Source organism: Rathayibacter sp. VKM Ac-2927, assembly GCF_022815525.1.
GTDB lineage: Bacteria > Actinomycetota > Actinomycetes > Actinomycetales > Microbacteriaceae > Rathayibacter > Rathayibacter festucae.
The window spans coordinates 1-54,995 of the sequence record NZ_JALGRT010000006.1; the positions used below are offsets into that span (position 1 = coordinate 1).

Here is a 54,995-nt window from a genome sequence, read left to right on the forward strand (position 1 = left end):
CGCTGTTGAGTTCTCAAGAATCGGACACATCCCGCCTCCACACCTGAAGAGGTGCTTCACAACGGAAGTGATCGAAGATGTTGCCTTAGTCGGAAGACTTCGCTAAGCTGGAGATGTTGTTCTCTCAGCCGCCGTGGCACTTTGACTAACTTAGCACATCCGCAGGCCGTGTCAAATCCGGCTTCTTCGCGATGCCGTTGCGCTCGTAGGCGCTCCGACGTTGCTCGGTTCCGGACCTGAGTCCGTCGCCGGGCGGCGAAGTTGCTGGATCCGAGGGATCCTGCGAAGGCTTTACATCCGCGCGGCAGACGTGACCCGAAGGACTGGCTTGCCGAGTGGATGGTGCCGAATGAGGCCGGGACGTTGAACCGCGCTCCCTGAGGAGCCCTGTTCTTCCGTTTCCCTGCGGCCTGTGTGGCGACTTGGAATAAGTTACGGCCCGATCCCGGCACTGTCAAACCGGGCCCCCGAAACCGCTCATCCCGGGCGTGTCGCGCTGGGGGTCCTCCCCAGGGCGCGGATGTCCGGACTCTCCACCGACCGCGTGGTCGGCCCTCCGCCGCCCCGGCACTGCTGGCCACAATGGGCCCATGCCTCTCCCCGACCAGCCCCGACCCGTGCTCGCCTCCCTCGAGGAGGCTGTCGCCGTGATCCGCACGGCGGCGTCGGACCGGCGTCTCCTGCTGGTGGGAGTCACCGGATCACCGGGCGCCGGCAAGTCCACGATCGCCGAGCGGCTGCGTGCTCGCCTTCCCGGCGCGCTCGCCCTCCCGCTCGACGGGTACCACCTGCCCCAGCAGCGGCTGCGCGAACTCGGCCGACGTGAGCGGATGGGAGCGCCGGACACCTTCGATGCCGTTGGATTCCTCGGGGCCTTGCAGAGTCTGCGGACCGCGCAGCCGGGCGACACCGTGCGGGTCGCCTCCTTCGATCGCGCGATCGAGGAGCCGGTGCCGGACTCGCTCGCCCTCCCCGTGGGTGAGCGGACCGTCGTCCTGGTCGAGGGCAACTACCTGCTGCTCGAGGACGACGGCTGGGGTGAGGTCGCCGGCCTCCTCGATCTGACGCTGCACCTGCGGGTCGAGCCGACCCTGCGCCGGCGGCGACTGGTCGCGCGGCACCTCCGCTTCGGCAAGACCCTCGAGGAGGCGATCGCCTGGACCGACGGGCCCGACGAGCGGAACGCGGAGCGGATCGAGGCGGCGGGAGCGCGGGCCGACGCGATCCTCGAGGAGGCCGCTCCCCGTGCCGTGCGGATCCTGCACCTCTCGGACACGCACCTGCTCGCCGACCCCGCCGCCCGCTACAACCGCGTCGTCGATCCGCGCGCCGCACTCGACGCGGTGCTCGCCGCCCACTCCGCCGTCGCCGACCTCGACGCCGTCGTGGTGTCCGGCGACCTGAGCGATGACGGCGATGCCGAGTCCTACCGGGTTCTGCGCGCGAGGCTCGAGGAGTGGTGCGCCGAGCGGGATGCCGCGCTCGTGCTCGCCCTCGGCAATCACGACGACCGCGAGGGCTTCGGCTCCGACGGGGCCTGGAACACCGAGGTCGTCGTGCGCGGGGTGCGGATCCTCGTGCTCGACTCCTCCGTTCCGGGCGGAGCGTCCTGGGGACTCCTCGCCGAGCCGACGCTGGCGTGGCTGCGGAATCGAGTGGCCGAGGACTCGGAGACGCCGACCGTCGTGGTGCTGCACCACCCGCCGATCGAGGCGGTGACCCCGCTGCACCGGGGGATGGGACTCGCGAATCCGCACGACTTCTGGGAGGCGGTCGAGGGATCGACGCTCCTGGCGGTGCTCGCCGGGCACTGGCACCACGCCTTCGTCGACACGACCCACCCGGCTCCAGTGGTGGTCGCTCCCGGTGCCGCGAATCGGACCGACGTCCTCGCCGGGCCGCAGCACGAGCGGTCGATCGCCGCATCGGGCGCCGCGATCGTGGAGATCCTGCCGAACGGGGTGCGCGTGACGAGCACCGAGATCGATGCTCCGCACCGGGGGAGCGAGCTCTTCGACGTCACCGGGGAGGTGCTCGCCGACTGGCAGCGACGCCTCGGTTTCCCGGGATGACGCCGTCGCACCGAGGGGTGACGCCCGTCGGACGGGGAAGCGGACGGCGCGGGGCCGCATGCGACAGCCCGCGCCGCCCGCTGCTCGGGGGCGCTCGGTCCGGGGGACCGGGCGGAGGTGCGCGGCACCGGGATCAGCCGGTACCGCGCACCAGGGGGTCAGGCGTGGATGCCGACCTCTTCCGGCGAGACGTCCGCGCCGGGGGCGGAGGGCTCGAGGGCCTCGGCGACGCGCTGCGACAGCGAGCTGTCCACGTTCGCCCAGTACTGGAGCACGCGCTGGCGCAGCTCCGGGCGGGTCACCTTGGAGACGTGGCCGGCGATGTTCGCGACCAGTCGCGCCTTGGCGTCGTCGTCGAGGACGTCGCGGTAGAGCGTGCCGGCCTGGCCGAAGTCGTCGTCCTCGGGGTGCAGGGTCGCCGCGGCCCGCGTGAGCGCGCCGTCTGTCTCCCAGCCGGGGCCCTCCGCCGCGCGGGCGGGGTCGGCGTGCGCGCCGCCCATCGTGTTCGGCGCGTAGACGGGCACCTCGGAGCGCTGGAAGTCGAAGCGCATCGCGCCGTCCTTCGAGTACGAGTGCACCGGCGACTTCGCGGCGTTGACCGGCAGCTGCGCGTGGTTGGTGCCCACGCGGTAGCGGTGCGCATCGGCGTAGCTGAAGATGCGCGCGAGGAGCATCTTGTCGGGGCTGGCCTCGATCCCGGGCACGAAGTTCGAGGGGGCGAAGGTCGCCTGCTCGATCTGCGCGAAGTAGTTCTCCGGGTTGCGGTCGAGGGTCATCGTGCCGACCTCGATCAGGGGGTAGTCCGCGTGCGGCCAGACCTTGGTGAGGTCGAACGGGTTGAACCGGTAGGACTCGGCGTCGGCGTACGGCATGACCTGGACGGAGAGGGTCCACGAGGGGTGGTCGCCGCGGTCGATCGCAGCGGACAGGTCGCGGATGTGGAAGTCCGCGTCCTCGCCGGCGATCTGGTCGGCCTGCTCCTGGCTGAGGATCTCGATGCCCTGGTTCGTCTTGAAGTGGTACTTCACCCAGAAGCGCTCGCCGGCGGCGTTGACCCACTGGTAGGTGTGCGAGCCGAAGCCGTCCATGTGCCGCCACGAGCTCGGCAGACCGCGGTCACCCATCAGCCAGGTGACCTGGTGCGCCGACTCGGGCGAGAGGGTCCAGAAGTCCCACTGCATGTCGTGGTCGCGGAGGTGGGTGCCGGGAAGGCGCTTCTGCGAGCGGATGAAGTCGGGGAACTTGATGCCGTCGCGGAGGAAGAACACCGGGGTGTTGTTGCCGACGAGGTCGTAGTTGCCCTCGCTCGTGTAGAACTTCAGCGCGAAGCCGCGCGGGTCGCGCCAGGTGTCGGGCGAGCCCTGCTCGCCGGCGACGGTGGAGAAGCGGGCGAGCATCTCGGTCTCGACCCCGGGCTGGAACAGCGCGGCGCGGGTGTACGCGCTGACGTCGCCGGTGGTGACGAAGCGGCCGAAGGCGCCGCCGCCCTTGGCGTGGACGACGCGCTCCGGGATGCGCTCGCGGTTGAACTGCGCGAGCTTCTCGAGGAGGTAGTGGTCGTGGAGCGCGATGGGGCCGTCGGCTCCGACGCTGAGCGAGTGCTCGTCGCTGGCGACGGGGGCTCCGGCATCGGTCGTCGTGAATCGTTCCTCGGTCATGAGTCCTCCTGTCGGCGGAGCGCTGTCTCGCCCTCCGCGGCGGTGATGGCGGGCGCCGGCCGGGTCTCGGCCTGCGCCAGGCAGTCGGGGCAGGTGCCCCAGAACGTGATGTCGGCCGTGTCGATGGCGAAGCCGCTCGACGACGACGGATGCAGGCAGGGCGCCTGGCCGACGACGCAGTCCACGTCGGCGACGGCGCCGCAGCTGCGGCAGACGACGTGGTGGTGGTTGTCGCCGACCCGGAGCTCGAAGCGGCGGGCGTGGCCCTCCGGCTCGATGCGGCGGGTGAGGCCGGCCTCGGTGAAGGCGGCGAGGACGCCGTACACGGCCTGGGCCGAGGCGTCGGGCAGGTCGACGCACACCCGCGCGAGGATCTGATCGACGTCGGAGTGCGGGTGGCCCTCGAGCGCCTGCAGGACGGCCCGTCGGGTCGCGGTGGCCTTGAGCCCGGAGGCTCTCAGCCGGTCGTCCGTCATCGTCATGAGGACAAGGCTACCGAGTTGTGTTGAATAGTTCAAAACAACGGCGCGTCGCGGTGGGTGTGCCGGCGCCGCGTGCGCGTGCTGGCGGGGCGGGTCTCGATACGCCGCTCCGCGGCTACTCGACCAGCATGCGCGGTGCGCTCGCGTCCCTCGCCTTCATGCTGATCGAGTAGCCCGCGCAGAGGGCGTATCGAGATCCACCTGCGTCAGCACGCGCGTCTGCAGACCGCCCTGCTGGGCGCGGTGGGTCTCGATACGCCGCTCCGCGGCTACTCGACCAGCATGCTTCTCGCTGATGGACGAGCCCGCGAAGCGGACCGCTCCTAGGCGACCGGGCCCTCGACGAGGGTGACGGTCGCGGACTGCGAGGTGCCGGCGGCGGTGGTCCAGGTGAGGGTGACCGACTCGCCGGGCTCGCGCTGGGCGAGGTCCGCGGAGAGGGCGTCGCCCGAGGTGACGGCCGAGCCGTCGACCGCGGTGACGACGTCGCCCGCGACGAGACCGGCGGCGGCAGCGGGGGTGCCCTCGATCACGCCGGCGATGACGGCGCCCGACGAGGTGCTCGCGCCCGAGACGGCTCCGGAGGCGGTGCCCGCCGTCGTGCCGGACGGCAGCGAGACGCCGAGGAAGGCCGGGTAGCCGATCGCGACGGTCGACGTGTCGGCGCCCGCCTCGATCGTCGCGACGATGTCGAGGGCCTTCGAGATCGGGATGGCGAAGCCGGTGATGTCCGCGGTTCCACTGGAGGCGGCGGTGTCGATGCCGACGACCTTCCCGGCCGCGTCGACCAGCGGGCCGCCCGAGTCGCCCGCGACGATGTCCGCGTCGACCTGGATCAGGCCGGTGAGCTTCTCGCCGGTGATGCCGGTCTCGGCCTCGGTGGTGATGCTCTGGCCGAGGGCTTCGACGGTGCCGGCCGCGGCGACCAGGTTGCCGGTGCCCTTCGCGTTTCCGACGGCGGTGACGGCGTCGCCGACCGCGACTCCGTCGGTGTCGAGGGTCGCCGGGGTGAGGCCCGAGGCGTTCTCGAGCTGGAGCACGGCGACGTCGTTGGTCTTGTCGGTGCCGACGACGCGGGCGGTGTAGGCCTGCCCGGTGCTCTCGACCGTGACGGTGATGCTGGTGGAGCCCTCGACGACGTGGTTGTTGGTGAGGATCATGCCGTCGGAGGTGAGGATGACGCCGGTGCCGGCGGAGGTCGCGCCCTCGTAGGTGAGGTCGGAGGTGATCGTGACGACGCCGGCGGTCTGCGCGGTGCTCGCGGGGACGGCGTCGGTCGCCGTGGACGTCGAGGTGGAGCCGGAGGTCCCCGAGCCGGTGCCGCCCGAGCCGTACCCGTACACCGACCCGCTGCCGGAGCCGTAACCCGAGGAGGATCCGCCCGAGGAGGACCCGCCCGAGTAGGGCAGCACGACGATGCCGCCGCCGAAGGAGCCGCGGGAGCCGCCGGGGTAGACGATGGTGCTGGCGGCGCTCGACGAGGCGGCCGAGGCGGACTCGGAGCGGCCGGCGAGCGAGACGCCGCCCGCGGTGACGCCGATCAGCAGGGCGAGCCCGGCACCGCCGGCGATCAGGGCGCGACGGCGACGGCGGCGGTCGTCGGTCCGGAGCGCCTGGCGCTCCTCGGCGCCGGTGGGGTCCGTCGCGGTGGCAGCGGGCTCGCGCTCGGCGCCATGGGATTCGGGTGACTCGTTCATGATGCGTCCTCGTGGCCGGGGCCGCCCCTGACGGCGACCGGAGTCCATTCGACGACCCGCCGCATCGCGCGGGCTGGACGCTGCCTATGGCGATCCTATGAACCCGGCGGCGCCCCCTCCGTCGACTTCCTCTCGCCAGGAAATAGTTGTGGCTACAACTGAGTTGGACCTAGCATGACCGGCATGACCACCTCCTCCCCCGACCTGCTCGCCCCCGACACCGTGATGGGGGCGGTCACCCTGCGCGTCGCCGATATCGACGCGATGGTCACCTACTACCGCGACGCCGTCCTGCTCGATCTGCTCTCGCAGGACGGCTCGGTCGCGGTGCTCGGCCGCGGCGGCGTCCCGGCGGTGATCCTCCAGCACGCGCCGGAGCTGCGGCACGCGGCCCCGCGCAGCGCCGGCCTGTTCCACACCGCGATCCTCTTCGAGTCGGAGGCGGCGCTCGCCGCCGCCGTGCACAGCGTCGCGACCCGGCACCCCGGCTCCTTCACCGGCAGCTCCGACCACCTGGTGAGCAAGGCGTTCTACTTCGACGACCCGGAGCACAACGGCGTCGAGCTCTACTGGGATCGCGACCGCAGCCAGTGGTCCTGGACGCACGGGCGGATCGAGATGTCGACGCTCTTCCTCGACCCGAACGCGTTCCTCCGCGAGCACCTGACCGAGGAGGCGATCGCGCAGCCGCGGCTCGGCGGCGCCTCGGTCGGCCACGTGCACCTGAGCGTCGGCGACGTCGCGACGGCGAAGGAGTTCTACGTCGACCGGCTCGGCTTCGAGACGACGATCGCCTACGGCGGGCAGGCGCTGTTCGTCTCGGCCGGCGGCTACCACCACCACATGGCGATGAACACCTGGAACTCGCTCGGCGCCGGGCGGCGGCAGCTCGCGCTCGGGCTGGGGCAGGTCGAGATCGTCGTGCCGGCGGCGGACGATCTGGGCGCGCTCGGCGAGCGCCTGCGCAGCGCGAAGGTCGCCACCGCGGACGACGGGCGGACGCTGTCCTTCGAGGACCCGTGGGCGAACACCCTGCGGGTGACCGCGGCGGCCTGAGCGGAAGGCCCGCCGAGACGGGCGATCCCGGGACGGATCGCCGGAAAGCCGGGCGGGTACGATGGGCGCGCGGAGATCCGCACAGCCCCTCGAGACTCCGGAGAACACGGTGCCCACGATCGTCGTTGAAGTCATGCCCAAGGCCGAGCTGCTCGATCCGCAGGGGAAGGCCGTCGCCGGCGCGCTCTCGCGCCTGGGCCACTCCGCCGTCACGGGCGTGCGGGTGGGCAAGCGCTTCGAGATCACCGTCGACGAGGTGACCGACGAGGTCCGCGCCTCGATCGCCGCCCTGGCGGACGACATGCTGTCGAACTCGGTGATCGAGGACGTCGTCGGCATCCACTACCCGGAGGCGTGATCATGCGGATCGGCGTCATCACCTTCCCCGGTTCGCTCGACGACCGCGACGCCCAGCGCGCGGTCCGCTTCGCCGGCGCGGAGCCGGTGGCCCTCTGGCACGGCGATCACGACCTCGACGGCGTCGACGCGATCGTGCTGCCCGGCGGCTTCTCCTACGGCGACTACCTGCGCTGCGGCGCGATCGCCTCGCACTCGCCGATCATGCGCGAGGTGATCGACGCGGCGAACGCCGGAACCCCCGTCCTCGGCATCTGCAACGGCTTCCAGATGCTGACCGAGGCGCACCTGCTGCCCGGCGGCCTGATCCGCAACGACGTCGGCTCCTTCGTCTGCCGCGACCAGCGGCTCGTCGTCGAGAACGCCGCCACCGTCTGGACCAGCGACTTCGAGGCCGGCCAGGAGATCACCATCCCGCTGAAGAACGGCGAGGGCGGCTACATCGCCTCGGCCGAGACGCTCGCGGAGCTCGAGGGCGAGGGCCGCGTGGTCTTCCGCTACCTCGGCGCCAACCCGAACGGCTCGATGAACGACATCGCCGGAGTCGCGAACGCGCGCGGCAACGTCGTCGGCCTGATGCCGCACCCCGAGCACGCGGTCGAGCCGGGCTTCGGCCCGGACACCCCGGCCGCGATGCGCTCGGGCGTGGACGGGCTCGCGTTCTTCACCTCCGCGGTGCGCGCGCTGGTCGCCACGGCCTGACGCCCGGCCGCGCTACTCCCGCGCGGCGCGCAGACCTGCGATCTCGCGCGCTGCGCCGTAGAGCGCGAGGACGGCCGCGGCGTGCGCCTCGGGCGCGAAATCGGTGAAGGCGTCCCGGGCCGCCGCGGCCGCCGCGTGGACCGGGGCGCGGTCGCGGCAGAGCCGCTCCAGGTACTCGGCGAAGGCGGTCGGCTCGACGGGCGCGAGAAGTCCCGGGCCGTCGAGGCCCTCCGTGAGGGCCGGGTCGACGTAGAGGACTCCGCGGCCGCCCTGCAGCGCCTCGACCACGACCATCGGCTGATTGTCGAAGCCGGACGAGGTCAGGGCGACGAGGTCGGAGCGGCGGACGGCGTCGCCGATGAGGCGGTTCTCGACGAAGCCGCGGAACACGACGGCCGGAGAACCCCCCGCGAGCCGGACCGCGGGGGCGAGCGAGGGACCGGTGCCGATGATCTCGACGCGGAGGGCGTCCGGGTCGCGGGCGAGGACCGCGAGGCAGGCCTCGACGAAGGGGACGAGCCGCTTCTCCGGTGCGCACCGGCCGACCCAGAGCAGGCGGAGCGGACCGGAGCCGTCCGGCGCGACGTCGCCGGCGCCGCGTTCCCGGGGGATCACGGTGTTGGGCAGCACCGCCACCCGCGGCAGGCCGGCGCGACGGAGCGCCTCGGCCTGGTGGGCCGAGGGGGAGATCACGAGATCGGCCCGGGCGGCGGCGCTCCGGGTGACGTCGCGGAGGAGCTCGCCGAGGCGGTCGTCGCCGCCGCGTCGCGGGCGCGGGCGGCGGCCGGTCACGGCGGCGACGTAGGCCGCGGCGACCGGCGCCAGCAGGCGGCCGGCGCGACCGGGCACCCCGCGCCAGAAGAAGGTGTGCACGGTGGCGACCGAGGGGAGCGAGAGCGCCGCGGCGACGTCCAGTGCGGCGACCGCGAGTCCGAACTCGGAGTGGACGTGGACGGCGCCGACCCCCTCGTCGCGGAGCAGCCGCTCGAGCAGGGCCCGGGTGCGACGGGAGTCGCGGACGACCGGCAGCTGCGCGACCGGGATCCGGGGCGCCGGGATCGGGCGGACGTCGATGCCGTCGAGCGGCAGCGTCGTGGCGGAGCGGGGGACGACCAGCAGGACGCGGACGCCCGCCTCCACGAGGCTCCGGCACTCCGCGACCATCGCCGTCTGCGCGCCGCCGGTGTAGTCGAGCGCGTAGTCGCTGACGACCGCGACGGTCGACTGCGCCGCCGAGGGAAACCGAGTACTGCTCATGACCATCGGGCGACGCTAGCAGCGGCCGGCGGGGCGGCTCCGCGGAGGCGCGTCGGGCGGCGCTGGGTGCGGGCGGGCGACACGGGAGGCGCGATGCGTGCTGCGTGCTGCGTGCTGCGTGCTGCGTGCTGCGCGCTGCGCAGCATGCTGGTCGAGTAGCCCCGAAGGGGCGTATCGAGACCCCGCGTGCATGCGGTGGTGGATCTCGATACGCCCGCTGCGCGGGCTACTCGATCAGCATGAAGCGCGCCCCTTGGGCGAACTGCTCTCTCGGCGGCGGAGTGCGGCGCAGCCGCTTCATCGCGAGGAGGGGCTACGGACCCGTCAGCACCTCGGGCTCCGGGGTCATCGAGATGGTGGGGATAGAGGCGGTGATCACGGTGCCGTCCGAGCGGCGAGTGCCCTCGATGTCGGAGGTGGTCGGCGCTCCGGTGAGGCGGGGGCCCTGGTGGCCGAGGCCGACGCGGACCGGGTTGCCGGACTCGACGTGCACGCGCTCGCCGCGGACGGTGATCGCCGCGGCGTCGCCGTCCTCGACGGTCAGCAGCACCGCCTCCTGGGTCACCTCGACCCGCACCCGCGTGCCGTGCAGCGCGATGCGGAAGGTCAGGCGGTCCCAGTCGTCGGGGAGGCGCGGGTCGAGCGTGATCCGCCCGCCGTGGTCGCGCATCCCGCCGAAGCCGTAGACCAGGGCGGACCAGACGCCGCCGGTCGAGGCGACGTGGATGCCGTCGGCGGTGTTGCGGTGCAGGTCGGCGAGGTCGACGAACAGCGCCGAGAGGAAGTAGTGCCGGGACAGCTCGCTGTAGCCGACCTCGGCCGCGATGATCGACTGCACGACCGCCGAGAGCGTCGAGTCGCCGGTGGTCAGCGCGTCGTAGTACTCGAAGTCGGCGCGCTTCTGCTCCGCCGTGAACTCGTTGCCCTGCAGCAGGAGCGCGAGCACGACGTCGGCCTGCTTGAGCACCTGGAAGCGGTAGATCACCAGCGGGTGGAAGTGCAGCAGCAGCGGCCGCTTGGACGCCGGGGTGTTCTCGAGGTCCCACAGCTCCTTCTCGAGGAACGCCGCGTCCTGCGGGTGGATGCCGGCGCGCGCGTCGAAGGGGATGTGCATCTTGTCGGCCGCGCGGGCCCACTCGATGACCTCGTCCTCGTCCAGCAGCAGGCGGGCGACCATCCGCTCGTAGGCCGACGGCTCGACGGCCTTCAGCAGCTCGACGGCGCGGGCGGCCGCGCGCAGGTTCGAGCGGGCCATCACGTTCGTGTACAGGTTGTCATTGACGACGGTCGTGTACTCGTCCGGCCCGGTGACGCCGTGGATGTGGAAGTGGTCGTCGCCGTTGCTGCGCCAGAAGCCCAGGTCGGCCCACATCCGCGCGGTCTCGACCAGGATGTCGATCGCGCCGCGGGCGAGGAAGTCGTCGTCGCCGGTCGCGCCCACGTACTGCATCAGCGCATAGGAGATGTCGGCGTCGATGTGGTACTGCGCGGTGCCGGCGGCGTAGTACGCCGACGACTCCTGGCCGTTGATGGTGCGCCAGGGGAAGAGCGCGCCGCGCTGGTTGAGCTCGGCCGCGCGCGAGCGGGCCGCCTCGAGCATGTTCTGACGGAAGCGCAGGGCGTTCCGGGCCACGAGCGGCGCCGTGTAGCTGAGGAACGGGAGGACGTAGACCTCGGTGTCCCAGAAGTAGTGGCCGCCGTAGCCGGAGCCCGAGACGCCCTTGGCCGCGACGCCGCCGCCGTCCGTGCGGGCGGTGGACTGGGCGAGCTGGAAGAGGTTCCAGCGGGTGGCCTGCTGGATCGCGGGCTGGCCGTCGATCTGCACGTCGGAGCGGGTCCAGAAGTCGTCGAGCCACTCGCGCTGCTTGACGAACTGCTCCTCCACCGGGGTCTCGCGGGCGCGGTCGAGCGTGCGGTCGCAGCGGTCGGCGAGCTCGCGCACGGGGACGCCGCGGGAGGTGTGGTAGGTCAGCGTCTTCACCAGGCGCACCGGGACGCCGGCCTTCGCCTTCACCCGGTAGACGTGCTTGGCGAGGTCGTCGTCGATCTGGGAGGTCTGGTCCCACTCGTTCTCGGTCTCGAGCACGTGCTCGGCACCGCAGGCGACGGTCATCCGGGAGTTGGTGGTGCGGTAGCCGAGCAGATAGCGCGTGCCGCTGACCCGCTTGAGCTGCGGCTGCAGCACGCGGTCCTCGAACGACTCGGCCTTGCGCGGGTCGAAGCCGGCGGCCTCGCTGCCCGAGGGCGCGTGGTACTCGTCGACGCCGTCCTGGCGGTTGAGGATCTGACTCGAGATCAGCACCGAGGCGTCGTGGTCGAGCATCTCGACCTCGTAGTCGAGGATCGCGAGGTGGCGGTCGGTGAAGGAGACCAGGCGGCGCGAGCGGATCAGCACGCGCTTGCCCGAGGGGGTGCGCCACTCCAGCTCGCGGGTGAGCACGCCGTTCGCGAAGTCGAGGCGGCGCGTGTAGGCGAGGACGTCGGCCTCGCTCAGCACGAACGGCTCGTCGTCGACGTAGAGGCGGATGATCTTCGCGTCCGGCACGTTGACGATGGTCTGGCCGACGCGGGCGAAGCCGAACGCCTCCTCCGCATGCCGGATGGGCCAGGTCTCGTGGAAGCCGTTGATGAAGGTGCCGTAGGCGTAGCCGTCGCGGCCCTCCTCGACGTTGCCGCGCAGGCCCAGGTAGCCGTTGCCGGTCGCGAACAGCGTCTCGGTGCGCCCCTGCAGCTCAGTGGCGAACTCGGTCTCGATCAGCGACCACTCGTCGACCGGGAACCGGTTGCGGTCGAGCGGGTCGGAGGTGATGGGGTTCATGCGGCGTCCTCGGGGGCGGGGGCGGAGGGGAGGAAGGGGAGCAGCTCGGCCAGGTCGTCGACGACGATGTCGGCGCCGTGCTCGAGGAGGGTGTCGCGGCCGACGCCGCGGTCGACGCCGACGACGAGGCCGAAGGCGCCCGCGCGGCCGGCGGCGACTCCGGAGTGGGCGTCCTCGACGACCACGCACTCGGCCGCGGTCAGCCCGAGCAGCTGCGCGGCGTGCAGGTAGGTGTCCGGCGCGGGCTTGCCGGCGATCGCGTCGCGGGCGGCGAGGAGGCCGTCGACGACGACCTCGAAGCGGTCGCGGATCCCCGCGGCCTCGAGCACCGGCACGCCGTTGCGGGAGGAGGTGACGACGGCCACCTCGACGCCCGCGGCGATCGCGGCGTCGACCAGGGCGAGCGAGCCGGGGTACGGGGCGACGCCGTTCTCGGCGAGGGTCTGGTTGAAGGCGTCGTTCTTGCGGTTGCCGAGTCCGCAGACGGTCTCGAGGGCGGGGTCGTCGCTCGGCGAGCCCTCGGGGAGGGTGATGCCGCGCGAGGCGAGCAGCGCGCGGACGCCGTCGTAGCGGGGGCGGCCGTCGATGTATCGGAAGTAGTCGGCGTCGGTGTAGCCCTCGGCGGTGCCGCGCGACTCGAGGTACGGCGCGAAGAGACGGGCCCAGGCCTGCATGTGCACGTCGGCGGTGGGGGTGAGCACCCCGTCGAGGTCGAAGAGCAGCGCCTTCGCCCGGCCGAGGGCGGAGGCGTCGGGGCGCGTCGGTGAAGCAGTCACAGCGGGGAGGACCTCTGGTCGGGGCACGGGTGCGGTGGGCTCCGCCGTCGACAGGCCGTCCGCGCGGACACCGGGTATCGTATACGCCCCCCGGTCGCCGTCTGGAACCGTTTACACGTCCGACATCTGCGGGCCCCGGACGGGCTGCGCGGCGTGTGCGCGCCGGTGCGCGCGGAGTCGTCCGCGGAACGAACGCCGGACGACCGGATCCGCGCGTTCGCGGGCGATCCCGGGCGCTCGGCCTTCGTTGCGCGGCTCGTCAGGCAGTGTCTGCGAGGGCGCCCCCCGCATCGGGGGTGGCCGCGAGCTGCGAGACGCGGGCGGGGCTGATCCGCAGGGCGGCCGCGACGGCCTCGACGGTGTAGCCGTCGGCGCGGAGGGTGCGGACGGCCTCGCGGCGGAGCGCGCCGGCGTGCCGCAGGGCGGCGCGGGCCGCCTCCTCGGCGCGGGCGCCCTCGTCCCAGATCGCGAGGACCTCGGGCGGAGCCTCGACGCTCACCCGCACGTCCACCTCGGCGATGCCGACGTCGAGGTGCACCGCGGCGAGCTCGCGGGCGGCGGCCGGGATGCCGCGGGTCGAGACCGCGCCTCCGGTCGCGACGATCTCGACGCCGTTCGGCGCGGTCGAGGTCAGCTCGGGGATCTCGATGGTCCACCAGGGAGTGCCGTCCCGGTAGGCGCGGGCCGCGAGGACCCGGGGTCCGCTCGTCATGGTCGGTTCCAATCGCTCGGGGTGTCCGCGAAGACCGCCTGCAGCTGGCGGACGACGCCGGGCGAGACCTCGCCCCGGTGCTGCACGAGGGTGACGGTCGCCCCGCCCTCGGCGGGGCTCCACGTCTCGTGGCTCCCTCTCTGCCGGGTGCGGTTCCACCCTTTCGAGCGGAGGAACCTCGTGACGTCGCGGTACTTCTGCGGCCTGGTCATCAGGGTATTCCAGCCCACCCTGCTGCTCAAGAGTCAGGGTGGGCTTGAACTTCGTGGAGAACGGAGGGATCTCGCGCCTGGGGAGGAGATCCGCGCCGGGCGGTCAGCCGAGGGGCTGCAGGTCGGCCTCGCCCGGGCCGGCGGTGAGGCGGTGCCGGCCGAGCGGGAGCATCAGCGGGGTGCCGGAGGTGGGATCGGTGATGATCCGGCTGTCCAGGCCGAAGACGGCGCGGACCGTGTCCTCGGTCAGGACCTCGGCAGGGGTGCCGGCGGCGTGCACGGTGCCGCCGGCGAGGGCGACGAGGTGGTCGGCGTAGCGGGCCGCGAGGTTGAGGTCGTGCAGGACCATCACGACGGTCGTTCCGCGGTTGCGGTTGAGGTCGACGAGGAGGTCGAGCACCTCGACCTGGTGGCTGACGTCGAGGAAGGTGGTCGGCTCGTCCAGCAGCAGCAGGTCGGTCTCCTGAGCGAGGGCCATCGCGATCCAGACCCGCTGGCGCTGGCCGCCGCTGAGCTCGTCGACGGCGCGGTCGGCGAGGGCGGCGGTGTCGGTCGCGTCGAGCGCCGTCGCGACGGCCTCGTCATCGTGCGCGTTCCAGCGGCTGAGGATGCCCTGGTGCGGATGGCGGCCGCGGCCGACGAGATCGGCGACGGTGATCCCCTCCGGAGCGATCGGCGACTGCGGCAGGAGGCCCAGGGTGCGGGCGAGCTGCTTCGCCGGCGTCCTGTGCACGGCCTTGCCGTCGAGCAGCACGGTGCCGGCGCGCGGCGCCAGCAGCCGCGACATCGAGCGCAGCAGGGTCGACTTGCCGCAGGCGTTCGCGCCGACGATGGCGGTGATCCGGCCGGGCGGGACGACGAGGTCGAGGCCCTCGACGACGGTGCGGTCGCCGTAGCCCAGGGTGAGCGCGTCGACGGTGAGGGTGTGCTCGGCGGTCACAGGGACCCTCCCGATCGGTTGCTGCGGACGATGAGGTAGATCAGGTACGGCGCGCCGAGCACGCCGGTGACGACGCCGACCGGGTAGCGCAGCCCCAGCGCGTACTGCCCGACGAAGTCGGCGACGAGCACGAGCAGCGCACCGACCAGCGCCGACGGGATCAGCAGCGAGCGGCCGGGGCCGACCAGCCGCGCGGCGATCGGGCCGGAGAGGAAGGCGACGAACGCGATCGGGCCGGCCGCGGCGGTCGCGAAGGCGATCAGGCCGACGGCGGCGACGATCACGACGAGACGGGTGCGGTTCACCCGGATGCCCAGCGCGGAGGCGGTGTCGTCGCCGAGCTGCGTGCCGGAGAGGTCGCGCGAGCGGGCGAGCAGCACCGGGGTGAGGACGACCACGGCGATCAGCACCGGCACGACCTCGCTCCAGCGTGCGCCGTTGAGGCTGCCGGTGAGCCAGCGGCTGGCCTCCTGGAAGTCGAAGGCGGCGGCACGGGAGAGCACGTAGGCGGTGACGCTGTCGAGCATCGCGGCGACGCCGATCCCGATCAGGATCAGCCGGGTGCCGGCCACGCCGCTCCGGTAGGAGAGGGCGTAGACGACGAGCGCGACCAGGAGGCCGGCCGCGATGGCGAGGACCGAGACCTGCGTCGCTCCGAGCGAGAGCGTGACGATGGCGAAGGCCGCGGCGGCGCTCGCTCCGGCGCTGATGCCGATGATGTCGGGGCTGGCCAGCGGATTGCGCAGCATGGTCTGGAAGGCGACGCCGCCGAGGCCGAAGCAGAGGCCGACGAGCACGCCGAGGATCGCGCGCGGCAGGCGCAGGCGCCCGACCGTGAAGGAGGCGCCGGGGACCTGCTCGCCGAGGATCACCCGGACGACCTCGGCCGGCGAGTAGATCGTCTGCCCGACGATCAGGGAGACGGCGACGACGACGACGAGCAGCGCGACGAGCACGGCGATGACGGCGCGCCGGCGGGCCCCGCGGCGACGGCGGCCGGCCGCGACGGCCAGCGCGGTGGCGGAGGGCGCGGCGGAGCGGGCCTCGGGCCGGGACTGCACGGCGGTCACAGCTCGCGCACCTTCTGCCGGCGGACGATCGCGATGAAGACGGGGGCGCCGATCAGCGCGGTGATGATGCCGACGTCGATCTCGCTCGGGCGCGCGACGATCCGGCCGACGACGTCCGCGCCGATGAGGAGGACCGCGCCGGCGACTGCGGAGAACGGGAGCAGCCAGCGGTGGTCGACGCCGACGATCAGCCGGCAGGCGTGCGGGACGACGAGGCCGACGAAGCCGATCGGCCCGGTGACCGCGGTGGTCGCTCCGCAGAGGACGACGGCGCCGAGGGCCGCCGCGCCGCGGGCCAGGGCCACGCGCTCGCCGAGGCCGGCCGCCAGCTCGTCGCCGAGAGCCAGGGTGTTGAGGCTCTTCGCCGAGAGCACGCAGAGCGCGAGTCCGACGGCGAGGAAGGGCAGGACCTGGCCGATGCTCGCGAAGGTGCCGCCGCCGACGCCGCCGATCTGCCAGGAGCGGATGCCGCCCGAGAGGTCGGCGCGCGGCAGGACGATCGCGCTGATCACCGAGACGAGCGCGGCGGAGGTGGCGGCGCCGGCGAGCGCGAGCTTGAGCGGCGTCGCTCCCCCGCGGCCGAGCGAGCCGACGACGTAGACGAAGACGGCGGCGACGGCCGCGCCGCCGATCGCGACCCAGATGAAGCCGGTCGCGGTGGAGAGGCCGAAGAAGACGATGCCGGTGACGACCGCGAGCGAGGCGCCGGTGTTGACGCCGAGGATCCCGGGGTCGGCGAGCGGATTGCGGGTGACGCCCTGCATCAGCACGCCGGCGACCCCGAGCGCGGCGCCCGCGACCGCGGCGAGGACCGTGCGCGGGAGGCGCTTGGCGACCGCGGCCTGCCCGAAGCCGTCGGTGGAGCCGCCGAACGCGGCGACCACGTCGCTCCAGGCCACGTCCCGCGAGCCGATCAGCACCGACACCACTGCGACACCGGCCAGCACCAGCAGCGAGACGAGCAGCCAGAGGGCGCGCAGACGCCTCGGGCGCCGCACGGCGGCGGCACCCGAGACGGGAGGTGCGGTGCGGGTCACGCGGTCGGAGCTCACGCAGTCGGGCGGGAGTGGGTCACGCCGCCTTGTCCGCGGCCTCGGCCAGCATGGCGAGGTAGTCGTCCAGCACGTACGAGATCGACAGCGGGGTCGGGTTCGCGGCGGTGCCGAGCGGCGTGGAGGGCAGGCGCACGATGGCGTCGTTCGCGACGGCCGGGATCTGCGAGAGCAGCGGGTCGGCCTTGAGGGTGTTCACGAGCTCGTCGTCGCCGTAGGTCACGATGACGTCGACGTCGTTGAACGCGTCGGCCTGCTCGGCGCTCTGGGTGAGCGAGAACGCGTCGGTGGTCGCCGAGGCGGTCGCGATGCTCTCCGGCGTGGTCAGGCCGAGGTCCTCGAAGAAGGCCGGGCGGGTGTCGTGCGTCGTGTAGAAGCTGACCTGGCTGAGGTCGGTCGGGTCGACGTGGGTGAGGAACATCGCCGAGGCGCCGGCGAGCTGCGGGTGCGCGGCGACCTTCTCCTCGATCTCGGTCTCGAGCTCGCCGATCAGCGCGGCGCCCTCGTCGGCCATGCCCATCGCCTCGCTGTTGAAGGTGATGGTGTCGCGCCAGGAGGTGCCCCAGGCGGTCTCGGGGTAGGCGACGACGGGCGCGATCTCGGTCAGCGTGTCGTAGTCCTCCTGCGTGAGGCCGGAGTAGGCGGCGAGGATCACGTCGGGCTGGGTGTCGGCGACGGCCTCGAAGTCGATGCCGTCGGTCTCGTCGAAGAGGACGGGGGTCTCGCCGCCGAGCTCCTCGAGCTTCTCGGACACCCAGGGGAGCAGTCCGTCGCCGTCGTCGTCGCCGAAGTTCGCGGCGGCCATGCCGACCGGGACCACGCCGAGCGCGAGCGGGACCTCGTGGTTGGCCCAGTTGACGGTCGCGACGCGCTCCGGCTGCGACTCGATGGTCGTGGTGCCGAGGGCGTGCTCGATGGTGATCGGCTCGAAGCCGGAGTCGGCGGTGTCGGAGCCGGCCGCGGCGGACGAGCAGCCGGCGAGGCCGACGGTGAGCAGGGCGGTCGCGACGAGCGCGAGCGACTTGGTGGCGCGGGGCATTGTTCCCTTTCGGAAGGCTGTGGTCGTGGCGCGCAACGAGCGACGGACGCCGTGCACTAAGGACAGCCTAACCAAAGAATGTGCAGGCTCTCAGCCGGAAAGGGCCGGGACGTCCCTACCTCAGGCGGTGACGAGCTTCTCCACGGTGCGGAGGTTGCGGGTCGTCGTGGTCGAGCGGAAGACCGCGCGGGCCAGGATCTTGGCGGCCGGAGTGTCGGTGGAGGAGCCCTTCGGGCAGCGCCAGTAGAGGACGCCGTCGCCGCGGGCGAGCAGCTCGACGGCCGGGTCGGTCGCGCCGACCGCGGACTCGGCCGCGTCCAGGGCGGCGGAGTCGGAGCCGAAGACGACGTAGGGGTGCGCGGTCTCGTCGATCCGCTCGAACGGGTAGGCGGCGGCGGCCGCGGCGAGCGCCTCCTGCGTGACGAGGACGATCCAGGCGTCGTAGCCGAAGCGCTCGCCGAGGGCCGCCTCCAGCGCGGGCTTCAGCTCGGCGGGGTCGCGGTCGGAGTCGAAGGCTGCGTTGCCGCTGGCGAGCACGGTGCGGACGGCCGTGCCGCCGACGCTCGCGACGGTGGCGGCGAGGTCCGTGCTGTGGACGGTGCGGCCGTTGACGTTCACTCCGCGGAGGAGGGCGACGAGGCGGGTCATGCCGCCGACGGTAGCGTGGCGGGATGGCGCGCGGTGGACGGATCTTCGGGAGCGGTGCGGGGCGGGCGGGATCGGACACGGGCTCGGACACGCTCGAGGCGGCGATCCTGCGCGCGAGCGCCCGTGGGCCCGGCGCGCGGACCCGGGCGGAGATCGTGCCGCCGTCGGGGCGGCACCTCGTGCTGCCGTCGACCTCGGGGACCGTGCTCGCCGTGGACGTCGACGCGCTGGTGGCGCTGGCCGCCTCGGAGGACCTGCTGATCGCGCTGGAGCGGCGGCCCGGCGACTTCGCCGTGGCGGCGACTCCGCTGCTCTCGTGGTGGTCGGCGGACGAGACGGTGCCGGACGAGGAGACGGAGCGACGGCTCGACGCGCGTGCGCTCGCCGCGGTGACGCTCGGGCCGGGTCCCGGGACGGATGTGGAGTCGCGGCTGCGCGGGCTCGTCGCGCGGGCGGACGTCGACGGGCTGGCCGCGGCGCTCGCACTGCTGGCCCGGGTGCCGGATCCGCCGGCGGCGTTCCAGGACGCGGACGGCTTCTGGCGGCTGATGGTGCCGGAGGCGCCGTTCGAGCGGCGGCTGCTGCTGGCGCCGGCGGTCGAGGCGCCGGCCGAGCGGGTGCTCCTGCTGCTGCGCGACTGCGGCTTCACGGCGACGCTGCCGCGGCGGCGCGCGGTGATCGCGGCGGCCTGCGCGCAGGTCGTGGCGGCGGCGCCGGACCCCGGGGCGCTCGCCGCACTGGCGGAGGCCGTCGACGACGCGCTGGAGAAGCGCTGGCGCGCGCTCTGACCCACCTCGGGCACGCATCGAGCGACCGCCGCTCCGGCCCCCGGAGCACCCGCGCAGGCCGGGTGCCTAAGCTGGACGGATGTCCCTTCCCGGTCTCGAATTCCGTCGCTTCCCCGCCGCCCTGACCGCCGAGGGCGGACCCGACGCCGCCACGGCCGCCTGGGGCACCGCGATCAACGCGGGCTTCCACGAGAAGGAGTACACGCCGGAGCAGTGGCGCGACTGGGCCGAGCACATGGTCGCCGACCAGCGCGAGCTGACCGCGGTGCACGACTCCGCCTCCCCCGAGGGCATCGACGGCGAGTCCGTCCCTGTCGCCACCTACGCCGCGTTCCCCGGCTCGCTGCAGGTCGGCCGCGGGCGCGAGCTCGCCGCGCACCTCGTCTCGCAGGTCACCGTCCGGGCCACGCACCGCCGCCGCGGGATCCTCCGCGCCATGATCACCGACGACCTGCGCCTGGCCCGCGAGTCGGGCGCCGCGGTCGCCGTGCTCACCGCGAGCGAGGCCTCGATCTACCGCCGATTCGGCTTCGGCCGCTCGGCCTTCACCCGCTCGATCCGCGTCGACACCGGCCCGCGCTTCGCCCTCCAGGTCGAGCCGGCCGGCCGCGTCGAGGTCGTCGCGACGACCTGGCTGCAGTCGCGGGTGGAGGAGGTCTTCCGCGCCTTCCACGCGCGCACCCCCGGCTCGCTGACCCGCCAGTCGCGCTACGCCGCGAACGCCGTCGGCACCGAGCCCGGCGAGACCGCGCCGGGCCGCGCCGTCCGCTCCGCCGTGCACCTCGACGCCGACGGACAGCTCGACGGCTACGTCACCTACAAGGCCGTCGGGCCCGACGAGGACGACCGCACCCTCGAGGTCGTCGACCTCGTCGCCGCGACCGCCGACGCCTACCTCGGGCTCTGGGGCTTCCTCGGTGCCGTCGACCTCGCCTCGACCGTCACCTGGGACATGGCGCCCGTCGACGACCCGCTGACCTGGGCCCTGCGCGACGCGCGCGTCGTGGAGGTGACGAAGGTCGCCGACCTGATCTGGACCCGCGTGCTCGACGTGGCGGCGGCGTTCGGCGCGCGGCCGTGGACGAGCGACGGCACGCTGGTGCTCGCGGTCCGCGACGAGCTCGGCCTCGTCGACGGCACCTACCGCATCACGGTCGAGGGCGGCGAGGGCCGCGTGGAGCGCAGCGACGACGCGGCGACCCTGTCGCTGGACGTCGCCGACCTCGGCACGCTGCTGCTCGGCTCCGCCCGCCCGTCCACGCTGGCGCGGGCCGGCGCGGTGACGCTGGCGGAAGCGGACCACGAGGGCGTCGACCGCTTCTTCTCGCCGATCGCGGCGCCGTACTGCATCTCCTTCTTCTAGGCCGCGCGCAGGGGGAAGCCCTGCTGATCGAGCAGCCCGTGAAGCGGGCGCATCGAGATCCACCAGCGCCGGAAGGGGGGTCTGCAGACCTGCCCTTCTGAGGACGGCGGGTCTCGATACGCCCCTGCGGGGCTACTCGACCAGCATGCAAGCGGGCATCTCTGCCGAATGGATCCGCACCTCATGCTGATCGAGTAGCCCGCGAAGCGGGCGTATCGAGATCCATCAGCGCCGGAACGGGGGTCTGCAGACCTGCCCTTCTGAGGACGGCGGGTCTCGATACGCCCCTGCGGGGTTACTCGACCAGCATGTGGCGGCGCGGCCGCGTCCTTTCGACCAGCATGCAGAGTCCGGGACTCGCAGGGTCCTCCGGGTGTCCCCGCAACCGCGGTCGGTCATGCTGGAGGATCCCGACCCGCGAGGAGTTCCGCATGGGCGCATCCGTGATCGTCGACGCCGTCGTCGTGCTGAGCCTCATCGGCGCGCTCGTCGACGGCCTGCGCCGCGGCTTCCTCCGCACGCTCGGCGGCCTGGCGGGCGTGGTCGCCGGGGCGATCGCCGCCTCCTTCGCCGTTCCCGCGGTCTCCGCCTGGGCGGCCGGCAGCGAGTGGCGGCTGCTCGCCGTGATCGGCACCGCGGTGCTGCTGCTCGGCGTCGGCTACGCGATCGGCGCGACCATCGGCGCCGTCTTCGGCCGCGGCGCCGACAAGGTGAAGCTCGGCCTCCTCGACCGCCTCGCCGGAGGGGTCGCCGGCGTCGCCATCACCGGGCTCGTCTGGATCGCCGTCACCTCGGCGGTCTCGCTGCTCGGCGTGCCGCTGGTCACGACCTCCGTCGCGGGCTCCACCGTCATCCGCACCATCGACGACCTCACGCCCGACCCGGTCCGCGGCTTCCTCGCCCAGCTCCAGTCGACCGTCGTCGACGAGGGCACCTCCTGGATCGTCGAGGCCCTCGACGCCCCGACCGAGGCGCCCGTCATCCCCAGCGTCGCGACGGACGACCCCGAGGTCGCGACCGCCACCGACTCGGTCGTGCGCGTCTCCGGCACCGCCTGGGCCTGCGACGTCGGCGTCACGGGCAGCGGCTTCGTCGTCTCGGACGACCGGGTGGTCACCAACGCGCACGTGGTGGCCGGAGTCTCGCAGCCCGTGGTCGAGGCGCCGAACGAGCCGCCGCGCACCGGCCGCGTCGTCTACCTCGACGCCGCCGCCGACCTCGCGGTCATCGCCGTCGACGGGCTCTCCGCCGCGCCGCTCGCCCTCGACGACGCGGTCCTGGCCGGCGACGACGGCGTGGTGGCGGGCTACCCGTTCGGCGGACCGCTGACCCTCGGCGCCGCGCAGATCTCCTCCGACGCCACCGTCTCGCTGATGGTCGACGGCGCGCCGACCTCGCGCGAGGTGCTGACGCTCGCGGCCCTCGTCAATCAGGGCAACTCCGGTGGACCGCTGCTCTCGCTCGACGGAACCGTCTCGGGCGTGGTGTTCGGCAAGGCCGCCTCGGTCGACAACGTCGGCTACGCGATCCCGCTCTCGGTGCTCGGACCGGTGGCCGCCGAGGCGCCGTCGCTGACCGCGACCGTCGACTCCGGGCCCTGCCGCTCCGCCTGAGCGCGCACTCCCGCGCACAACATCAGCTGAGAAGGGGGTCCCTCGCCCCACAGCGGAGGCACCCCCTTCTCAGCTGATGTTGTGCAGCGCATCCGCGCACACCACGGTCACTCCGCCGGCAGCGGCCCGTCCGTCAGCACCAGCCGCAGCTCGTCGAGCTGCACCACGGTCGGATCGGTCGCCAGGTACTCCTCGACCCGCGGATCCAGCGGGAAGCGCGCCGACTCCTCGATCGCGATCGCGACGATCCCCTCCGACGCCGGATCCGTCGTGTACCGATCGCCGATGTAGGGCACGTAGACCCCCGACGACATCCCCTGCACCAGCACCAGCCCGCCGTCGAGCCCGCGCTCGTGCAGCGCGCCCGCCACCCGCGCGATCCCGGTCGGCCGCTCCTGCGCGATGCCGGCGGAGGTCGCCGCCGCGATCACCAGCGAGGCCACCAGCAGCAGGACGCCGACCGGCCGCGCGATCCGCCACGGCAGCGCGAGCCCGTCGCGCAGCGCCTCGGCGATCCCCACCCCCGCGAGTACACAGAGCAGCCACGCCCACGCCACGTAGTAGTGCGGCAGCGCGACCGCGCTGATCAGCAGGTGGAAGACCAGCAGGAGCAGCGTCGCGCCCACCAGGTACAGCACCAGCGCCCGCCGCCGCGGCGCGAGCAGCGCCAGCAGCCCGCCGAGCACGAGCACGGCGAGCGCCGCCGGACCGACGCCCGACAGCATGAACCAGAGGTTCGCCCACCACGGCGGGAAGCGGTACGGCGCCCCCGCGACGTCGATCATGTGCCCGCTCGCGTTGTGCTCGCTCTGGAAGTCGAGCAGGTAGCGGATCGCCTCGACCGGGTGCACCGGCAGGTAGGCGAGCACCGCGGTCACGAGGAAGGCGAGCGCGAAGGCCGCGAAGCCCCGGAGCGCCCGGCGGAAGTCGCCGATCAGCAGCAGCGGCACGAGGAACACCGGCGCGAGCGCCAGGGTCGTCAGCTTCGAGGTGACCGACAGCGCGAAGAGGACGCCGGCGAGTCCGATCAGCCCGCCAGTGCGCTCCCCCGCCGCCCCGCGTCGCGCCCAGGCCCAGGCGGCGGCCATCGCGGCGACCGCGAAGAGCACCATGAACGGCTCCAGGAGCGCGAGCCGGTCGATCCGGGTGCCGCCGGTCGCGGTGGTCCGCGGGAAGAGGAGGAACAGGCCGGCCGGGATCAGCGCGAGGACGGTGCCGAGCTCGCGCTTCAGCCAGAACCAGAGGATGACGCCGGTGAGGAGGGTCGCCGCGCCGGCCGCGATCCGCCCCGCGAGCAGGCCCTCGCCGAGCAGGACCTGCGCGAGTCCGATCAGGTACTTCGCGGTCGGCGGGTGCTCGAGATTGGGCGACACGTCGCCGTGCAGGTAGCTCCAGCCGGCGGAGAGGTAGACGGGCTCGTCCGAGGAGACGTTCGCGGCGCCGAGGTTGCCGAAGCACTGGTAGAGCGCCCAGAGGAGGGTCGCGAGGACGGCCGCTGACCGCGCCGCGCCGATCCGCCGCGCTGTGCCGACGGCCCGCGCCGTCTCGCTCCCGCGCGCCGTGCCGATCCCCCGCTCCACCCGGCCGATCCTAGGCGGTGCCCGATCGACGGGCAGGACGCCCGGAGGCCGCCCCCGAGCGCCGAGCGCCCGCCCCGGTAGGATCGTCGCGCATCCCCACCCTCTCTCCTGGAGCCTCCAGCACATGGCAGACAGCCGCACCGCAGACGCCCGCATCGCCGTTCCCGACACCACCGCGAACGCGGCCGTCACTCCCGAGAAGGAGCAGCCCTACGCGGCGCTGGGGCTGAAGCCCGACGAGTACGCGAGCATCCGCGAGATCCTCGGCCGGCGCCCCACGAGCGGCGAGCTGGCGATGTACTCGGTGATGTGGAGCGAGCACTGCTCCTACAAGTCGTCGAAGATGTACCTCCGCCAGTTCGGGCAGAAGGTCTCGCCCGCCATGAAGAAGAACCTCATGGTCGGCATGGGCGAGAACGCCGGAGTGGTCGACGTGGGCGAGGGCTGGGCCGTCACCTTCAAGATCGAGAGCCACAACCACCCCAGCTACATCGAGCCGTTCCAGGGCGCGGCCACCGGCGTCGGCGGCATCGTCCGCGACATCATCTCGATGGGCGCCCGCCCCGTCGCCGTGATGGACGCCCTGCGCTTCGGCGACATCGACGATCCGGACACCGCGCGCGTCGTGCACGGCGTGGTCGCCGGCATCTCCTTCTACGCGAACTGCCTCGGCCTGCCGAACATCGGCGGCGAGACGTACTTCGACTCCGTCTACCAGGGCAACCCGCTCGTCAACGCGCTCGCGGTGGGCGTCCTCCGCCACGAGGACCTGCACCTCGCCAACGCCCGCGGCGTCGGCAACAAGGTCGTGCTGTTCGGCGCGCGCACCGGCGGCGACGGCATCGGCGGCGCGTCGATCCTCGCCTCCGACAGCTTCGCCGACGGCGGCCCGACCAAGCGGCCCGCCGTGCAGGTCGGCGACCCGTTCGCCGAGAAGGTGCTCATCGAGTGCTGCCTCGAGCTGTTCCGCAAGGACCTCGTCGAGGGCATCCAGGACCTCGGCGCGGCCGGCATCTCCTGCGCCACCTCCGAGCTCGCCTCCAACGGCGACGGCGGCATGTTCATCGAGCTCGACTCGGTGCTGCTGCGCGACCCCTCGCTGACGGCCGAGGAGATCCTGATGTCGGAGTCGCAGGAGCGGATGATGGCGGTCGTCCGCCCCGAGAAGCTCGACGCGTTCCTCGAGGTCGTCCGCAAGTGGGACGTCGAGACCAGCGTGCTCGGCGAGGTCACCGACTCCGGCCGGCTCATCATCAACTGGCACGGCGAGGAGATCGTCAACGTCGACCCGCGCACCGTCGCCGTCGACGGCCCGGTCTACGAGCGCCCGATCGCCTACCCCGCCTGGCTCGACGCCCTGCAGGCCGACTCCTCCTCGCGACTGCCGCGCTCGACCGAGGGCGACGCCCTCCGCGCCGAGACCCTCGCGCTGCTCGGCTCCGCGAACCTCGCCGACAAGAGCTGGATCACCTCGCAGTACGACCGCTACGTGCTCGGCAACACCGCGCTGAGCTACCCCGACGACGGCGGCATGGTCCGCGTCGACGAGGAGTCCGGCCTGGGCTTCGCCGTCGCCACCGACGCCAACGGCCGCTGGTGCCAGCTCGACCCCGCGCAGGGCGCGCGCCTCGCGCTCGCCGAGGCGTTCCGCAACGTCGCCGTCACCGGAGCGACGCCCGTCGCCGTCTCGGACTGCCTCAACTTCGGCAGCCCGGAGAACCCCGAGGTGATGTGGCAGTTCCGCGAGGCCGTCGGCGCGCTCGCCGACGCGTGCCTCGAGCTCGAGATCCCCGTCACCGGCGGCAACGTCTCGTTCTACAACCAGACCGGCGACGTGCCGATCTTCCCGACCCCCGTCGTCGGCGTGCTCGGCGTCATCGACGACGTCGCCCGCCGCATCCCCTCCGGCTGGCAGGACGAGGGCGACAACGTCTACCTCCTCGGCGTCACCCGCGACGAGCTCGACGGCTCCGCCTGGGCCGGCACCGTGCACGACCACCTCGGCGGCCGTCCCCCGCAGCTCGACCTCGCCGCCGAGAAGTCGCTCGCCGAGCTGATCGCGGCCGGCTCGACCGAGTCGCTGATCGCCTCCGCGCACGACCTCGCCGACGGCGGACTCGTCGTCGCGCTGGCCGAGTCCGCGCTGCGCTTCGGTGTCGGCGTGCGGATCTGGCTCGACGAGCTGATGGAGCGCGACGGCGTCGACGCCACGGCAGCCCTCTTCTCGGAGTCGACCGGCCGCGTGCTGGTGTCCGTGCCGCGCGAGGACGACGTGAAGTTCCGCGGGCTCTGCGAGGGCCGGGGCTACCCCGTGCTCCGGATCGGCGTCACCGACGCCGAGTCCCCCGTCGTCGAGGTCCAGGGCCTCTTCGCGGTGCCACTCGAGGAGCTGCGCACCGTGAACGGCGCCGTGCTGCCGTCCCGCTTCGCCTGACGCCGGGCGGCTCCGCTCCGGAGCCCACCCCACCCTCCAAAAGTTGCGGTAGTCGCGCGCCGCTACCGGAACTTTCGAGGAGTCGCCCGCGCCACCCGCCGGGGCCTCCGGCCGAGCCTCCAGAAGTTGCGGTAGTCGCGCGCCGCTACCGCAACTTTTGAGGAGTGGGGCGGGCGAGTCTCCGCGGGTGCGTCGCGGGTGCGCAGAAGTTGTCGTGCTCGGGAAGCGCGTACGACAATTCTTGAGGAGTGGCGCCGGGACTGGAGCGCGGGTTCCGGGATTACGGAATGTTTGCAATAGTGGAGGCATGACCTCCGAACGTGATCTCGCCGGCGAGCTCGACGAGCTGCGGGAGCGGGTGGCGCGGCTCGAGGGGGCCGCGCTCGGCGCGACGCCCGGCAGCACCGCGGCCGCCCCGGCGCAGGACGACCCGTTCTGGGCGCTCACCGCGCTCAAGGAGCGGCTGCCCTCGCCGGGCGGGGTCGTCTTCGCGGGTGCCGTCGCCACTCCGGCCGGGCCGGTCGAGTGGCAGTACGGCCTCAGCACCGACGCGTTCTTCGAGCGCGACTGGGGGTCGAGCCCGGGCCCGGCGGCGCTGGCCGCGCTGGGCAGCCCGGTGCGCCTGCGCTTCCTGCAGGCCGTCGCGGGCGGAGTCGAGACGGTCGCGCAGCTCGCCGAGAGCGAGGGTGCCGGCACGACCGGCCAGATCTACCACCACGTCAACCAGCTGGTCGCGGCGGGCTGGCTCGAGGCGCGAGGGCGCGGGCGCTACGGCATCCCGCCCGAGCGGCTGGTGCCCCTGCTGACGATCCTTCTCGCCGCAGGAGGTCCCCGATGAGAACCCGAACCCGCGTGATCGCCGCCGCCGCGGCCGTCGCCGTGCTCGGCGGCGGGGTGCTGCTGCGCCCGCCGGCACCCCGGCTCTCGGACGAGCGCACCGGCGACGCCGCGATCGCCCAGTGGCTGTCCGAGCAGGCCGACGGCACGCGCGACCGGCTCGTCGCCGCGGTCGTCACTCCCGACGGCGTCCGCTTCGCGGGCCTCGGCGCCGACGAGAGCACGGAGGTCGAGATCGGCTCGGTGACCAAGACGATGACGGCGCTGCTCCTCGCGCAGAGCGTTGACACCGGGACGGTCGCCCTCTCCGATCGCGCCGGCGACCACGCGGAGCTGGGCGGCTTCGACGGCACGCTGGAGGAGCTGGCGAGCCATCGCTCCGGGCTCCCGCGCCTGTCCTCGGCCCCGCTGGACCTGGTGGCGACGCTCGTCGCGCAGCTGCGCGGCGTCGATCCGTACACGACCTTCTCGCCGGACGACGTCCTGCGCCAGGCGGCGAGCGCCGGCGGCGGAACGGACGAGGTCGCGTACTCCAACCTGGGTGTCGCCGTCCTGGGGCAGACCCTCGCCCGGGCGGAGGGAGCCGACTACGCGGATCTGGTCCGGGAGCGGATCTTCACGCCGCTCGGGATGACCGGCAGCTCGGTCCCCGTCTCGGCGGACGCCCTCGCGCCGGACGCGCCCACGGGCTACTCCGAGAGCGGCCGCGCGGTCGGCCCGTGGACGCTCGAGGGCTACGCGCCGGCGGGAGGCGTCCGCTCGACCGCCGCGGACATGGCGCGGTATGCGAGCGCCCTGCTCACCGACGACCCCGCACTCGGCGTTCCGGCCGCGACCGCTCTCGAGCCGCGCTTCGACGCCGGCGACGGCGACCGCATCGGCCTCACCTGGTTCACCTCCCCGGTGGACGACGGCGGCTCGACGACCTGGCACAACGGCGGCACCGCCGGCTACGCGACCATGCTCGCGCTGGATCGGGAGCGCGGCGTCGCCGTCTTCGTCAACTCGAGCACCGCGACCTCGGTCGACGCGCTCGGCCTCGACCTGCTCGCCCACGTCCTGGAGGAGGAGGCATGATCCTCGCCACGCTGATCGCCCTCGCCGTCGCGGTCTTCACCGTCGGCCGCTTCGCGCTCGGGAGCATCCCCTCGCGCCGCACCGCTGCGCATCTCGACCGCGACCGCCTGCGCGTGCTCACCCGCGGCGTCGAGTCGGCGCTCGTGCTGCTGCTGGTGCGGGTGCTCGCCGACTGGACGCTGGTGACCCTCGTGCCGTGGTTCGCGCTCGTGGCGCTGGCGGCGGCCGGGGCAGCGGGCGCCGTCGTGCGCTGGAAGGCCCTCCCCTGGCTCGAGGACCCGTCGAAGCGCCGCGCCCGGACCACCGGCTTCGCCGGCACGGTCGCCCTCTCGGCCGTGCTCGTCGGCGCGATCGGGCTCTGACCGACGCGCCGCCCATGGTGGTCGAGCAGCCCCGCAGGGGCGTATCGAGACCCACCACCGCCAGCAGGGCGGGACTGCAGACCCGACTCCCGGTGACGCGGGATCTCGATACGCGCGCTCCGCGGGCTACTCGATCAGCATGAGTCGGCAGCCGCCTCGATCAGCAGGAGTCGGCAGCCGCCTCGATCAGCAGGATCATGCGGGCGCCTGCGCCCCATGCTGGTCGAGTAGCCCCGCAGGGGCGTATCGAGACCAACGGCCGGCAGGACGACCGGCTCAGCCGGCCTGGGTCGGCAGCGGCTCGGGCTCGGCGTTGTCGAGGACGCGGCCGTTCTGGTCGCCGACGGTCAGGACCGTCGACGGGCTGAGGTTGAGGGTGTCGCCGCCGAAGAGGCTGCTCAGGGTGACGCCGTCGCGGCGGACGGAGTTCAGGGCGTCGAGGTAGTCGGCGCTGACGCAGAAGCGGTCGGCGATCCGGGCCGGGTTGTCACCGGCGGCGACGACATAGGCGGCGGGCGTGCCGTCGGTCGCGGTGCGCACCGTGCCGGCCGCGCCCTCGCGGGTCCCCCGGTCGCGCACGACCTCGAGGTCGACGTCGCCGATCGAGCCGCCGCCGGCGAGGTCGGAGATCACGCACTCGCCGGTCGCGGCGACGGGCACCGGCGCGAGCGAGACGCTCGGCACGGGACGCGGACCGGCGTCGACGCTCGGCGCGGTCGTGGCGGTCGCGGAGCTCGCCGCACCGGCCTCGGCGGTCGGCGCCGCGTCCGGGATGTCGGCCGCCGACGTGCAGCCGGCGAGCAGGAGGGTGCTCGCGAGCACGATCACGATGCGCTGAGTCGTCTTCGATGCCACTCCCAGACTCTAACCCGCAGCGCGATTGACCTCCTCCCCCGCTGAATCCCATCGCCGACGCCTGTTGGACACCGGGCCCGCGACGGCGTCAACTGGAGGCATGCAGTACACGAATCTCGGCCGCACCGGTCTGTCCGTCTCCCGCGCCGTCCTGGGCACCATGAACTTCGGCCCGGAGACGAGCGAGCCCGACTCGTTCGCGATCATGGACCGCGCGCACGAGCTCGGCGTCAACTTCTTCGACACCGCGAACGTCTACGGCGGCGAGGGCGGACGCGGCGCGACGGAGGAGATCGTCGGCCGCTGGTTCGCGCAGGGCGGCGAGCGCCGCGAGCGCACCGTCCTCGCGACCAAGCTCTACGGCGACATGGAGCAGCACGCCGCTCCCGGCGCCGAGCGCGGTCGCGACTCCTGGCCCAACGGCGGGCGCCTCTCCGCGCTCAACATCCGCCGCGCGCTCGACGACAGCCTGCGCCGCCTGCAGACCGACCACATCGACCTGTACCAGTTCCACCACGTCGACCGCACGACGCCGTGGGACGAGATCTGGCAGGCGATGGAGGTCGCCGTGCAGCAGGGCAAGGTCCTCTACGTCGGCTCGAGCAACTTCGCCGGCTGGCACATCGCGCAGGCGCAGGAGGCGGCGCGCGACCGCCGCTTCACCGGCCTCTCCTCCGAGCAGTCCATCTACAACCTGCTCGTCCGCGACATCGAGCGCGAGGTCCTGCCCGCCGCCCAGCACTACGGGCTCGGCGTCATCCCCTGGTCGCCGCTGCAGGGCGGGCTGCTCGGCGGCGTGATCGAGAAGACGGAGTCGGGCAGCCGTCGCGCCTCCGCCCGCTCGCTCGAGGCGATCGAGAAGAACCGCCCCGCGCTGGAGCAGTACGAGGCCTTCGCCCGCGAGCGCGGGATCGCGCCGGGGGAGCTCGCGCTCGCCTGGCTGCTGCACCAGCCGGGCGTCACCGGTCCGATCACCGGGCCGCGCACGATGGAGCAGCTCGAGAGCGCCGTCGCGGCCGTCGACATCGCGCTCGAGCCCGCGGATCTCGCCCGCCTCGACGAGATCTTCCCCGGGCACCGCACGGCGCCGGAGGACTACGCCTGGTGAGCCTCCCGCCCCGCTGATCGAGCGGGGCGCTCCCCTTCCACGCTGATCGAGCAGCCTGCGCACCGAGCGCATTTCATGCTGATCGAGCAGCCTGCGCAGCGGGCGTATCGAGATCCACCACCGCCGGAACTCGAGTCTGCAGACCCGCCCCTCCGACAACGGTGGTCTCGATACGCCCCTCCGGGGCTACTCGACCAGCATGACGATCTCCCGTCCCATGACACCCCCTACCCGGAAAGAGACCCCATGAAGCAGCGCAGCATCGGCGACATCGGCGTCGGCAGCATCGGACTCGGCGGCATGCCGATGTCGATCGAGGGCCGCCCCGACCGCGAGCGGTCGATCGCCACGATCCACGCCGCCCTCGACGCCGGCGTCACCCTCATCGACACGGCGGACGCCTACCACCAGGGCGGCGACGCCGACCTCGGCCACAACGAGCTGCTCATCGCGGAGGCGCTCCGCGGTTACGGCGGCGACACCTCCGGGGTGCTCGTCGCCACCAAGGGCGGCCACCTCCGCCCCGAGCCGGGAGTCTGGACGCAGGACGGCCGCCCCGAGTACCTCAAGGAGGCGGCCCGCGCCTCCGCGCAGCGCCTCGGCGTCGACGCGATCGGCCTCTACCAGTACCACCGCCCCGACCCCGAGGTGCCCTACGCCGACTCGATCGGCGCGCTCGCCGAGCTGCTCGACGAGGGAGTGATCCTCCGCGCCGGCATCTCGAACGCCGACCCGGACCAGATCCGCGAGGCACACGGGATCCTCGGCGACCGCCTGGTCTCCGTGCAGAACCAGTTCTCGCCGAAGTTCCGCTCCAGCGAGCCGGAGCTCGAGCTCTGCGCCGAGCTGGGCCTCGCCTTCCTGCCGTGGAGCCCGCTGGGCGGCATCACCTCGGCCGCCGAGCTGGGCACGTCGTTCGCGGCGTTCGCCACCGTCGCCGAGGCGCACGACGTGTCGCCGCAGGTCGTCTGCCTGGCCTGGGAGCTCGCGAAGTCGCCGACCGTCCTCCCGATCCCCGGCTCCTCGCGCCCCGAGAGCATCCGCGACTCGGCCACGGCGGCCGACCTCGAGCTGACGGCGGAGGAGCTCGCCTCGCTCGACTGAGCGATCGCTTCATGCTGGTCGAGTAGCGCGCAGCGCGTATCGAGACCCACCCACCGGACGACGGCGGATCTCGATACGCCCGCTCCGCGGGCTACTCGATCAGCATGAAGGGGCGGCTCCGAGGGCTGCTCGATCAGCATTGCAGGGGCCCCGCGCGGGCCGTCGATCAGCGCGCGGCGGCGGCCGGCAGGGCCGCGACGAAGGCGCGGGCCGCGGCCGTCGGCCGCTCGGGGAGGGCCACCATCGTGCGCCAGACGAGCAGCGGGTCCTCCAGCGGCACCGCGCGCAGGCCGGCCGGACGCTTCTCGGCGAAGTGCGCCGGCACGACGGCCACGCCCATGCCGTACTCGACGAGGTCGAGCAGGGTGTGCACGTCGTTCACCTCGAGCTCCACCTCGAACGCCAGGCCGTGCGCGGCGAACGCCTGGGCCGCGAGGTGGCTCGCGCCCCAGTGCTCCTGCAGGCCGACGATCGTCTGCCCCTCGAGGTCCGGGATCCGGCAGACCGGCCGGTCGGCCAGCGGATGCTCCGGATGCGCGAGCACCGCGAAGCCCTCACTGGCGAGCGGCCGCGTGACCACTCCCGCCGGCACCGCGCCGATGTCGGCGACCAGCGCGAGATCCAGCCGCCCGCTGCCCACCGCGTCCAGCAGCGTGCCGGACCCGTCATGGGTCAACCGCAGCCCGACGCCCGGGTGCTGCTCCCGGAAGGTCGCGAGCTCGCGCGGCAGGTGCACGCCGCCCAGGCACTCCTCGGTGCCGACCGCGAGACTCCCCCGCAGCACGCCCTGCACCGCCAGCACGGCGTCGCGGGCGGCGAGCGCGCTGGCGACCGACTGCTCCGACTCCGCGAGCATCGCCCGGCCGGCCGGCGTCAGCTCGACCCGGCGGGTGCTCCGGGTGAACAGCGGGCTGCCCAGCTCGCTCTCGAGCGCCCGGATCGACGCCGACAGGCCCGACTGCGAGATCTGCAGGGCGCTCGCCGCGCGGGTGAAGTGCTGCTCCTTCGCGACGGCGAGGAAGTGTTCGAGCTGGCGCAGTTCCATGGGTCCATCCTCCTCGCGCGCGGGCACCACCGGGACCGGTTGCGCCGGCGGCTCAGCGCCCCACGACCCAGCGCCCGACGGCTCAGCGCCTGACGACCCAGCGCCGGACGGCTCCGCGCCCGACGGACCGGCCCACCCGGCCTAGCGCTCCGCCGAGATCGCCAGCACCACGTCGGTGAGCGTCGCCCGGAGCCGCTCGAGCGCGGCCTCCTCCGAGTCGCCCTCGAGGATCGAGGTCTTCACCGCGTCGTCGTAGCTCGCGATCAGCAGGCGGACGGCCGTGGTCGGCGCCAGCGAGAAGTCGCGGTGCACCTGCTGCAGCGCCCCCCGCACGATGTCGACGAGGGTCGCGTCGAAGCCCGCCCGGAAGGCGCTGTACTGCGGAGCGATCGCCGCGTCGCGCAGCGCGAGCAGCTCGAACTCGGACTGCACGACGCACCAGCGCCGGCTGTCGGTGAACGGCCCCTGCAGGAAGTCGAGGATGACGACCGCGAGCGTCTCGGGGGTGAGCGGCTCGTCCGATTCGGCGACCTTGGGGATCGTGCGCCCCATCTGCTCGACCAGCCCGTCCAGGCGGGCGCCGTTCTCCCGCTGCATCAGCGCGAAGAACAGCTCCTCCTTCGTGGAGAAGTTGGAGTAGAAGGCGCCGCGGCTGAACCCCGCGCGCTCGCAGATCTGCTCGACCGAGGCGGTGTGCACGCCGGTCTCGGCGAAGACGTCGTACGCGGCGTCGAGGAGCCGCTCGCGCGTCCGACCCCGGCGGGAGGTCTCGACGGAGTCGGTCATCCTGAGTCCTTCCCGGGCGGGCGTCGGCGGTGTTGAGATACATCACTGTATCGGATACATTCGCGTATCGGATACGTTCGTGTATCGAGCACGGTCGTGCATCGAGCACGTCGCCTCCCGCGCGTTCGTGCTGACGGCACGATCGCGCTCTCCGAGCACAGAGTCGTGTCCCTTTCCGCTCCCCCGTCGTCAGGAGACACGCGTGTCGTCGATGCTCTACCGACTCGGCCGCTGGGTGTTCCGCGCCCACCGGCTGGTCGCCGTCCTCTGGCTCGCCGTCGTCGTCCTCGCGGGCGGCGGCGCGCTGCTGCTCAACCAGGGCACGGACAACACCTTCTCCATCCCCGGCACGCAGTCGCAGACCGCGCTGGACCAGCTCGAGCGCACCTTCCCGCAGGTCAGCGGCACCTCGGCGCGCTACGTCGTCGTCGCGCCCGACGGCGGCAGCGTCGAGGACGCGGACATCAGCGGCCCGGTCGGCGAGGCGGTCACCGCGCTGGAGGCGATCGACGGCGTCGCGGCGGTCACCGACCCCTACTCCGACACCGTCGAGGGCACGATCTCCGAGGCCGGCAACGCGCTCGTCATCACCACGCAGATGGACGGCTCCGCCACCACGACCTCCGAGGCGTCGCGGGACGCGCTCCAGGCCGAGGCCACCACCCTCCAGGACGCGCTCCCCGCGGGCGCCGTGGTCTCGCTCGGCGGCGACCTCTTCTCCCAGAGCCTGCCCGGCGTCACCGTCACCGAGGGGATCGGCCTCCTCGTGGCGCTGGTCGTCCTGGTGCTCACCTTCGGCTCGTTCCTCGCCGCCGGCATGCCGCTGGTGACCGCGCTGCTCGGCGTCGCGCTCTCGATGTCCGCGATCTTCATCGCGACCCGCTTCGCCTCGATCTCCTCCACCACGCCGCTGCTGGCGCTGATGCTCGGCCTCGCGGTCGGCATCGACTACGCGCTCTTCATCATCAGCCGGCACCAGGACCAGCTGAAGCAGGGAATGGCGCCGGAGGAGTCGGCCGCCCGCGCGACCGCGACCGCCGGCTCCGCGGTCGTCTTCGCCGGCCTGACCGTCATCATCGCGCTCGCCGGCCTCTCGGTCGCGGGCATCCCGTTCCTCACCACGATGGGCATCGCGGCGGCGGGCGGAGTCGCGATCGCGGTGGTCATCGCCCTCACGCTCACCCCCGCGCTGCTCGGCTTCGCCGGCGAGCGCCTCCGGCCGAAGGAGCGGAAGGCGAAGAAGGCCGCCGCGAAGCAGGCTGCCGCGACCTCCGGCGCCGAGAAGGCCGCCGTCACCACCGGCGCCCACACCGACCCCGACGCCGCCGAGGACGCGACCGCCCCCTCCCCCGGCTCGCACGTGCACGCCGAGGTCCCGCGCGGCTTCTTCCGCGGCTGGGTGCGCGTCGTCACCCGCTTCCCGATCCTCACGATCATCGCCGTCGTCGGCGTGCTCGGCATGGCGTCGATCCCGGCGCTGAGCCTCCGCCTCGCGCTGCCCGACGCCGGCTACCAGTCCGAGGGCACCCCCGCGCGCGACACCTACGACCTGCTCGCCGAGAACTTCGGCCCCGGCTACAACGGCCCGCTCATCGTCACCGGCACGATCATCGGATCGACCGACCCGCTCGGCCTGATGGGCGACCTCAAGACCGAGATCGAGGGCCTGGACGGCGTCGCCTCCGTGCCGCTCGCCACCCCGAACGAGACCGCCGACACCGGGATCATCCAGGTGATCCCCGAGGGCGGCCCCGACTCCGAGGCGACCAAGGCGCTGGTCGCCGAGATCCGCGACAAGCACGACTACTTCGAGGAGACCTACGGGGTGGACCTCGCGGTCACCGGGCAGACCGCGGTCGGCATCGACATCTCCGACACCCTGGCGAACGCGCTGCTGCCGTTCGGCCTGCTGGTCGTCGGGCTCTCGCTGGTGCTGCTGACGATGGTCTTCCGCTCGCTCTGGGTGCCGCTGAAGGCGACGCTCGGCTACCTGCTCTCGGTCGGCGCGTCCTTCGGCGCCGTCGCGGCGGTCTTCGAGTGGGGCTGGTTCGCCGACGCCCTGCACGTGGACAAGACCGGCCCGATCATCAGCTTCATGCCGATCATCCTGATGGGCGTGCTCTTCGGGCTGGCGATGGACTACGAGGTGTTCCTCGTCTCGCGGATGCGCGAGGACTACGTGCACGGCCGTCCGGCCCGCGCGGCGGTCGAGTCGGGCTTCGTCGGCTCGGCGAAGGTCGTGACCGCGGCGGCGATCATCATGTTCTCCGTCTTCGCGGCGTTCGTGCCGGAGGGCGACACCAACATCAAGCCGATCGCGCTCGGCCTGGCGGTGGGCGTGTTCGTCGACGCCTTCATCGTGCGGATGACGCTCGTGCCCGCGGTGCTGCATCTCCTCGGCGACCGCGCCTGGCACATGCCGCGCTGGCTCGACCGGGTGCTCCCCTCCTTCGACGTGGAGGGCGAGGGCCTGACCAAGGAGCTTGCTCTCGCCGACTGGCCCGAGCCCGGCGCCAGCGACGCGGTCGCGGCCGAGGGGCTGTGCCTCGACGGTCCCGACGGCCCGGTCTACCGCGACGTCGACGTGCGGGTGCCCGCGGGCGGCGCACTCGTCGTGCACGGCCCGCACCGCTCGGGCCGCACCGCGCTGCTGCTGACGATCGCGGGGCGCCTCGCCCCCGACGCCGGCCGGCTCAAGGTCGACGGCCTCGTCGTGCCGATCCGCTCCTCCGCGGTCCGCGGGCGCGTCGGACTCGTCCGGCTCGCCGGCGCGGCCGATCCGGTGGCCGAGGTGCGCGCGGCGCTCGAGACGGCTCCGCCGCTGCTCGTGCTCGACGACCTCGACACCGTCACCGACCCGCAGCTGCGCGACGGGATCCGCGCCGAGCTCGACCGGGCCCGCGCGAAGGCCGCGCAGAAGGAGCGCTCCTTCACGGTGATCGCCTCCTCCGTCGACGCGGACGCGCTCGACGACCTCCTCCCCACCGACCGCGGCGAGCTCGCGGTCTCCCCCGCGGCCGAGCGCCGCGCTATCGCGAAGGTCCGCTGACAGATGGCTCTCTTCTCCCTCGAACGCCCCCGCGGCGTCAAGAAGGTGTCCTGGGTGACCCTTCTCGGCATCGTCCTCGTCCCGCTGGTCATCGGCGGCCTGCTCGTCTGGGCGCTGTGGAACCCGACCGAGCGCCTCGACACCATCACGGCCGCGGTCGTGAACGAGGACACCCCCGTCGAGCTCAACGGGCAGACCGTGCCGCTCGGCCGCCAGCTCGCGGCCGGGCTCGTCACCGGCGGGGAGACGGACGCGGCGACGCCCGCGCCCTCCGCGTCCGGCACTCCCTCCCCCTCCTCGAGCCCCGCGGCGAACGTCTCGGGCTCCGACTCGACCGGCAACTTCACCTGGGTCCTCACCGACAAGGACGACGCGGCGAAGGGCCTCGCCGACGGCAGCTACGCGACCGTCGTCACCATCCCGTCCTCGTTCTCCGCTGCCGCGACCTCCTACGCCGGAGACGCCGCCGCCGCGACGAAGGCCACGATCGACATCGCCACCAGCGAGAAGGCGAAGCTCGTCGACGACGCCATCTCGGCGACGGTCACCAGCACGGCGACGGCGCTGCTGAACACGCAGCTGACCACCGCCTACCTCGAGAACATCTACGTCGGCTTCAACACCCTGAACGAGCAGATCGGCCAGGCCGCCGACGGCGCGGGCACGCTCGCGGACGGCGCCGACCAGCTCGGCACCGGCGCCTCGACGCTCGCCGACGGCACCAGCACGCTCGCGGACGGCATCGACGACCTCGCCACCGGCGCCTCCGGCCTCTCGGACGGAGTGGCGCAGCTCGGCACCGGCGCGTCCTCCCTGGCGGACGGCGTCGCGCAGGTCGGCACCGGCGCCTCCGACCTCTCGGGCGGGGTCTCGCAGCTCGCGACCGGCGCGCAGCAGTCGGCCGACGGCGCGACGCAGCTCGCGACCGGCGCGGGCTCGCTCGCGGACGGCCTCGACGGTCTCGCCGCGGGAGTCTCGGCGCTGGGCGACACCGCCGCGACCGCCTCCGGGCTCGCCGCCCAGTCCGCGACCACCACCGGCACCTCGCTCGGCACCATCGCCGCGCTCGCGCAGTCCTGCGCCGCGACCGACCCCGTCTGCGCCGCCATCCTCGCGGAAGCCGGCAGCCAGCTCGACACCACGAACCAGGCCGGCGCGCTCTACCAGGCGGGCGCGACCGCGCAGTACGCCGCGGGCATCTCGGCCGGCATCAACGACGGAGCGAACGGTCAGCCGTCGCTCGTCGCCGGGACCGCGCAGTCGGCCGCCGGAGCGCGCGGCGTCGCCGACGGAGCGACCGCCCTCGCGGGCGGCCTGGGCCAGCTCTCGACCGGCGCCGCGACGGCCGCCGGCGGAGCGTCGCAGCTCGCCACCGGCGCCGCCTCCGCCGCCGACGGCGCACGCCAGCTGGCGACCGGCGCGACCTCGGCCGCGGACGGAGCCGCGCAGCTCTCGACCGGCGCCTCCTCGGCGGCCGACGGAGCACGACAGCTCGCCGACGGCGCGGGCGGAGTCTCGGACGGCGCCCTCCAGCTCGCCGACGGCACCCGCTCGCTCGCGACCGGCCTCGACGCCGCGGTGGCCCAGCTGCCGACGTACACGGAGTCGGAGTCGCAGAACCTCGCCGACGTCGTCTCCGACCCGGTCGAGAACTCGAGCGGCAACACCACGGACCTCTTCGGAGCGTCGAGCGTGCCGTTCTTCGCGACGATCGCGCTCTGGCTCGGTGCCCTGGCGACCTTCCTCGTCCTCGCCGCGTTCTCGCACCGCGCGCTCTCCTCGACCCGCTCCTCCGCGGCGCTGGCGCTGTCCTCCTACGTGCCGGCCCTCGTGATCGGACTGGTGCAGGGCCTCGCCGTCGCGATCGTGATGAGCGCGGTCGCGAGTCTGGACCTCGTGACCTGGTTCGGCTTCGCCGCGCTGGCGATGCTCGCGGGGGCCTCGTTCGGCGCCGTGAACCAGGGCCTGGTCGCGCTGCTCGGCGGGCTCGGCCGCTTCGTCTCGATGGTCGCGGCCGTGATCGGCCTCGGCGCCGGCATCATCTCGACCGTCCCGGGCGTCTTCGACGACGCCCTCGCCTTCCTGCCGCTCTCCGCCGCGCAGAACGCGCTGGCCGGCGTGGTCGAGGGCACCGGCGGCGTCGGCGGCGCGGTGGTCGGCCTGCTGATCTGGCTGCTCTTCGGCCTCCTGCTGACGGTCGCCGCCATCGCCCGCCGCCGCGTCACCTCGGTCCGCGCCCTGACCCGCCCCGTCGAGGCCTGACCCCTCCCCTCCGCGAGATGCCACTTGTGCACGCGACACGCCGTGTCGAGCGTGCACAAGTGGCATCTCGCGGAAGGGGTAAGGACGTCCAGCATCACGGAGCGGCCGCCGCAGGCGCCTCCCATGCTGGTCGAGCAGCCGCCGGAGGCGGCGTATCGAGACCCGCCGTCGTCAGCAGGCCGGGTCCGCAGACTCCACTTCTGACGCTGGTGGATCTCGATACGCCCGCTGCGCGGGCTACTCGATCAGCATGAAGCGGGGGCCGCTCGGTGAGCGGCCGCCCAGCATGTCGGGCGGGCGCCCATCCATGCTGGTCGGGTAACCGCCGCAGGCCCGCACCCATGCTGGTCGAGTAGCCGCCGGAGGCGGCGTATCGAGACCCGCAGGCAAGCCCGCCGGGCCGCCCTCAGTCCGCCGCGCCGCTCGCGATCTGCTCGTGGTGGTGGATGACCTCGGCGACGATGAAGCCGAGGAACTTCTCCGCGAAGGCCGGGTCGAGGTGCGCGTCCTCCGCCAGCGCCCGCAGCCGCGCGATCTGGCGCGACTCGCGGTCGAGGTCGGCGGGCGGCAGGCCGTGCGCCGCCTTCAGCCGCCCGACCTTCTGGGTGAACTTGAAGCGCTCGGCGAGCAGGTGGATCAGCGCCGCGTCGATGTTGTCGATGCTCTGACGGATCTGCTCGAGCTCGGCCAGCGCCTCGGCGTCCGACCCCTCGCGCGACGGTTCCTCGATCATGCCTCCGACCCTAACGGACGGGCACGACGCACTCCTGCCGTGGCAGACCTCCGGCTCGCGGAGGCACCTCCGGCACGCCGAAAGCCGCAGTTCCCGCGAGCCCGACCCGTAATCACGAGCCCGAGCTCGACCCCCGCCAAGCTCCGGCACGCAGAAACACCCCGGGCACGCGAAATCTCGCGATTTCCACGAGCCCCAGCCAGAATCACGAGCCGAAGCTCGACCCCACCGACCCCCGGCACGCACAAACGCTTCCGGCACGTCGAATCCCGCGATTCCCGCGAGCCGGAGCCGGAATCACGAGCCGAAGGCGGCGGCACGTCGAAGGCCCCCGCCCGTCACCGGGCAGGGGCCTTCGAGGAGAGGCGGCGTCAGTCGACGATGTTGAGGACGACGTCCACGTTGCCGCGGGTCGCGTTCGAGTACGGGCACATGGTGTGCGCCTTCTCGGCGACGGCGTGCGCGTCCTCCGAGCTCGCCTTGGGGACATAGATGTCGAGCTCGACCGCGAGGCCGAAGCCGCCGTCGTCGTTCTTGCCGATCGAGACGCTCGCCGACACCTGCGCGTCGGTGGTGTCGATCGAGAGCGCCTTGCCGGAGCCGTGCAGCGCGCTGAGGAAGCAGGCCGCGAAGCCGGCGGCGAAGAGCTGCTCGGGGTTCGTGCCCTCGCCGGAGCCGCCGAGCTCCTGGGGCGGGCGGGTGTCGAGGTCGAGCCGGTCGTCCTCGGTGCGGACGTGGCCGTCGCGTCCTCCACCGGAGGCGTGGGCGATGGCGGTGTAGAGAGCATCCATCCCTCCATCACACCACTGCGCGGCCGGGAGCGGGGTGAGCGTCGGGTGCACGTCCTCTCGACATCGCCGGCGCTCGGCACGGCCCTCACCCGGGAAGAGCCTCCGAACCGCGCCGTCCGGCCGTCAACCCCCTCGCGACTCCGCGCCGCCGGGTGTGGCCTGGAGAGGTACCCGGCGAGCGCCGGAGAACCACCGGCGTCAGCGCCGGGAGAAGGAGGAAGCATGCGCGCACTCACGTGGCAGGGCGTCGAGAAGGTCTCGGTCGAGACGGTTCCCGATCCCCGCATCCAGCAGCCGACGGACGCCATCGTCCGGATCACCTCGACCGCCATCTGCGGCTCCGACCTGCACCTGTACCGCCTGCTCGGCCCGTACCTCGACAAGGGCGACATCCTCGGCCACGAGCCGATGGGCGTCGTCGAGGAGGTCGGCGCGGGCATCACCAAGCTCAAGGTCGGCGACCGCGTCGTCGTCCCGTTCAACATCTCCTGCGGCGAGTGCTTCATGTGCCGTCGCGGCCTGCAGTCGCAGTGCGAGACCACCCAGGTGACCGAGTACGGCTCCGGAGCCTCGCTCTTCGGCTACACGAAGATGTACGGCCAGGTCCCCGGCGGCCAGGCGGAGTTCCTCCGCGTGCCGCTCGCCGACTACAACACCGTCGTCGTCGACACCGTCCTGCCGGACGAGAACTACCTCTTCCTCAGCGACATCGTGCCGACGGCCTGGCAGGGCGTCGAGTACGCGAACGTGCCCGACGGCGGCTCGCTCGTCGTCTTCGGCCTCGGCCCGGTCGGCCAGTTCGCCGCCCGCATCGGCGCGCACAAGGGCTACCGCGTGCTCGCGGTCGACCCGGTCGCCGAGCGCCGCGCGATGGCCGCCCGTCACGGCATCGAGGTCTTCGACTTCACGGACGACATCAACGACCAGTTGCGCGACCTCACCGAGGGCCGCGGCCCCGACTCCGTCGTCGACGCGGTCGGCATGGAGGCGCACGGCTCGCCGATGGGCTCGTTCGCGCAGACCGTCGCCGGGCTGCTCCCCGACCCGATCGCGCGGAAGGCGATGGACACGGTCGGCGTCGACCGGCTCGCCGCGGTCGTCTCCTCGCTCGACCTGGTGCGCCGCGGCGGCACGGTCTCGCTGAGCGGTGTCTACGGCGGCGAGGCGGACCCGCTGCCGCTGAAGTCGATGTTCGACAAGCAGATCACCCTGACGATGGGCCAGTGCAACGTGAAGCGCTGGATCGACGACCTGCTGCCGCTGGTCGAGGACTCGAGCGACCCGCTGGGCGTCAACGACCTCGTCACCCACCGCGCCCCCCTCGAGGACGCCCCCGGCCTCTACGAGACCTTCCAGAAGAAGGAGGACGGCTGCATCAAGGTCGTCCTGCAGCCGTAGCGGGCGGCGTGGGGTCTCGATATGCGCCTCCGGCGATACTCGACCAGCATGGGCCGCTCATGCTGATCGAGTAGCCGCGGGACGCGGCGTATCGAGATCCCTCCGCCGGGACACGACGAAGGCGGCGTCCCCGAGGGGGCGCCGCCTGAGTCGTGGTGCGGGGTAGACCTACTTGAAGACGTCCTTGATGTCCTCGCCGGTCTGCTTCGCGGAGGCCGAGGCCTGGTCCTTCTGGCCCTCGGCCTTCAGGCTGTCGTCGTTCTTGTGGTCGCCCAGGGCTTCCTTCGCCTTGCCGGCGATGTCCTGAGCGGCGTTCTTGATCTTGTCATCGAGCCCCATAGTGGTGCCTCCTTCGTGATCGTCGTGCGCTGAACTGTCACCCGAAGGTAGGAGCCGTTTCTGCTCGTCGGCTGGGAGCCGGAAGGGGCTTGCCCGGACGATCGCCGAGGTGCCACGATCGTCGGTTGCCCGCTCCCGGCGGGGTCACATGACGGGCGTCGCGGTGTCCGACGGCGCGGTCTGCGTCGGCTCCATCGTGGGCGTGCGGGTCGAGCCGTCATCGGCGCTGGTGGGCACGGCGCTCCCGGACTGGTTCGGGGTCTGCGCGTCGCCGGTGCAGCCCGCGAGCAGGCCGATGGTCAGGGCGGAGGCGCCGAGCGCGCCGAGGACGCGCACGGTGCGGGACGGTCGAGTGCTGAGCATGGGGTGCCTTTCCGGAAGCGGAGACGGGGCGGTCGTGCCCCCGTCCCCGTCGACGCTAGGCAGCGCTCTTCGCCGACGAGAAGGGCTTGACGCGCCGGTCCACCGGATCCGGAGCCGACGTCCAGGAAGCGCCGCCCGGGCGTCAGAGCACGGATGCGCGGGATCGTACGCCCTCACGCCTTCTGTCCGCTACGCCCTATCTCGGTGCGCGGCGCACTGCCCAGACTGGCGACGCCGGCACGCAGACCACCATTTCTCGATCCTGGAAGGGACAGACGATGTCGAACATCGATCCCGCTTCACCTCCGTTCGGAGACGGCGCGGCGAACGCCCGCGCCGCCGACCCCTCGTACGACAGCACCGACAGCACCTACGACGCACCGCTCACCTCCGAGCCGTACTCGTCGGACACGACGACCACGGACACGACCTCCGGCGCGCACAGCGTCGGCGGGGGCACCTCGGGCAGCGTCTCGGACGCCGCCGGCTCCGCCAAGGAGAAGGCCGCCGAGACCGCGGGCGCTGCGAAGGAGCAGGCCGGCGCCGTCGCCGGCGACGCCAAGCAGGCCGCGGGCGACGTGCTCGCCACCGGCAAGGAGGAGGCCGCCAACGTCGCCCAGGAGGCGAAGGTGCAGGTCAAGGACCTCCTCGACCAGAGCCGCACCCAGCTCACCGAGCAGGCGCACGCCCAGAAGGAGAACGCCGCCAAGGGCGCCCGCGCCTTCAGCGACGACCTCACCGCGCTCGCGAACGGCGAGGGCGGCGACGACAACGCGGCGTCGAAGCTCGTCTCGCAGGCCGCCGAGCGCGTCCAGGGCGTCGCCTCGTGGCTCGAGAACCGCGACCCCTCCGAGCTGCTGGACGACGTCCGCTCGTTCGCGCGCCGCCGTCCAGGTGCGTTCATCCTGATCGCCGCCGCGACCGGCCTGGTCGCCGGACGCCTCGTCCGCGCGCTGACCGCCGAGGCGAAGGACGAGAAGGCCGCGACCGCGGACACCTCCGGACCCGAGTTCGCCGCTCCCGCCGCCGCGGACTACTCCGGCGGCGCGACCACGACGACCGCGTTCGACGAGCGCGGCGATTTCGCGCCGACCGAGCCGGTCGCCGACCCGCTGAGCACGCCGATCACGCCCGGCTACGACGCCTTCCCGAACGGAACCCGGCCGTGAGCGATCCGCTGGGCGCGCATCGCGCCTCCGCCGAGCCGACGCCCGGAGAGCGCGCGGGCTCGACCTCCCTGGGCGATCTGCTCGGCGAGGTCTCCCGCGACCTCTCGACGCTGATCCGCCAGGAGATGGCGCTGGCCAAGGCCGAGATCAAGGAGTCGGCCGGCAAGGCCGGGAAGGGCGCCGGACTCCTCGGCGGCGCGGGCTACGCGGCGCTGATGGCCGTGCTCTTCCTCTCGATCGCCCTCTGGTGGGCGCTCGGGACGCTGGTCGGCAACGGCTGGTCGGGCGTGATCGTCGCCGTGATCTGGGGCGTCGTCGCGGCGATCCTCTTCGCCGTCGGCCGCAAGAGCCTCAAGCAGGTCGACGGAGTCCCCGAGACGGTCGACACCCTCAAGCAGATTCCCGAAACCCTCAAGCCGAACGGGGCAGGACGATGACGTACGACGCAGGACAGAGCAAGACTCCGGAGGAGATCCGGGCCGACATCGAGCGCACGCGGCTCGAGCTCGGCGGAGACGTGGACGCGCTGGCCGAGAAGGTCAGCCCGAGCGCGATCGTCGACCGCCAGACCGACAAGGTCAAGGCGGCCGTCGGCTCCGTGCGCGACCGGGTGATGGGCTCGGCGCACGACGCCGGCGACTCGCTCTCCGGCACGGCCGGAGCGGTGAAGAGCAAAGCGAACGGCAACCCCTTCGCGGTGGGCCTGATGGCCTTCGGCGCCGGGCTCCTGATCGCCTCGCTCATCCCCGCCTCGGACGCCGAGAAGGACGCGGCCGGCAAGGTCAAGGAGCAGGCGCAGCCCGTCGTCGACTCCGTGACCGGTGCCGCGAAGGACGTCGCGAACGAGCTGCGCGAGCCGGCGCAGCAGGCCTTCGCCTCGGTGAAGGACACCGCGACCGACGCCGCGCAGAACGTCAAGGAGGCGGGTGGATCCGCCGCCGAGGACGTCAAGGACTCCGCCCGCGAGGCCAAGCACGCGGTGCAGGAGAACGTGACGCAGGACAGCGACCGCTCGTAACTCCCCCTCTCCGCGAGATGCCACTTGTGTACGCCTTTCACGGCGTGTCGCGTACACAAGTGGCATCTCGCTGTCTGGGACGGGGTGCGCGGGAATAGGGGGCGGCTCGCGGGGCTTCTGGGTCGTATGCGATCCATCGTCTACTCCCGCTCCGGTTCCTCCTCCGTCCTCTCGCTCGTCGACCGGGAGGCCGGCACGCCGGGCGCCGGCGAGGTGCGCGTGCGCGTCCTCGTCTCGGGCGTCAATCCGACCGACTGGAAGGCGCGCGCCGGTGGCGAGCCGCCCTTCGCCGAGGTCGTCCCCAATCAGGACGGCGCCGGCGTGATCGACGCCGTCGGCGAGGGCGTCGACGGGTTCGCGGTCGGCGACCGCGTCTGGTTCCACCTCGCCGCCCACCAGCGGCCGACCGGCTCCGCGCAGGAGTCGACCGTCCTCGCCGCCGAGCACGTCGTGCGCCTGCCCGAGGGCATCGGCGCCGAGCTCGGAGCGAGCCTCGGCGTCCCCGCGATGACCGCGCACCGCGCCCTGACCGTGCACGAGGAGGGGCCCGCCCGCCTCTCCCCCGGCGCGCTCGCCGGCCGCACCGTCCTGGTGCAGGGCGGCGCGGGCGCGGTCGGTCACGCCGCCATCCAGCTCGCGGTCTGGGCCGGAGCGACCGTCATCGCCACCGTGAGCAGCGACGCGAAGGCGCGTCTCGCGACGGCCGCCGGCGCGCAGCACGTCCTGCAGTACCCGGACGAGCAGCTCGCGGAGAGGATCCTCGAGATCGCTCCCGACGGCGTCCAGCAGATCGTCGAGGTGGCGCCGACGCAGAACGCCGCCCTCGACGTCGAGGTGCTCGCGAACCACGGCAGCATCGGCTACTACGCGAACAACAACGGCGACGAGTTCACCATCCCGATCGTGCCGAGCTTCGCCAAGAACGCCCGCTGGCAGGGCCTGCTGCTCTACACGGTCGGCGAGGCGCCGCTCCAGGCCGCGGCCGAGGACATCACCGCGGCCCTGCGCGACGGCGCCCTCCCCGTCGGCGAGGAGGCCGGCCTGCCGCTGACCTGGTTCCCGCTCGAGGAGACCGCCGCCGCCCACGACGCCGTCGAGAGCGGCGTGACGGGCAAGGTGCTGATCCGCGTCGCCGCGGAGTAGGGACGCCTGCCTTCTGCATGCTGATCGAGTAGCCCGCGGAGCGGGCGTATCGAGATCCACCACCGCCGGAACGCGAGTCTGCAGACCCGCCCTGCTGGCGATGGCGGGTCTCGATACGCGCTGCGCGCTACTCGACCAGCATGGAACTCACGTGCCCGCCCACGCCGTGCAGCGCGTTCGCGCCTTTCTTCGCATGCTCGCGCCGGAGGGCCTCTTCATGCTGATCGAGTAGCCCTCGCAGAGGGCGTATCGAGATCCGCGGTCAGCCGCGCAGCGGCGGCGAGCCGGCGACCGTCGCGCGGTCGGCGAGGCCGTCGAGGAGCTCGCGCAGCGCCTCCTCGGCGGTGGTCGTCGGCTCCCAGCCGAGGACGGTGCGCGCCTTCTCCGTCGACATGACCGGCGTGTTCGTGGCGATGTCGAGCCAGCCCGCGTCGGTGCGCTGCAGCCGGAGCCGCCAGGTCGCGGTGACGATCGAGCGGAGCAGCCCCACCGGCACCGTCACGAGCCGCGCGCCGACGACGTCCGCGATCCGCTGCGGCGTGAGCACCGGCTCCGCGGCGATGTTGAAGGCCCCGCCCGCCCGGCGGTCGAGCGCGCGCCAGAACGCGTCTGCGACGTCGTCGGCGTGCACGCCCTGGAAGATCAGCGTCCGCGGCAGCGGCAGCACCGGCGGCCGGACCGCCCGCAGCCAGCGCGTCGGGTACCGCGGGCCGGCGAAGAGCCCGGCGATCTCGGTCGCCGCCCCGCGCTGGAAGACCAGCCCCGGGCGCAGCCTGGTGAGCACCACCTCCGGGTGCTCCGTCTCGAACGCGTCCATCGCGCGCTCGTTCGCCGCCTTGTGCCGGCTGTAGGTCGAGGTGTGCAATCCGCCGGTCGGCCAGCTCTCGTCGACGCGCAGGCTCTTCGGCGCCGCGCTGTAGGCGCCGACGGACGACGCCACCGCGACCTGGCCGACTCCGCTCGCCGCCGCGGCCGCCAGCACCGCCGCGGTCCCGCCGACGTCGACCAGACGCTGGAACGGCTCGTCGTGGCTCGGCTGCAGCGCCCAGGCCAGGTGCACGACCGCGTCCACGCCGGTGAACGCCTTCCGCAGCTGACGCTCCGCGTCGCTCGAGGCCACGTCGACCTCGTGCCAGCGCACGTCGCGGTACTCGTCCGCTCCGGGTCGCGGCTCGCGCCGGGCGATCCCGATGATCTCCGTCACCGCGTCCTCCCGCTGGAGGCGCCTCAGCAGGGCCGTGCCCAGGTTGCCCGTCGCTCCGACGATCGCGATACGCATGATGTCCCTCCGCGGGCGGCGTCCGCCGTCCTGCTCCGAGGCTAGGCACCGCTCCCCCGCCGCAGCAGCCGCTTGACACTCCCCGCCCCGCCGACCGCCCCGCCCGACCGCCTAGCCCACCCGACCACCGCGGCGCATCCCCGCGCGGCGGACCGCACGCCTGCCTAGCCTGGAAGGCATGTCCCGCCCCTCGCCCGTCGTCCGCCACCGGATCGACGGGATCGAGCTCCGGACCCTCGCGACCGGTCGCGCCGACGCCGAGCGCACCTTCGTCCTGATCCACGGCATCGGGATGTCGCACCACACCTTCTCGACCCTCGCCGTCGCCCTCCGCGCGCACGGCCGCGTCGTCGCCGTCGACCTCGCCGGCTTCGGCGCCAACCGCTCGCCCCGCCGCCGCGTCGGCATCGCCGACCACGCCCGCCTCGTCGAGAGAGCGCTGGCGGAGCAGGGCGTCACCCGGGCGGTCGTCGTCGGCCACTCGATGGGCGCCCAGGTGGCGGTCGAGCTCGCCGCCCGCGCGCCCGGCCTCGTCGCGGGCGCGGTCCTGATCGGCCCCGTCGTCGATCCGCAGCGTCCCGGCGCCGTCCGGCAGGGTCTCGCCCTCGCCCGCGACTGCCTGGGCGAGCCGCTCGGCGTCGACGCCCTGCTCTTCGCCGACTACGTCCGCGGCGGTCTCGGCTGGTACCTGCGCCAGCTGCCCGAGATGCTGCACTACCCGATCCAGCGGCGGCTGGCCGCGGTCAGCGCGCCCGTGCTGATCGTGCGCGGACGGGACGATCCGATCGCCACCCGCGACTGGTGCGAGCGCCTCCTCGCCCACGCGGCGGAGGCGCACCTCCTCGAATTCGCCGGCTCCCGCCACGTGGTCCCGCGCACGCAGCCGGAGTCGCTCGCGCTCGCGCTCGCGTCCTTCGCCGCCGACATCGCCCGCGCGCCCGACGCCGACCCGTCCCCGGTGCCCGCATGACGCACCTCGTCCGCGACGCCGTCTGGTGGATCCGCGACTACGCCTACGCCGTCGCCTGGCAGGTCCGCGCCTTCGTCTCCCGCCGCGCCCCCGACGACTATCTCGACGGCACGGAGCGGCCGATCGTGGTCCTGCCCGGGATCTGGGAGACCTGGGCCTTCCTCCGCCCGATCATCGACCCGCTGCACCGCCGCGGCCACCCGATGCACGTGCTCACCAGCCTCGGCTGGAACGGCCGCCCGGTCGCCCGCACCGCGGAGGACGTGGCCGCCTACCTCGCCGAGCACGACCTCTGCGACGTGGTGATCGTCGCGCACAGCAAGGGCGGCCTGATCGGCAAGTACGTGATGACCGAGCTCGACCCCGACGGCCGCGTCGACCGGATGGTGGCGGTCGCCACGCCGTTCGGCGGCTCCCGCTACGCGCCCTACCTGCTGCTGAAGAGCCTCCGCTCGTTCTCGCCCCGCGACGCGACGACCCTGCTGCTCTCCAGCCAGGCGGGTGCGAACGCGCGGATCACCTCGGTCTTCGGCCTCTTCGACCCGCACATCCCCGAGGGCAGCATGCTCGAGGGCGCGGTCAACGTGCGGATGGAGACCGGCGGGCACTTCCGCATCCTCAGCGACCCGGAGACGCTCGCGGCCGTCGTCGCCGCGGTGGACGCGCCTACTCGGCCGGCGGTGTGATCGTCTCGGCGTCGGCCGGGCACTCGATGACCGCCACGCCTCCGCCGTCGGCGTCGTCGACCACGGCACCCGCCGCGGCGAACGGCGCGCGGAAGCAGTAGGCCTCCGGCAGATCGGCCACGTCCGGGAAGGCCGCGGCGTCGACCGGTGTGCGGAACGACAGCGCCCCGAACTCGCCGCCCTCGCTCAGCGCGTCGTAGGACTCGATCCCGATCAGGTCCACGCCCTCGACGGCCTGGTCGCTCGCGAGCCGGGCGTAGCCGAAGGCGTCGTCCTGCGGCCCGGAGAGGGAGGAGACGAGCGCGAGCACGCGGTCGCGCGACTCCTCGCGGGGCCCCACGTCGTTCGACACGACCACGTCCGGCGCGGGAGCGGTGCAGCCGGCGAGCGCGAGCACCGCCAGGGCCGCGCCGATCAGCAGGGCCGGCGGGGTCGCGCGGGCCGGGGAGGTCGTCGGGGCCGGTCGCGTCCGCATCAGCTTCACCCGACCGACCCTAGCCGCGTAGCAACTGCTCCGCACCGCGCGGAACCCCCTCGGCCGGGCGGGCCGCGGAGCGGAGCATGGAGCGATGAGCTCCTCCACCAGCACCGGCCCGCGCACCTCCGGCCCCACCGAGCTCCTCCTCGTGCGCCACGGCGAGAGCGTCGCCAACATCGCGGCGAGCGCCGCCGAGGCGGAGGGCGCCCACGACATCGCCGTCGACCGGCGCGACCCCGACGTCGAGCTGTCCCCGGCCGGCCGCGAGCAGGCCCGCGCGCTCGGCCGCTGGCTCGCCGACGGCAACGCCCCGGTCGCGGCCTGGTCCTCGCCGTACCTGCGCGCGTCCTCGACGGCGCAGCTGGCCTTCGAGGAGGCGGGCCTCGACCTCGTGCCCCGCCTCGACGAGCGACTCCGCGACCGCGATCTCGGCATCGCCGACCGCCTGACCACCGCGGGCTTCCGCGCGCGATTCCCCGAGGAGGCGGCGCGGCGGGACTGGCTCGGCAAGTTCTACTACCGCCCGCCGGGCGGCGAGTCCTGGACCGACCTCGCCCAGCGGGTGCGCTCGTTCCTGGACCACCTCGACGTCGTCGCGCCGGCCGGACCGGTCGCGCTGTTCTGCCACGACGCCGTCGTCCTGATCATCCGCTCGGTCTGCGAGGGGCTCACCGAGCGCGAGCTGCTCGACATCGGCCGGGCGACTCCGGTCGCAAACGCCTCCGTCACCCGGCTCGTCCGCGACGGCGACGCCTGGACGCTCGAGCGCTTCAACGAGACCGCGCACCTCGAGGAGTCGAGCGCGCCGGTCACCCGCCACGACACCGGCGAGGACACCGCCGTCGACACCGCCGTCGACGACCCGCGAGGAAGGACCGACTCATGAGCGAGACCCGGCACAGGAGCGAGACCGCGCACAGGAGCGCCGTCGTCGACCGCGCCCTGCTCGAACGGCGCTGGCCGCTGCCCGACCCCGCGAGCTCGAAGCACGCGCGCGGTGACGTGGTCGTGGTCGGCGGCGCCCGCAAGACGCCGGGAGCGGCGATCCTCGCCGGGATCGCGGCCCTCCGGGTCGGCGCCGGCCGGATCACCCTCTGCGTCGCCGAGTCCGTCGCCTCCGCCACCGCCGTCGCGCTGCCCGAGTGCGGCGTCGTGCCGCTGGAGGAGACCCGCGGCGGCTCGATCTCGGGCCGCGGGCTCTCCGCGCTGGAGGGCGAGCTGGGCTCCGCCGACGTCGCGCTGATCGGCCCCGGACTCGACCACCCGAAGGCGACCGCCGCGACGCTGCGCGCGATCGCTCCGCTGCTCGCCGACGTCCCCGCCGTGCACCTCGACGCCTTCCCGCTCGGCGTGCTGCCGGGCCAGCGGCGCGTCGCCCGCGCCCTCGCCGGCCGTCTGCTCCTGACGCCGAACACGGAGGAGGCCGCGCGGCTGCTCGGCGCGGAGGTGGACGACGTGGAGGCCGCCGCGATCGCCGTCGCGCAGCGCTACGGAGCGGTCGTCAGCCTCTTCAACGTGATCGCCGCGCCCGACGGCGACGCCGTGCGCATCGAGGGCGAGCACCCCGGCCTCGCGACGGCGGGCAGCGGCGACGTCCTCGCCGGCGCGACGGCCGGGCTCCGCGCGCGCGGCCTCGACCCGCAGGGCGCCGCGGCGTGGGGTGCCTTCCTGCACACCGAGGCCGACTCGGTCCTCGTGCGCAGGCTCGGCCCGGCCGGCTACCTCGCGCGCGAGATCCCGGGCGAGTTCCCGGCGCTGCTCACAGGCTGACGCGGGAGCGGTCCGGGACGGCGGCTCGGAACGTGCGGCTCAGGACGTGCCGGTCAGGATCGGTGGCTCAGGATCGGCGGCTCAGCCGGCGGCGGTCAGTGCGCGACGTCGGCGACGGAGAAGGCCACTCCCGGCGTGATCAGGATCGACGTCTCGCGGGGCTGGCCCTCGCCCTGGTTGACGGTCAGCCAGCGCGAGGCGGTGCCGTCGAGCGCCTCCTCGACGCTCGCACGGACGTCCGCGGCGGTGGTGTCGTGCAGGCTGTAGGGGGTGCCGCCGTAGATCAGCTCGACGCGCTTCACAGCAGGCCCTCCTCGCTCTGGCGGGCTCCGCCGTGCGGCTCCTCGCTGATGCGCAGGCCGTGGGCGCTGTGCGAATCGGCCAGGAGCTGGCGGATCCAGTCGGGGTTGATGGCCGGCGCGCGGCCGCCGTGGTACTTGAAGCGCAGCGGGATCGCCGGGTGCAGCCAGATCGACGTGCGACCGTCGCCGACGGATTGCGAGTCCTTCCACGAGAGGTAGAAGGACTCGTTGCGCGACAGCTTCGAGCCGATGACGATCTGCAGATGGGCGAGCAGTCGGTCGTCGAAGTCGGCTTCGAGAGTCGAGTCGTAGATCAATCGGCCCATGAGGGCGGTCTCCGTTCGCAGTGCAGTCCAGCCGGCGGGGGCACGGCGGACGGTACGGGGCGATTCTAACCGCCCCGGGGCCGACGCTCAGCGTCGATCGTCGTCCGAATCGAAGTGCGGGATCTCGAGATCGGACAGGTGCGGCGAGGACGAGTCGCCCTCCTCGGCCAGCGGCTGGGACACTCCGAGCCGCGCCGTCTCCTTCGCGAGCCTCTCGACCAGGGCCGCGTCCACGATCTCCTCGCCGCCGTCGTCCTCGGTCTCCGAGAAGAGCTGGCTGGCCGGACCGATCAGCAGGGTCGCCCGGCCGAGCTCGCCGGTGGAGCGCCGGATCGGGATGTCGACCGACATCGCGCCCTTGCGCAGCGCGAGGGCCTCGGCGTAGCCGACGAGCGAGTGCGCGATCCGGCTGCCGGTGAGCACCGAGCTGCCGGCGTAGTGGATGCGTTCCATGCGTCCTTCCTACCGCTCAGCGCCCGATCGGAGCATCCGGGTTGCGCGGCGGGACCGGGCTTGATAGCGCCTCGATCCTCCGCTCGAGCCCCTCGCGGACCGCCGGCCACTCCTCCACGAGGATCGAGTGCACCGCCGTGTCGCGCCAGGAGCCGTCCGCCCGCCGCTGGTCGTGCCGCAGCACGCCCTCGAAGACCGCGCCGAGGCGGAGGATCGCCGCGCGGGAGCGCGCGTTCGCCGCGTCCGCCTGCAGCTTCACCCGCGAGAAGCCGCTGTCGAAGGCCAGGCCGAGCAGGAGGAGCTTGGTCTCGGGGTTCACAGCCGTGCCCCAGACCTCGGGGGCGTAGGCGGTCCAGCCGAGGTGCGCCGCCTCCCGCCGCTCGTCGAAGTCGGTCAGCGAGGAGGTGCCGACGACCCGGCCGTCGACGAGCACGGCGCAGGGATTGCCGGTCTCCCACGGGTAGTAGCGCCGGGCGAAGGCGCGGAACGCCTCGGCGCCGTCGGGGAGGCCCGAGGGCCCGCCGCCGTAGCCCGCGGCGAACACCTCGGGGCGGCCGATCGCGGCCCGCAGCGGCTCCAGGTGCTCCTCGGTGAGCGGCTCGAGGACGACGAGGCGGCCGGTCAGCACCGCGGGCGCCGGGCGGACGGGACGGACGGGACGATCGGACGAGGCGGGGCTGCTCATCCGGACATTCTGGGGCCACTGCGGCCCGCTGAGGAGTCCAGGACGCGTGCCAGCATGGGGTCCATGGACAGCACCGCGATGTTCGCCGCCTCGGCCGGCGCCCTGCTCCGCCTCGTCGAGCGGATCGGGGACGAGCAGTGGGCGCTGCCGGGGCTGGGCGTCTGGGACGTCCGCGGCCTGACCGGCCACGCCTCACGGGCGATCACGACGGTCGAGACGTACCTGCTCGCGGAGGAGCCGGCCGCCGCGACCGTGCCCGACGCGCTCGGCTACTACGCGGCCCTGGCCGGCGGCCGCGCCGACCCCGCGGCCGTGGCGCGGCGGGGCGTCGAGACCGGGGCGCTGCTCGGCGAGCACCCGGCCGAGGTGATCGCGGCGTCGCTGCAGCGCGCCCTCGCGCTGCTGGCGCAGCAGCCGTCCGGGCGCCTCGTCGCGATCGGCGAGCACGCCCTGGCCCTGGACGAGTACCTGCGGACCCGCGTGCTCGAGCTGGTCGTGCACACCCTCGACCTGTCGCGGGCGACGGGCCTCGCGCACGAGATCCCGCCCGAGGCGGTCGAGGCCTGCTCCGCCTTGGCGGGGGCGCTCGCCGCTCGGGCGGGACGGGGCGAGGAGCTCCTGCTCGCGCTGAGCGGGCGGGAGCGCCTCGCGGACGGCTTCTCGGTGGTATGAGAGGCCCGGTGGCGTGAGCGGCCGGGTGGTTCGAGCCGCTCGCGAGCCGAGCGGCCGGCGCGCTCAGGCGACGGCGAGCGCCTCCACCGGCGGCACCCGGGTCGCGCGGCGGGCCGGCAGGACCGCGGAGACGGCGGTGAGGACGATGCTGACCAGGACGACGGCGACCAGGATCCCGACCGGGATCGTCGGCGGCACCAGTCCGATGCCCGGCAGCGAGCCGAAGATCGCGACCGCGCCGGCCCAGCCGTAGAACGCGCCGAGGACGAGACCCAGCAGCGCCGCGGCGATCACCATCTGCGCCGCCTCGACGACGACCATCCAGCGCACCTGCGAGCCCGTGAAGCCGAGCGCGCGGAGCAGTCCCAGCTCGCGGCGGCGCTGCAGCACGCTCAGCGAGAGCGTGTTGACCATGCCGACGGCCGCGAGCAGCACAGAGAAGCCGAGCAGCACGCTCATGATCGCCGTGCTGACCGCGACGAACTGGTCGAGCGCCGCGAAGATCTCCGGGCTCATCTCGCTCGAGGCGCGCATGATCGACGAGAAGGTCGCAGCGGCCACCGCGAACATCGTGACGAGCGTCACTCCGATCACGAGGCCGATGACGGCACGCGCGCTCCGGGCGGGGTTGCGGGTGGCGTTCGCGGAGGCGAGGCGCGCGACGGGGCCGCCGCCGAAGGCCCGGCCGACCAGCGAGATCAGCGGCGGGAGCAGGACCGGCGCTCCGAGGACCACCCCGGTGAAGGAGAGCATGCCGCCCGCGAGGCCGATCAGGACGCCGAGCGGGCTGACCAGCCCGACCACGACGCCGATCACGAGGAGCAGGACGCCGACCACGAGGAGGACGATCGCCAGGACGTTCCGGCCCGTGCGTCCGCGGAGCTCGTCGTAGCGGGGCTCAGCGGCCGAGCCGGCGGCCTGCGACGGCGCGACCGAGAGCACCCGGCGGGATCCGGCCCAGGAGGCGACGACGGTCGAGACGATCACGGCGAGGCCCGGCAGCAGCAGTCCCGGCGAGGCGAGCGGCACGGCGATGCGCGTGAGGGTCCCGGTGCTGAAGGCGATCTCGGCGCCCACGGCCACCAGGACGACGGCGGCGACGAGGCCGAGGGCCGCGCCGATCAGACCCTGCACGAGGCCGGTCCGCACCACCTCGGCGCGGAGCGAGCGTCCGGAGGCGCCCAGCAGGCGCAGCAGCGCGATCTCGCGGGTGCGGCCGGCGATCACCGTCGACACCGCGTTGGAGGTGACGATCGCGCCGACGAAGACGGCGATGCCGAAGAAGACGCCGCCGACCACGCCCAAGGTCGTCGCGGCCTGCGCGATGCCGTCGAGACCGGCGGCGTCGAACGCCGCCACCATGTCGGCGATGACCATCACCAGGACTCCGCCGAACGCGGCCGAGAGCGCGGCGACCGTGATGATCGCGCCGCCGCCCTGGCCGGACGCGGCCCGGAGGCCCGTGCGGGCGCTCACGACGCTCCCTCCATCGAGAGCATCGCGCGAGAGATCTCCTCGGCGCTCATCCCGCGGCGGTCGTCGACGACGGCCCCGTCGCGGAGGAAGACGATGCGGTCGGCGAATGCCGCGGCGATCGGGTCGTGGGTGA

The 54,995-nt window shown here is 73.3% G+C and carries 54 protein-coding genes (1 of these 54 running past the window's edge); 25 read left to right on the forward strand and 29 right to left on the reverse strand.

Annotated features, from left to right (window positions below; translation table 11 throughout):
- Positions 1–590: 590 nt before the first annotated feature.
- Positions 591–2,072, forward strand: a complete 1,482-nt coding sequence (locus MT353_RS16525) for a metallophosphoesterase (RefSeq protein ID WP_243625350.1) — start codon at positions 591–593, stop codon at positions 2,070–2,072.
- 158 nt (positions 2,073–2,230) lie between these two features.
- Here the strand turns inward: MT353_RS16525 and MT353_RS16530 are convergent, their stop codons facing one another.
- The 3 genes from MT353_RS16530 to MT353_RS16540 form a co-directional block, all read right to left on the reverse strand.
- Positions 2,231–3,730, reverse strand: a complete 1,500-nt coding sequence (locus MT353_RS16530; protein ID WP_123447080.1) for a catalase — start codon at positions 3,728–3,730, stop codon at positions 2,231–2,233.
- Positions 3,727–4,212, reverse strand: coding sequence for a Fur family transcriptional regulator (locus tag MT353_RS16535; protein WP_243625351.1), 486 nt, complete (start codon positions 4,210–4,212; stop codon positions 3,727–3,729). Before MT353_RS16535 ends, MT353_RS16530 begins: the two co-directional genes overlap by 4 nt.
- Positions 4,213–4,535: 323 nt before the next feature.
- On the reverse strand, positions 4,536–5,909 hold the full coding sequence (locus tag MT353_RS16540) for a S1C family serine protease (protein ID WP_243625352.1): 1,374 nt from the start codon (positions 5,907–5,909) through the stop codon (positions 4,536–4,538).
- 183 nt (positions 5,910–6,092) lie between these two features.
- On the opposite strand from MT353_RS16540, the gene MT353_RS16545 reads away from it, so the two are divergent.
- The 3 genes from MT353_RS16545 to purQ all read left to right on the forward strand — a co-directional run bounded on the left by MT353_RS16545 (position 6,093) and on the right by purQ (position 8,024).
- Positions 6,093–6,965: a VOC family protein gene (locus MT353_RS16545; protein ID WP_374204650.1), complete on the forward strand. Its 873-nt coding sequence runs from the start codon at positions 6,093–6,095 to the stop codon at positions 6,963–6,965.
- Positions 6,966–7,074: 109 nt separating this feature from the next.
- Positions 7,075–7,323 (forward strand): phosphoribosylformylglycinamidine synthase subunit PurS, encoded by a 249-nt coding sequence (gene purS / locus MT353_RS16550; protein WP_123447082.1) that lies wholly within the window; start codon positions 7,075–7,077, stop codon positions 7,321–7,323.
- A 2-nt stretch (positions 7,324–7,325) separates the two neighbouring features.
- The gene (gene purQ / locus MT353_RS16555) at positions 7,326–8,024 is read left to right on the forward strand and encodes a phosphoribosylformylglycinamidine synthase subunit PurQ (RefSeq protein WP_123447083.1); all 699 of its coding nucleotides are present in this window, start codon (positions 7,326–7,328) and stop codon (positions 8,022–8,024) included.
- 12 nt (positions 8,025–8,036) lie between these two features.
- On the opposite strand, the gene MT353_RS16560 is transcribed toward purQ, so the two are convergent.
- The 10 genes from MT353_RS16560 to MT353_RS16605 all read right to left on the reverse strand — a co-directional run bounded on the left by MT353_RS16560 (position 8,037) and on the right by MT353_RS16605 (position 18,548).
- The gene (locus MT353_RS16560) at positions 8,037–9,281 is read right to left on the reverse strand and encodes a glycosyltransferase family 4 protein (RefSeq protein ID WP_243625353.1); all 1,245 of its coding nucleotides are present in this window, start codon (positions 9,279–9,281) and stop codon (positions 8,037–8,039) included.
- A 313-nt stretch (positions 9,282–9,594) separates the two neighbouring features.
- The gene (locus MT353_RS16565) at positions 9,595–12,099 is read right to left on the reverse strand and encodes a glycoside hydrolase family 65 protein (RefSeq protein WP_243625354.1); all 2,505 of its coding nucleotides are present in this window, start codon (positions 12,097–12,099) and stop codon (positions 9,595–9,597) included.
- Positions 12,096–12,875: a beta-phosphoglucomutase family hydrolase gene (locus MT353_RS16570; protein WP_308197534.1), complete on the reverse strand. Its 780-nt coding sequence runs from the start codon at positions 12,873–12,875 to the stop codon at positions 12,096–12,098. The genes MT353_RS16565 and MT353_RS16570 overlap by 4 nt, the downstream gene beginning before the upstream one ends.
- 259 nt (positions 12,876–13,134) lie before the next feature.
- A complete protein-coding gene (locus MT353_RS16575) occupies positions 13,135–13,587 on the reverse strand; it encodes a hypothetical protein (protein WP_243599308.1) in 453 nt (150 codons plus the stop codon).
- Positions 13,584–13,799 carry a type II toxin-antitoxin system HicA family toxin gene (locus tag MT353_RS16580; protein WP_243599309.1) on the reverse strand — a complete coding sequence of 72 codons (216 nt, stop codon included), beginning with the start codon at positions 13,797–13,799 and terminating at the stop codon, positions 13,584–13,586. Before MT353_RS16580 ends, MT353_RS16575 begins: the two co-directional genes overlap by 4 nt.
- 103 nt (positions 13,800–13,902) lie before the next feature.
- On the reverse strand, positions 13,903–14,739 hold the full coding sequence (locus MT353_RS16585) for an ABC transporter ATP-binding protein (RefSeq protein WP_123447087.1): 837 nt from the start codon (positions 14,737–14,739) through the stop codon (positions 13,903–13,905).
- Positions 14,736–15,809 carry a FecCD family ABC transporter permease gene (locus MT353_RS16590; RefSeq protein WP_374204719.1) on the reverse strand — a complete coding sequence of 358 codons (1,074 nt, stop codon included), beginning with the start codon at positions 15,807–15,809 and terminating at the stop codon, positions 14,736–14,738. The genes MT353_RS16585 and MT353_RS16590 overlap by 4 nt, the downstream gene beginning before the upstream one ends.
- Positions 15,806–16,846, reverse strand: coding sequence for an iron ABC transporter permease (locus MT353_RS16595; protein ID WP_243625355.1), 1,041 nt, complete (start codon positions 16,844–16,846; stop codon positions 15,806–15,808). The genes MT353_RS16590 and MT353_RS16595 overlap by 4 nt, the downstream gene beginning before the upstream one ends.
- A 34-nt stretch (positions 16,847–16,880) precedes the next feature.
- Positions 16,881–17,900 carry an iron-siderophore ABC transporter substrate-binding protein gene (locus tag MT353_RS16600; protein ID WP_243599311.1) on the reverse strand — a complete coding sequence of 340 codons (1,020 nt, stop codon included), beginning with the start codon at positions 17,898–17,900 and terminating at the stop codon, positions 16,881–16,883.
- A 120-nt stretch (positions 17,901–18,020) separates the two neighbouring features.
- Positions 18,021–18,548, reverse strand: coding sequence for a DUF1697 domain-containing protein (locus MT353_RS16605; protein WP_243625356.1), 528 nt, complete (start codon positions 18,546–18,548; stop codon positions 18,021–18,023).
- A 23-nt stretch (positions 18,549–18,571) separates the two neighbouring features.
- Here MT353_RS16605 and MT353_RS16610 point away from each other — a divergent pair, with 23 nt between their 5' ends.
- The 3 genes from MT353_RS16610 (at position 18,572) to MT353_RS16620 (ending at position 22,312) form a co-directional block, all read left to right on the forward strand.
- The gene (locus MT353_RS16610) at positions 18,572–19,336 is read left to right on the forward strand and encodes a DUF2254 family protein (protein ID WP_243625357.1); all 765 of its coding nucleotides are present in this window, start codon (positions 18,572–18,574) and stop codon (positions 19,334–19,336) included.
- A gap of 79 nt (positions 19,337–19,415) precedes the next feature.
- The gene (locus MT353_RS16615; protein WP_243615213.1) at positions 19,416–20,699 is read left to right on the forward strand and encodes a GNAT family N-acetyltransferase; all 1,284 of its coding nucleotides are present in this window, start codon (positions 19,416–19,418) and stop codon (positions 20,697–20,699) included.
- Positions 20,700–21,130: 431 nt separating this feature from the next.
- The gene (locus MT353_RS16620; protein ID WP_243581364.1) at positions 21,131–22,312 is read left to right on the forward strand and encodes a MarP family serine protease; all 1,182 of its coding nucleotides are present in this window, start codon (positions 21,131–21,133) and stop codon (positions 22,310–22,312) included.
- Between the two features lie 107 nt (positions 22,313–22,419).
- On the opposite strand, the gene MT353_RS16625 is transcribed toward MT353_RS16620, so the two are convergent.
- Entirely contained in the window at positions 22,420–23,892 is a 1,473-nt protein-coding gene (locus MT353_RS16625) for a glycosyltransferase family 39 protein (RefSeq protein WP_243625358.1), read from the reverse strand.
- A 124-nt stretch (positions 23,893–24,016) separates the two neighbouring features.
- Here MT353_RS16625 and purL point away from each other — a divergent pair, with 124 nt between their 5' ends.
- From purL to MT353_RS16645, 4 genes are all read left to right on the forward strand, one after another.
- Positions 24,017–26,326 carry a phosphoribosylformylglycinamidine synthase subunit PurL gene (gene purL / locus MT353_RS16630; protein ID WP_243625359.1) on the forward strand — a complete coding sequence of 770 codons (2,310 nt, stop codon included), beginning with the start codon at positions 24,017–24,019 and terminating at the stop codon, positions 26,324–26,326.
- A 307-nt stretch (positions 26,327–26,633) separates the two neighbouring features.
- Positions 26,634–27,164 carry a helix-turn-helix transcriptional regulator gene (locus MT353_RS16635; RefSeq protein ID WP_243625360.1) on the forward strand — a complete coding sequence of 177 codons (531 nt, stop codon included), beginning with the start codon at positions 26,634–26,636 and terminating at the stop codon, positions 27,162–27,164.
- Entirely contained in the window at positions 27,161–28,240 is a 1,080-nt protein-coding gene (locus MT353_RS16640) for a serine hydrolase (RefSeq protein ID WP_243625361.1), read from the forward strand. The genes MT353_RS16635 and MT353_RS16640 overlap by 4 nt, the downstream gene beginning before the upstream one ends.
- Positions 28,237–28,602 carry a hypothetical protein gene (locus tag MT353_RS16645; protein WP_243599320.1) on the forward strand — a complete coding sequence of 122 codons (366 nt, stop codon included), beginning with the start codon at positions 28,237–28,239 and terminating at the stop codon, positions 28,600–28,602. Before MT353_RS16640 ends, MT353_RS16645 begins: the two co-directional genes overlap by 4 nt.
- A gap of 276 nt (positions 28,603–28,878) precedes the next feature.
- Here MT353_RS16645 and MT353_RS16650 read toward each other — a convergent pair whose 3' ends face one another.
- The gene (locus MT353_RS16650; RefSeq protein ID WP_243615219.1) at positions 28,879–29,457 is read right to left on the reverse strand and encodes a hypothetical protein; all 579 of its coding nucleotides are present in this window, start codon (positions 29,455–29,457) and stop codon (positions 28,879–28,881) included.
- Between the two features lie 100 nt (positions 29,458–29,557).
- Between MT353_RS16650 and MT353_RS16655 the strand changes: the two genes are divergently transcribed.
- Together MT353_RS16655 and MT353_RS16660 are read left to right on the forward strand one after the other, a co-directional pair.
- Positions 29,558–30,565, forward strand: a complete 1,008-nt coding sequence (locus MT353_RS16655) for an aldo/keto reductase (RefSeq protein ID WP_123705988.1) — start codon at positions 29,558–29,560, stop codon at positions 30,563–30,565.
- Between the two features lie 246 nt (positions 30,566–30,811).
- On the forward strand, positions 30,812–31,669 hold the full coding sequence (locus MT353_RS16660) for an aldo/keto reductase (RefSeq protein WP_243625362.1): 858 nt from the start codon (positions 30,812–30,814) through the stop codon (positions 31,667–31,669).
- 166 nt (positions 31,670–31,835) lie between these two features.
- On the opposite strand, the gene MT353_RS16665 is transcribed toward MT353_RS16660, so the two are convergent.
- Together MT353_RS16665 and MT353_RS16670 are read right to left on the reverse strand one after the other, a co-directional pair.
- A complete protein-coding gene (locus tag MT353_RS16665; RefSeq protein WP_243599323.1) occupies positions 31,836–32,714 on the reverse strand; it encodes a LysR family transcriptional regulator in 879 nt (292 codons plus the stop codon).
- A gap of 141 nt (positions 32,715–32,855) precedes the next feature.
- Entirely contained in the window at positions 32,856–33,500 is a 645-nt protein-coding gene (locus MT353_RS16670) for a TetR/AcrR family transcriptional regulator (RefSeq protein ID WP_123447102.1), read from the reverse strand.
- 211 nt (positions 33,501–33,711) lie between these two features.
- Between MT353_RS16670 and MT353_RS16675 the strand changes: the two genes are divergently transcribed.
- Both MT353_RS16675 and MT353_RS16680 read left to right on the forward strand, forming a co-directional pair.
- The gene (locus tag MT353_RS16675; protein ID WP_279400863.1) at positions 33,712–36,549 is read left to right on the forward strand and encodes an MMPL family transporter; all 2,838 of its coding nucleotides are present in this window, start codon (positions 33,712–33,714) and stop codon (positions 36,547–36,549) included.
- Between the two features lie 3 nt (positions 36,550–36,552).
- A complete protein-coding gene (locus MT353_RS16680) occupies positions 36,553–38,811 on the forward strand; it encodes a YhgE/Pip domain-containing protein (RefSeq protein WP_243625364.1) in 2,259 nt (752 codons plus the stop codon).
- Positions 38,812–39,217: 406 nt separating this feature from the next.
- On the opposite strand, the gene MT353_RS16685 is transcribed toward MT353_RS16680, so the two are convergent.
- Entirely contained in the window at positions 39,218–39,544 is a 327-nt protein-coding gene (locus tag MT353_RS16685) for a chorismate mutase (RefSeq protein ID WP_132437413.1), read from the reverse strand.
- Positions 39,545–39,915: 371 nt separating this feature from the next.
- A complete protein-coding gene (locus MT353_RS16690) occupies positions 39,916–40,335 on the reverse strand; it encodes an organic hydroperoxide resistance protein (RefSeq protein ID WP_123736270.1) in 420 nt (139 codons plus the stop codon).
- Between the two features lie 222 nt (positions 40,336–40,557).
- Here MT353_RS16690 and MT353_RS16695 point away from each other — a divergent pair, with 222 nt between their 5' ends.
- Positions 40,558–41,733 carry a zinc-dependent alcohol dehydrogenase gene (locus MT353_RS16695; RefSeq protein ID WP_123736269.1) on the forward strand — a complete coding sequence of 392 codons (1,176 nt, stop codon included), beginning with the start codon at positions 40,558–40,560 and terminating at the stop codon, positions 41,731–41,733.
- Between the two features lie 168 nt (positions 41,734–41,901).
- On the opposite strand, the gene MT353_RS16700 is transcribed toward MT353_RS16695, so the two are convergent.
- Together MT353_RS16700 and MT353_RS16705 are read right to left on the reverse strand one after the other, a co-directional pair.
- Positions 41,902–42,072 carry a CsbD family protein gene (locus MT353_RS16700; protein WP_123447107.1) on the reverse strand — a complete coding sequence of 57 codons (171 nt, stop codon included), beginning with the start codon at positions 42,070–42,072 and terminating at the stop codon, positions 41,902–41,904.
- A gap of 144 nt (positions 42,073–42,216) precedes the next feature.
- Positions 42,217–42,435 (reverse strand): hypothetical protein, encoded by a 219-nt coding sequence (locus MT353_RS16705; protein WP_123447108.1) that lies wholly within the window; start codon positions 42,433–42,435, stop codon positions 42,217–42,219.
- Between the two features lie 278 nt (positions 42,436–42,713).
- Here MT353_RS16705 and MT353_RS16710 point away from each other — a divergent pair, with 278 nt between their 5' ends.
- The 4 genes from MT353_RS16710 (at position 42,714) to MT353_RS16725 (ending at position 45,765) form a co-directional block, all read left to right on the forward strand.
- Positions 42,714–43,604, forward strand: coding sequence for a hypothetical protein (locus MT353_RS16710; protein ID WP_243625365.1), 891 nt, complete (start codon positions 42,714–42,716; stop codon positions 43,602–43,604).
- Positions 43,601–44,041, forward strand: coding sequence for a phage holin family protein (locus tag MT353_RS16715; RefSeq protein ID WP_372487831.1), 441 nt, complete (start codon positions 43,601–43,603; stop codon positions 44,039–44,041). Before MT353_RS16710 ends, MT353_RS16715 begins: the two co-directional genes overlap by 4 nt.
- The gene (locus MT353_RS16720; protein WP_243599327.1) at positions 44,038–44,622 is read left to right on the forward strand and encodes a DUF3618 domain-containing protein; all 585 of its coding nucleotides are present in this window, start codon (positions 44,038–44,040) and stop codon (positions 44,620–44,622) included. The genes MT353_RS16715 and MT353_RS16720 overlap by 4 nt, the downstream gene beginning before the upstream one ends.
- A gap of 126 nt (positions 44,623–44,748) precedes the next feature.
- Positions 44,749–45,765, forward strand: a complete 1,017-nt coding sequence (locus MT353_RS16725; protein WP_243625366.1) for an NADPH:quinone reductase — start codon at positions 44,749–44,751, stop codon at positions 45,763–45,765.
- 262 nt (positions 45,766–46,027) lie between these two features.
- On the opposite strand, the gene MT353_RS16730 is transcribed toward MT353_RS16725, so the two are convergent.
- Positions 46,028–47,044, reverse strand: coding sequence for an NAD-dependent epimerase/dehydratase family protein (locus tag MT353_RS16730; protein WP_243625367.1), 1,017 nt, complete (start codon positions 47,042–47,044; stop codon positions 46,028–46,030).
- Positions 47,045–47,222: 178 nt separating this feature from the next.
- Here MT353_RS16730 and MT353_RS16735 point away from each other — a divergent pair, with 178 nt between their 5' ends.
- Both MT353_RS16735 and MT353_RS16740 read left to right on the forward strand, forming a co-directional pair.
- Positions 47,223–48,014: an alpha/beta fold hydrolase gene (locus MT353_RS16735; RefSeq protein WP_243625368.1), complete on the forward strand. Its 792-nt coding sequence runs from the start codon at positions 47,223–47,225 to the stop codon at positions 48,012–48,014.
- Complete coding sequence (locus MT353_RS16740; protein WP_243625369.1) at positions 48,011–48,700, forward strand: triacylglycerol lipase; 690 nt, start codon at positions 48,011–48,013, stop codon at positions 48,698–48,700. Before MT353_RS16735 ends, MT353_RS16740 begins: the two co-directional genes overlap by 4 nt.
- On the opposite strand, the gene MT353_RS16745 is transcribed toward MT353_RS16740, so the two are convergent.
- Entirely contained in the window at positions 48,681–49,184 is a 504-nt protein-coding gene (locus tag MT353_RS16745) for a hypothetical protein (RefSeq protein WP_243625370.1), read from the reverse strand. The two genes, MT353_RS16740 and MT353_RS16745, sit on opposite strands and share 20 nt — an antisense overlap.
- An 85-nt stretch (positions 49,185–49,269) precedes the next feature.
- On the opposite strand from MT353_RS16745, the gene MT353_RS16750 reads away from it, so the two are divergent.
- Positions 49,270–50,064 (forward strand): histidine phosphatase family protein, encoded by a 795-nt coding sequence (locus MT353_RS16750; protein ID WP_243625371.1) that lies wholly within the window; start codon positions 49,270–49,272, stop codon positions 50,062–50,064.
- Positions 50,061–50,948, forward strand: a complete 888-nt coding sequence (locus MT353_RS16755) for an ADP/ATP-dependent (S)-NAD(P)H-hydrate dehydratase (protein WP_243625372.1) — start codon at positions 50,061–50,063, stop codon at positions 50,946–50,948. The genes MT353_RS16750 and MT353_RS16755 overlap by 4 nt, the downstream gene beginning before the upstream one ends.
- Before the next feature lie 95 nt (positions 50,949–51,043).
- Here the strand turns inward: MT353_RS16755 and MT353_RS16760 are convergent, their stop codons facing one another.
- From MT353_RS16760 to MT353_RS16775, 4 genes are all read right to left on the reverse strand, one after another.
- Positions 51,044–51,250: a hypothetical protein gene (locus tag MT353_RS16760; RefSeq protein WP_123736258.1), complete on the reverse strand. Its 207-nt coding sequence runs from the start codon at positions 51,248–51,250 to the stop codon at positions 51,044–51,046.
- Complete coding sequence (locus tag MT353_RS16765; protein ID WP_123447118.1) at positions 51,247–51,576, reverse strand: ATP-dependent DNA ligase; 330 nt, start codon at positions 51,574–51,576, stop codon at positions 51,247–51,249. Before MT353_RS16765 ends, MT353_RS16760 begins: the two co-directional genes overlap by 4 nt.
- Before the next feature lie 87 nt (positions 51,577–51,663).
- Positions 51,664–52,029 (reverse strand): hypothetical protein, encoded by a 366-nt coding sequence (locus MT353_RS16770; RefSeq protein ID WP_123706004.1) that lies wholly within the window; start codon positions 52,027–52,029, stop codon positions 51,664–51,666.
- Between the two features lie 16 nt (positions 52,030–52,045).
- Positions 52,046–52,714, reverse strand: coding sequence for a GNAT family N-acetyltransferase (locus tag MT353_RS16775; protein WP_243625373.1), 669 nt, complete (start codon positions 52,712–52,714; stop codon positions 52,046–52,048).
- Between the two features lie 63 nt (positions 52,715–52,777).
- Here MT353_RS16775 and MT353_RS16780 point away from each other — a divergent pair, with 63 nt between their 5' ends.
- Positions 52,778–53,386, forward strand: coding sequence for a maleylpyruvate isomerase N-terminal domain-containing protein (locus tag MT353_RS16780; RefSeq protein WP_243625374.1), 609 nt, complete (start codon positions 52,778–52,780; stop codon positions 53,384–53,386).
- Positions 53,387–53,449: 63 nt separating this feature from the next.
- Here MT353_RS16780 and MT353_RS22035 read toward each other — a convergent pair whose 3' ends face one another.
- Both MT353_RS22035 and MT353_RS16790 read right to left on the reverse strand, forming a co-directional pair.
- Positions 53,450–54,862: an FtsX-like permease family protein gene (locus MT353_RS22035; protein WP_243625375.1), complete on the reverse strand. Its 1,413-nt coding sequence runs from the start codon at positions 54,860–54,862 to the stop codon at positions 53,450–53,452.
- A protein-coding gene (locus MT353_RS16790) for an ABC transporter ATP-binding protein (protein WP_243625376.1) crosses the window boundary here: on the reverse strand, positions 54,859–54,995 show its 3' end. 616 nt of this gene lie beyond the right edge of the window; 137 of the gene's 753 nt are visible here — the last part of the coding sequence; its start codon lies off the right edge, out of view; its stop codon occupies positions 54,859–54,861. Before MT353_RS16790 ends, MT353_RS22035 begins: the two co-directional genes overlap by 4 nt.

Bases quoted from the DNA above. Each gene is read 5' to 3' on its own strand.
- MT353_RS16525 (WP_243625350.1), top strand. From the start codon at position 591: ATGCCTCTCCCCGACCAGCCCCGACCCGTGCTCGCCTCCCTCGAGGAG.
- MT353_RS16530 (WP_123447080.1), bottom strand. From the start codon at position 3,730: ATGACCGAGGAACGATTCACGACGACCGATGCCGGAGCCCCCGTCGCC.
- MT353_RS16535 (WP_243625351.1), bottom strand. From the start codon at position 4,212: ATGACGATGACGGACGACCGGCTGAGAGCCTCCGGGCTCAAGGCCACC.
- MT353_RS16540 (WP_243625352.1), bottom strand. From the start codon at position 5,909: ATGAACGAGTCACCCGAATCCCATGGCGCCGAGCGCGAGCCCGCTGCC.
- MT353_RS16545 (WP_374204650.1), top strand. From the start codon at position 6,093: ATGACCACCTCCTCCCCCGACCTGCTCGCCCCCGACACCGTGATGGGG.
- purQ (WP_123447083.1), top strand. From the start codon at position 7,326: ATGCGGATCGGCGTCATCACCTTCCCCGGTTCGCTCGACGACCGCGAC.
- MT353_RS16560 (WP_243625353.1), bottom strand. From the start codon at position 9,281: ATGAGCAGTACTCGGTTTCCCTCGGCGGCGCAGTCGACCGTCGCGGTC.
- MT353_RS16565 (WP_243625354.1), bottom strand. From the start codon at position 12,099: ATGAACCCCATCACCTCCGACCCGCTCGACCGCAACCGGTTCCCGGTC.
- MT353_RS16575 (WP_243599308.1), bottom strand. From the start codon at position 13,587: ATGACGAGCGGACCCCGGGTCCTCGCGGCCCGCGCCTACCGGGACGGC.
- MT353_RS16580 (WP_243599309.1), bottom strand. From the start codon at position 13,799: ATGACCAGGCCGCAGAAGTACCGCGACGTCACGAGGTTCCTCCGCTCG.
- MT353_RS16600 (WP_243599311.1), bottom strand. From the start codon at position 17,900: ATGCCCCGCGCCACCAAGTCGCTCGCGCTCGTCGCGACCGCCCTGCTC.
- MT353_RS16605 (WP_243625356.1), bottom strand. From the start codon at position 18,548: ATGACCCGCCTCGTCGCCCTCCTCCGCGGAGTGAACGTCAACGGCCGC.
- MT353_RS16610 (WP_243625357.1), top strand. From the start codon at position 18,572: ATGGCGCGCGGTGGACGGATCTTCGGGAGCGGTGCGGGGCGGGCGGGA.
- MT353_RS16615 (WP_243615213.1), top strand. From the start codon at position 19,416: ATGTCCCTTCCCGGTCTCGAATTCCGTCGCTTCCCCGCCGCCCTGACC.
- MT353_RS16620 (WP_243581364.1), top strand. From the start codon at position 21,131: ATGGGCGCATCCGTGATCGTCGACGCCGTCGTCGTGCTGAGCCTCATC.
- purL (WP_243625359.1), top strand. From the start codon at position 24,017: ATGGCAGACAGCCGCACCGCAGACGCCCGCATCGCCGTTCCCGACACC.
- MT353_RS16635 (WP_243625360.1), top strand. From the start codon at position 26,634: ATGACCTCCGAACGTGATCTCGCCGGCGAGCTCGACGAGCTGCGGGAG.
- MT353_RS16640 (WP_243625361.1), top strand. From the start codon at position 27,161: ATGAGAACCCGAACCCGCGTGATCGCCGCCGCCGCGGCCGTCGCCGTG.
- MT353_RS16645 (WP_243599320.1), top strand. From the start codon at position 28,237: ATGATCCTCGCCACGCTGATCGCCCTCGCCGTCGCGGTCTTCACCGTC.
- MT353_RS16655 (WP_123705988.1), top strand. From the start codon at position 29,558: ATGCAGTACACGAATCTCGGCCGCACCGGTCTGTCCGTCTCCCGCGCC.
- MT353_RS16660 (WP_243625362.1), top strand. From the start codon at position 30,812: ATGAAGCAGCGCAGCATCGGCGACATCGGCGTCGGCAGCATCGGACTC.
- MT353_RS16665 (WP_243599323.1), bottom strand. From the start codon at position 32,714: ATGGAACTGCGCCAGCTCGAACACTTCCTCGCCGTCGCGAAGGAGCAG.
- MT353_RS16670 (WP_123447102.1), bottom strand. From the start codon at position 33,500: ATGACCGACTCCGTCGAGACCTCCCGCCGGGGTCGGACGCGCGAGCGG.
- MT353_RS16675 (WP_279400863.1), top strand. From the start codon at position 33,712: ATGCTCTACCGACTCGGCCGCTGGGTGTTCCGCGCCCACCGGCTGGTC.
- MT353_RS16680 (WP_243625364.1), top strand. From the start codon at position 36,553: ATGGCTCTCTTCTCCCTCGAACGCCCCCGCGGCGTCAAGAAGGTGTCC.
- MT353_RS16685 (WP_132437413.1), bottom strand. From the start codon at position 39,544: ATGATCGAGGAACCGTCGCGCGAGGGGTCGGACGCCGAGGCGCTGGCC.
- MT353_RS16690 (WP_123736270.1), bottom strand. From the start codon at position 40,335: ATGGATGCTCTCTACACCGCCATCGCCCACGCCTCCGGTGGAGGACGC.
- MT353_RS16695 (WP_123736269.1), top strand. From the start codon at position 40,558: ATGCGCGCACTCACGTGGCAGGGCGTCGAGAAGGTCTCGGTCGAGACG.
- MT353_RS16700 (WP_123447107.1), bottom strand. From the start codon at position 42,072: ATGGGGCTCGATGACAAGATCAAGAACGCCGCTCAGGACATCGCCGGC.
- MT353_RS16705 (WP_123447108.1), bottom strand. From the start codon at position 42,435: ATGCTCAGCACTCGACCGTCCCGCACCGTGCGCGTCCTCGGCGCGCTC.
- MT353_RS16710 (WP_243625365.1), top strand. From the start codon at position 42,714: ATGTCGAACATCGATCCCGCTTCACCTCCGTTCGGAGACGGCGCGGCG.
- MT353_RS16720 (WP_243599327.1), top strand. From the start codon at position 44,038: ATGACGTACGACGCAGGACAGAGCAAGACTCCGGAGGAGATCCGGGCC.
- MT353_RS16725 (WP_243625366.1), top strand. From the start codon at position 44,749: ATGCGATCCATCGTCTACTCCCGCTCCGGTTCCTCCTCCGTCCTCTCG.
- MT353_RS16730 (WP_243625367.1), bottom strand. From the start codon at position 47,044: ATGCGTATCGCGATCGTCGGAGCGACGGGCAACCTGGGCACGGCCCTG.
- MT353_RS16735 (WP_243625368.1), top strand. From the start codon at position 47,223: ATGTCCCGCCCCTCGCCCGTCGTCCGCCACCGGATCGACGGGATCGAG.
- MT353_RS16740 (WP_243625369.1), top strand. From the start codon at position 48,011: ATGACGCACCTCGTCCGCGACGCCGTCTGGTGGATCCGCGACTACGCC.
- MT353_RS16750 (WP_243625371.1), top strand. From the start codon at position 49,270: ATGAGCTCCTCCACCAGCACCGGCCCGCGCACCTCCGGCCCCACCGAG.
- MT353_RS16755 (WP_243625372.1), top strand. From the start codon at position 50,061: ATGAGCGAGACCCGGCACAGGAGCGAGACCGCGCACAGGAGCGCCGTC.
- MT353_RS16765 (WP_123447118.1), bottom strand. From the start codon at position 51,576: ATGGGCCGATTGATCTACGACTCGACTCTCGAAGCCGACTTCGACGAC.
- MT353_RS16770 (WP_123706004.1), bottom strand. From the start codon at position 52,029: ATGGAACGCATCCACTACGCCGGCAGCTCGGTGCTCACCGGCAGCCGG.
- MT353_RS16775 (WP_243625373.1), bottom strand. From the start codon at position 52,714: ATGAGCAGCCCCGCCTCGTCCGATCGTCCCGTCCGTCCCGTCCGCCCG.
- MT353_RS16780 (WP_243625374.1), top strand. From the start codon at position 52,778: ATGGACAGCACCGCGATGTTCGCCGCCTCGGCCGGCGCCCTGCTCCGC.